45 protein-coding genes and 1 pseudogene (1 of these 46 running past the window's edge) are annotated in these 57,671 nt (G+C 55.3%); 10 read left to right on the forward strand and 36 right to left on the reverse strand.

Features of this window, described 5'->3' with window-relative positions; all coding sequences use genetic code 11:
• Positions 1–139: 139 nt before the first annotated feature.
• Complete coding sequence (gene rcsC / locus N5923_RS05950) at positions 140–2,989, reverse strand: two-component system sensor histidine kinase RcsC (protein ID WP_267140815.1); 2,850 nt, start codon at positions 2,987–2,989, stop codon at positions 140–142.
• A 187-nt stretch (positions 2,990–3,176) separates the two neighbouring features.
• Here rcsC and N5923_RS05955 point away from each other — a divergent pair, with 187 nt between their 5' ends.
• The 3 genes from N5923_RS05955 to N5923_RS05965 all read left to right on the forward strand — a co-directional run bounded on the left by N5923_RS05955 (position 3,177) and on the right by N5923_RS05965 (position 4,253).
• Positions 3,177–3,416 carry a hypothetical protein gene (locus N5923_RS05955; protein WP_267140814.1) on the forward strand — a complete coding sequence of 80 codons (240 nt, stop codon included), beginning with the start codon at positions 3,177–3,179 and terminating at the stop codon, positions 3,414–3,416.
• 118 nt (positions 3,417–3,534) lie between these two features.
• Positions 3,535–3,798, forward strand: coding sequence for a type II toxin-antitoxin system RelE family toxin (locus N5923_RS05960; RefSeq protein WP_267140813.1), 264 nt, complete (start codon positions 3,535–3,537; stop codon positions 3,796–3,798).
• An 83-nt stretch (positions 3,799–3,881) separates the two neighbouring features.
• Positions 3,882–4,253, forward strand: a complete 372-nt coding sequence (locus N5923_RS05965) for a helix-turn-helix domain-containing protein (RefSeq protein WP_267140812.1) — start codon at positions 3,882–3,884, stop codon at positions 4,251–4,253.
• Positions 4,254–4,313: 60 nt separating this feature from the next.
• Here the strand turns inward: N5923_RS05965 and gyrA are convergent, their stop codons facing one another.
• Complete coding sequence (gene gyrA / locus N5923_RS05970) at positions 4,314–6,950, reverse strand: DNA topoisomerase (ATP-hydrolyzing) subunit A (protein WP_267140811.1); 2,637 nt, start codon at positions 6,948–6,950, stop codon at positions 4,314–4,316.
• Between the two features lie 210 nt (positions 6,951–7,160).
• Here gyrA and ubiG point away from each other — a divergent pair, with 210 nt between their 5' ends.
• The 4 genes from ubiG to yfaE all read left to right on the forward strand — a co-directional run bounded on the left by ubiG (position 7,161) and on the right by yfaE (position 12,238).
• Positions 7,161–7,892, forward strand: coding sequence for a bifunctional 2-polyprenyl-6-hydroxyphenol methylase/3-demethylubiquinol 3-O-methyltransferase UbiG (ubiG, locus tag N5923_RS05975; RefSeq protein ID WP_267140810.1), 732 nt, complete (start codon positions 7,161–7,163; stop codon positions 7,890–7,892).
• Between the two features lie 586 nt (positions 7,893–8,478).
• Positions 8,479–10,764, forward strand: a complete 2,286-nt coding sequence (nrdA, locus tag N5923_RS05980) for a class 1a ribonucleoside-diphosphate reductase subunit alpha (protein ID WP_267140809.1) — start codon at positions 8,479–8,481, stop codon at positions 10,762–10,764.
• A 79-nt stretch (positions 10,765–10,843) separates the two neighbouring features.
• On the forward strand, positions 10,844–11,974 hold the full coding sequence (gene nrdB / locus N5923_RS05985) for a class Ia ribonucleoside-diphosphate reductase subunit beta (protein WP_267140808.1): 1,131 nt from the start codon (positions 10,844–10,846) through the stop codon (positions 11,972–11,974).
• A 3-nt stretch (positions 11,975–11,977) separates the two neighbouring features.
• A complete protein-coding gene (gene yfaE / locus N5923_RS05990) occupies positions 11,978–12,238 on the forward strand; it encodes a class I ribonucleotide reductase maintenance protein YfaE (protein WP_267140807.1) in 261 nt (86 codons plus the stop codon).
• A 137-nt stretch (positions 12,239–12,375) separates the two neighbouring features.
• Here yfaE and N5923_RS05995 read toward each other — a convergent pair whose 3' ends face one another.
• The 8 genes from N5923_RS05995 to N5923_RS06030 all read right to left on the reverse strand — a co-directional run bounded on the left by N5923_RS05995 (position 12,376) and on the right by N5923_RS06030 (position 21,216).
• Positions 12,376–13,572: a nicotinamide mononucleotide deamidase-related protein YfaY gene (locus tag N5923_RS05995; RefSeq protein ID WP_267140806.1), complete on the reverse strand. Its 1,197-nt coding sequence runs from the start codon at positions 13,570–13,572 to the stop codon at positions 12,376–12,378.
• A 115-nt stretch (positions 13,573–13,687) separates the two neighbouring features.
• Entirely contained in the window at positions 13,688–15,172 is a 1,485-nt protein-coding gene (locus N5923_RS06000) for an FGGY family carbohydrate kinase (RefSeq protein ID WP_267140805.1), read from the reverse strand.
• A 2-nt stretch (positions 15,173–15,174) separates the two neighbouring features.
• Entirely contained in the window at positions 15,175–16,119 is a 945-nt protein-coding gene (locus tag N5923_RS06005) for a transketolase family protein (protein WP_267140804.1), read from the reverse strand.
• The gene (locus N5923_RS06010; protein ID WP_267140803.1) at positions 16,112–16,942 is read right to left on the reverse strand and encodes a transketolase; all 831 of its coding nucleotides are present in this window, start codon (positions 16,940–16,942) and stop codon (positions 16,112–16,114) included. The genes N5923_RS06005 and N5923_RS06010 overlap by 8 nt, the downstream gene beginning before the upstream one ends.
• A 75-nt stretch (positions 16,943–17,017) precedes the next feature.
• Positions 17,018–18,124, reverse strand: coding sequence for an ABC transporter permease (locus tag N5923_RS06015; protein WP_267140802.1), 1,107 nt, complete (start codon positions 18,122–18,124; stop codon positions 17,018–17,020).
• 2 nt (positions 18,125–18,126) lie between these two features.
• Entirely contained in the window at positions 18,127–19,650 is a 1,524-nt protein-coding gene (locus N5923_RS06020) for a sugar ABC transporter ATP-binding protein (RefSeq protein ID WP_267140801.1), read from the reverse strand.
• Positions 19,647–20,258, reverse strand: a complete 612-nt coding sequence (locus tag N5923_RS06025; protein ID WP_267140800.1) for a DUF2291 family protein — start codon at positions 20,256–20,258, stop codon at positions 19,647–19,649. The genes N5923_RS06020 and N5923_RS06025 overlap by 4 nt, the downstream gene beginning before the upstream one ends.
• A gap of 16 nt (positions 20,259–20,274) precedes the next feature.
• Positions 20,275–21,216: a D-ribose ABC transporter substrate-binding protein gene (locus N5923_RS06030; RefSeq protein ID WP_267140799.1), complete on the reverse strand. Its 942-nt coding sequence runs from the start codon at positions 21,214–21,216 to the stop codon at positions 20,275–20,277.
• A 261-nt stretch (positions 21,217–21,477) separates the two neighbouring features.
• Here N5923_RS06030 and N5923_RS06035 point away from each other — a divergent pair, with 261 nt between their 5' ends.
• Positions 21,478–22,422, forward strand: a complete 945-nt coding sequence (locus tag N5923_RS06035; protein WP_267140798.1) for a sugar-binding transcriptional regulator — start codon at positions 21,478–21,480, stop codon at positions 22,420–22,422.
• Here N5923_RS06035 and N5923_RS06040 read toward each other — a convergent pair.
• From N5923_RS06040 to elaB, 9 genes are all read right to left on the reverse strand, one after another.
• On the reverse strand, positions 22,419–27,014 hold the full coding sequence (locus N5923_RS06040; protein ID WP_267140797.1) for an SET domain-containing protein: 4,596 nt from the start codon (positions 27,012–27,014) through the stop codon (positions 22,419–22,421). The genes N5923_RS06035 and N5923_RS06040 overlap by 4 nt on opposite strands.
• 15 nt (positions 27,015–27,029) lie before the next feature.
• A complete protein-coding gene (locus tag N5923_RS06045) occupies positions 27,030–27,194 on the reverse strand; it encodes a hypothetical protein (RefSeq protein ID WP_267140796.1) in 165 nt (54 codons plus the stop codon).
• Between the two features lie 5 nt (positions 27,195–27,199).
• Positions 27,200–28,579 (reverse strand): o-succinylbenzoate--CoA ligase, encoded by a 1,380-nt coding sequence (menE, locus tag N5923_RS06050; RefSeq protein ID WP_267140795.1) that lies wholly within the window; start codon positions 28,577–28,579, stop codon positions 27,200–27,202.
• Entirely contained in the window at positions 28,567–29,535 is a 969-nt protein-coding gene (gene menC / locus N5923_RS06055) for an o-succinylbenzoate synthase (protein ID WP_267140794.1), read from the reverse strand. The genes menE and menC overlap by 13 nt, the downstream gene beginning before the upstream one ends.
• The gene (gene menB, locus N5923_RS06060) at positions 29,535–30,392 is read right to left on the reverse strand and encodes a 1,4-dihydroxy-2-naphthoyl-CoA synthase (RefSeq protein WP_267140793.1); all 858 of its coding nucleotides are present in this window, start codon (positions 30,390–30,392) and stop codon (positions 29,535–29,537) included. Before menB ends, menC begins: the two co-directional genes overlap by 1 nt.
• Entirely contained in the window at positions 30,379–31,155 is a 777-nt protein-coding gene (gene menH, locus N5923_RS06065; RefSeq protein WP_267140817.1) for a 2-succinyl-6-hydroxy-2,4-cyclohexadiene-1-carboxylate synthase, read from the reverse strand. Before menH ends, menB begins: the two co-directional genes overlap by 14 nt.
• Positions 31,155–32,822 carry a 2-succinyl-5-enolpyruvyl-6-hydroxy-3-cyclohexene-1-carboxylic-acid synthase gene (gene menD, locus N5923_RS06070; protein ID WP_267140792.1) on the reverse strand — a complete coding sequence of 556 codons (1,668 nt, stop codon included), beginning with the start codon at positions 32,820–32,822 and terminating at the stop codon, positions 31,155–31,157. The genes menH and menD overlap by 1 nt, the downstream gene beginning before the upstream one ends.
• Positions 32,823–32,896: 74 nt before the next feature.
• Complete coding sequence (menF, locus tag N5923_RS06075) at positions 32,897–34,186, reverse strand: isochorismate synthase MenF (protein ID WP_267140791.1); 1,290 nt, start codon at positions 34,184–34,186, stop codon at positions 32,897–32,899.
• Between the two features lie 146 nt (positions 34,187–34,332).
• On the reverse strand, positions 34,333–34,644 hold the full coding sequence (gene elaB / locus N5923_RS06080; protein ID WP_407704396.1) for a stress response protein ElaB: 312 nt from the start codon (positions 34,642–34,644) through the stop codon (positions 34,333–34,335).
• Between the two features lie 107 nt (positions 34,645–34,751).
• Here elaB and N5923_RS06085 point away from each other — a divergent pair, with 107 nt between their 5' ends.
• Complete coding sequence (locus N5923_RS06085) at positions 34,752–35,162, forward strand: helix-turn-helix domain-containing protein (RefSeq protein WP_267140790.1); 411 nt, start codon at positions 34,752–34,754, stop codon at positions 35,160–35,162.
• Positions 35,163–35,464: 302 nt separating this feature from the next.
• A complete protein-coding gene (locus N5923_RS06090) occupies positions 35,465–37,123 on the forward strand; it encodes a glucan biosynthesis protein D (protein WP_267140789.1) in 1,659 nt (552 codons plus the stop codon).
• A gap of 130 nt (positions 37,124–37,253) precedes the next feature.
• Here the strand turns inward: N5923_RS06090 and N5923_RS06095 are convergent, their stop codons facing one another.
• From N5923_RS06095 to N5923_RS06175, 17 genes and pseudogenes are all read right to left on the reverse strand, one after another.
• A complete protein-coding gene (locus N5923_RS06095; protein WP_267142138.1) occupies positions 37,254–39,206 on the reverse strand; it encodes a methyl-accepting chemotaxis protein in 1,953 nt (650 codons plus the stop codon).
• A 174-nt stretch (positions 39,207–39,380) separates the two neighbouring features.
• Positions 39,381–39,830, reverse strand: a complete 450-nt coding sequence (locus N5923_RS06100) for a GNAT family N-acetyltransferase (protein WP_267142139.1) — start codon at positions 39,828–39,830, stop codon at positions 39,381–39,383.
• A gap of 40 nt (positions 39,831–39,870) precedes the next feature.
• A complete protein-coding gene (locus tag N5923_RS06105) occupies positions 39,871–40,995 on the reverse strand; it encodes an MFS transporter (RefSeq protein WP_267142140.1) in 1,125 nt (374 codons plus the stop codon).
• Positions 40,985–42,355 carry an HdeD family acid-resistance protein gene (locus N5923_RS06110; RefSeq protein ID WP_267142141.1) on the reverse strand — a complete coding sequence of 457 codons (1,371 nt, stop codon included), beginning with the start codon at positions 42,353–42,355 and terminating at the stop codon, positions 40,985–40,987. Before N5923_RS06110 ends, N5923_RS06105 begins: the two co-directional genes overlap by 11 nt.
• A 201-nt stretch (positions 42,356–42,556) precedes the next feature.
• A complete protein-coding gene (nuoN, locus tag N5923_RS06115) occupies positions 42,557–44,014 on the reverse strand; it encodes an NADH-quinone oxidoreductase subunit NuoN (RefSeq protein WP_267142142.1) in 1,458 nt (485 codons plus the stop codon).
• A 6-nt stretch (positions 44,015–44,020) separates the two neighbouring features.
• Positions 44,021–45,541, reverse strand: a complete 1,521-nt coding sequence (gene nuoM / locus N5923_RS06120) for an NADH-quinone oxidoreductase subunit M (RefSeq protein ID WP_267142143.1) — start codon at positions 45,539–45,541, stop codon at positions 44,021–44,023.
• A 218-nt stretch (positions 45,542–45,759) separates the two neighbouring features.
• The gene (gene nuoL, locus N5923_RS06125; RefSeq protein WP_267142144.1) at positions 45,760–47,598 is read right to left on the reverse strand and encodes an NADH-quinone oxidoreductase subunit L; all 1,839 of its coding nucleotides are present in this window, start codon (positions 47,596–47,598) and stop codon (positions 45,760–45,762) included.
• Positions 47,595–47,897 carry an NADH-quinone oxidoreductase subunit NuoK gene (gene nuoK, locus N5923_RS06130; protein ID WP_017803434.1) on the reverse strand — a complete coding sequence of 101 codons (303 nt, stop codon included), beginning with the start codon at positions 47,895–47,897 and terminating at the stop codon, positions 47,595–47,597. Before nuoK ends, nuoL begins: the two co-directional genes overlap by 4 nt.
• The gene (nuoJ, locus tag N5923_RS06135) at positions 47,894–48,448 is read right to left on the reverse strand and encodes an NADH-quinone oxidoreductase subunit J (RefSeq protein WP_267142145.1); all 555 of its coding nucleotides are present in this window, start codon (positions 48,446–48,448) and stop codon (positions 47,894–47,896) included. Before nuoJ ends, nuoK begins: the two co-directional genes overlap by 4 nt.
• Before the next feature lie 10 nt (positions 48,449–48,458).
• Complete coding sequence (nuoI, locus tag N5923_RS06140) at positions 48,459–49,001, reverse strand: NADH-quinone oxidoreductase subunit NuoI (protein WP_017803432.1); 543 nt, start codon at positions 48,999–49,001, stop codon at positions 48,459–48,461.
• Between the two features lie 14 nt (positions 49,002–49,015).
• The gene (gene nuoH, locus N5923_RS06145; protein ID WP_267142146.1) at positions 49,016–49,993 is read right to left on the reverse strand and encodes an NADH-quinone oxidoreductase subunit NuoH; all 978 of its coding nucleotides are present in this window, start codon (positions 49,991–49,993) and stop codon (positions 49,016–49,018) included.
• Positions 49,990–52,716 (reverse strand): NADH-quinone oxidoreductase subunit NuoG, encoded by a 2,727-nt coding sequence (gene nuoG / locus N5923_RS06150; protein ID WP_267142147.1) that lies wholly within the window; start codon positions 52,714–52,716, stop codon positions 49,990–49,992. The genes nuoH and nuoG overlap by 4 nt, the downstream gene beginning before the upstream one ends.
• Positions 52,717–52,816: 100 nt before the next feature.
• On the reverse strand, positions 52,817–54,157 hold the full coding sequence (gene nuoF, locus N5923_RS06155) for an NADH-quinone oxidoreductase subunit NuoF (protein WP_267142148.1): 1,341 nt from the start codon (positions 54,155–54,157) through the stop codon (positions 52,817–52,819).
• Positions 54,154–54,669, reverse strand: a complete 516-nt coding sequence (nuoE, locus tag N5923_RS06160) for an NADH-quinone oxidoreductase subunit NuoE (protein ID WP_267142149.1) — start codon at positions 54,667–54,669, stop codon at positions 54,154–54,156. The genes nuoF and nuoE overlap by 4 nt, the downstream gene beginning before the upstream one ends.
• A 2-nt stretch (positions 54,670–54,671) precedes the next feature.
• Positions 54,672–56,485, reverse strand: a pseudogene (nuoC, locus tag N5923_RS06165) (NADH-quinone oxidoreductase subunit C/D).
• Positions 56,486–56,589: 104 nt separating this feature from the next.
• Positions 56,590–57,264, reverse strand: a complete 675-nt coding sequence (locus tag N5923_RS06170; protein WP_017803426.1) for a NuoB/complex I 20 kDa subunit family protein — start codon at positions 57,262–57,264, stop codon at positions 56,590–56,592.
• 15 nt (positions 57,265–57,279) lie between these two features.
• On the reverse strand, positions 57,280–57,671 hold the 3' portion of the coding sequence (locus N5923_RS06175; RefSeq protein ID WP_267142151.1) for an NADH-quinone oxidoreductase subunit A. 52 nt of this gene lie beyond the right edge of the window; only the last 392 of its 444 coding nucleotides appear in the window; its start codon lies off the right edge, out of view — the gene reads right to left on this strand; its stop codon occupies positions 57,280–57,282.

Here is a 57,671-nt window from a genome sequence, read left to right on the forward strand (position 1 = left end):
CCCCTACATACAGCGTTCCGTAGGGGCGGCGTTCTCGCCGCCCGTGTTATGAATTTGCACCAGCCGTAATGACGGCGTTCTCGCCGCCCGTGTTACGAATTTGCACCAGCCGTAATAACGGCGTTCTTGCCGCCCTGATTTACCCTTCCCTGCCTTTTCTTACCCGCTCTGCATAAAACGACAAGGTCTTCTGTAGCGTATCCAGCGTCACTGGCTTCGACAGACAGTTATCCATCCCTGCTTCCATACACCGCTGCTTCTCTTCCGCCAGCGCATTTGCCGTCACGCCAATAACCGGGAAAGTGTGTCCCAACTGGCGTAAACGCTGCGTCAGGCGATAACCATCCATATTCGGCATATTGACATCGCTGAGGACAATATCGATTTCACTGCGGCTAATCACATTCAGCGCATCGACACCGTCCTGCGCGGTTTTCACCCGGAAGCCCAGCGATCCTAATTGATCGGACAGCAGCATACGGTTAATCGGATGATCGTCAACCACCAGGATCAGAATATCCTCGTTATTCACACTCTCTTCCGCTACCGGCGCCAGCGCCAGACCTTCCGGCACATCAAGCGGTACGCGATAGATGCGCCCCAGCAGCGCCGGTAACTCGTGTGGCGTGGCGGTACTGTAGACCCAGCGCCCGCTGCTCACTTCCTGCGGCATATCAATATGCAGGCCATCGAACTCAATCACCGCGCGTACCTGACGCTGCGCGATAAAATCATAGTCGGTAATTATCACATCATCGCTGCCGTAACGACTTTCGTCATAGCGATAAACCTGAATACCGTGTTCATGCAGCAGGCTTTCAAGGAAGCTGGCGAGATACTCATTGCGCAGTTCCAGCCATACCTGCTTATCCTGCAAACCTTCATGCAGCGGTGGCGCAACCACCTGACTGTTATACAACGGTATACGGATAATAAACTGGCTGCCCATCCCTGGCTCGGAATCCACCTCGATATCGCCATCCATCATATTGATCAGCTTTTCACAGATCGCCAGCCCTAAGCCGGTGCCCTGGAAGTTGCGCTGCACGCCAGTCCCGACCTGGAAGAAAGGATCAAACAGACGGGTAATCTCTTTCGCCGGAATGCCGACGCCGGTATCGCGCACACGAAACGCCAGATAACCCTCTTTCACATAGGCATGGAGAATAATGCAGCCGGTATGGGTAAATTTAATCGCGTTATTCAGCAGATTAGAGATCACCTGCTGTAAGCGCAGCGGATCGCCGTCCAGTGAAATCGGCACTTTGCTGTCGATAAAACAGTAAAGGGTCAGGCGCTTTTTCACCACCAGCGACAGATAGTTGGAGGCGATATGGGTAATGATCTCACGCGGCGAAAACTCACGCGGCTCAATACGCAACTGTTCCGATTCGATTTTCGAGAAGTCGAGAATATCGCTGATAATTTTCAGCAACAGGCTGGAGGAGTTGGTCATCGCGGTAACCAGCGACTCAACCCCTTTGGGCAGCGCTTTGGTCTGTAACAGATCGAGGTTGCCGATAATGCCATACAGCGGGGTACGCAGTTCATGGCTGACGGTGGCAAGGAACATTGATTTCGACTGGCTGGCCTGCTCTGCCGCCTGCGCCATCTCCTGCAATGACTCTTCCATTTTCACGCGCGCGCTGACATCTACCAGCACGCAAATCGCGACATTTTCATTGCGATAGCGGGAGTGCACAAAACTGATTTGCAGATTGGTATTGCTGCCGGTCAGCACATCGACAAAGTTAACCTGCTGACCACAGATAATCTCCGTCAGGCGCTGACGATCTTCCTGGGTCAGCAAACTGAGATAATTATGCGCCAGCTCATTACTGAGAATATTGGTGCCGTCACTGGTGCGCAGAATACAGATCCCTACCGGCGCCGAGGCGACAATCTTACGGTTAAACTGCTCATGCTCTTCCAGCCGGTGGGCGTTATCTTCCGCCGGCAGGAACATGCGGCGCTCAAACAGCCACGCCAGTGAAAACAGTACAATGCCGCTTAAAAAATTCAGCAATAGCGCATTGATCATCAGCATCTTCAGCTGGCTGACCAGCACGTCGGTGGAGATGGAATAGACCACACTCAGCGATGAAGGCTGCAGGGTTTTCTTCAGCACCAGCTGCTTATAGCCATCGAGGTAGCCAAACCAGGCTTTATCATCCGGCATACTATCGGTGGGTAAGCTGACGCCATTGCGCGCCGAAGAGAGAATCGGCTGATTATTCTGGTCAATAATGGTGGCGACCACCGGCAGGTTGCCCGGCGCAATAAAATCATCCAGCCGGATATTCTGTTCAATCCCCAGCAGCGCCTCCAGTTTATTGGCGACATACACCGGGGTGATCATATAGAAGTAACCCACGCCCGGTTGGGTGGTGGAGGCAATCCAGTAAAGGCTGTTTTTACGCTCAACGGTATTGCTGTTACGGTAACGCAAGATACGCTCATTCAGCGACTTCAGCGCCCGTTCGCGATCGACCGACGCACTGCCGATACCGAAATCCGCCAGGCACAGACTTTCACCGCCAATAAAGAACACGCGGTTCAGTTCATAGGCGGAAGAGAAGTTGGCTTTCCAGTAATTAAGGAAATAACTGAGGGATTCCAGCGAGCTGCGCCAGGTGCTGCTCATCGATGAACAATCAGAATCCGCATACAGCGGGTAAAACTGCGGCAAGGTGGCTTTGCCAGGGAAGACGCCATTCAGCATATCCATGCCGTTAGCGGAAGAGTTAAGGCGGTTTTCCGCAATATATTTCAGTTCGCGCGTAACGTCGGTAGAGTGATGGATATACCACTGCGCCTGATCATAGTTGGCGCTGAACTCCTGGCGCACCTGCGACTCTTTCTCGTGTAACACGTTAATGATAAAAAAGGCGGTCAGCAGCGCACCCAGCGTCCATAGCATTAATGCCAGCGCCCGGAACAGGTAGCGGGAGATCCTTAACGTGGTGCGAAACGAGACAAGATATTTCAAGAGGAACCTATGGCGGCAAAGTGTCGGCGCGGTTTTTGCGATCCCGATACAGTAGCTGTACTGGTAATAAAAAGCCAGAACTGGCGCTGCGGTTAGCAACGGAACTGCCCTTCATTACAAAATATGTCCTGCTTAAAGAAAATTAGTCGTGGCCAGCAACGGCGGACTCACCGAACAAGGATCTGTTATGGAAAGTAATATGGTTAAATGCAAACTGATACTCTCAACGCTGCTCGGCGCGGCTTGCGGAGCCGCACTAATGTATTACGTGCTGCTCGCTGTCATCATTAATATCTTCGTTGGCCCAATCTATGGCGAAGATCAAATGAGTCAGAATTTTATGATTTTCCTTGTTGGAATGCCCTTGCTGACTATAGCAGGAGCCGTAACCGGCTGGCTGATAGCGCGAAAACTGCTTGCCAACTAAAGACATAAAAACAGGGTTTACAGTCAATTTAAAGGGATTTAATATAGATATATAGCCCTATACAGGAAGTACAGGATGTGGCGCAGATAGTCTGGTGCAGAAATTACAAGGAAATGTAATGACCCAGTTAAGCTGGACGGGTAAAGCCGCGAAAGATTTGCGGAAGATACCGTCAAAAGATCAGCAGGCCGTTCGCGAGAAAATCAATACGCTGCTTTACTATCCGAATATTGGCAATCTTGATTTCAGAAAACTGACTGACAGAGACAACCAGTATCGCCTGAGAGTTGGCAGCTACCGCGTTCTTATCGAGGTACAGAATGGGGAGCCCGTGGTCATGGAAATCCAGCGAATTTTACGCAGGAGCAGTACAACGTATTAACGTCGGTTACGGTCTGCGTCCGATATGTTGGTCAGACGAACAGGCGTTCGGCTACAGCAAAAAATCATTATCAGGAATTATCTATGGCTATCCAATATATTACTAACGCCAAAGGTGAGCGAATTTCCGTGGTTATTCCCGTCGCATTTTTCGAAATGCTGATTGCAGAGCGGGAACGGGACGAACGCTATGAATCCATCCAGGATGAAGCTGGCGCAAGCGATAATGTTAAATATCCCAATGAGGTGATTAACATTTTCTCCGCTAAAAATTGCACTATGCAGGCCGCCTGGCGCCTCTACCGCGGCATGACGCAAAAACAGGTTGCGGAGAAACTCGGTATCACCCAGGCATCAGTATCCGAGTTTGAGAAATCGGAGAAACCACGTAAAGAAAATCTTGAGCGCCTTGCCGCCCTGTATCAATGCACGCCTGAACAGCTGACACTTGAATAACTCAGCCGCATAAAAAAAGGCCAGCAATCAATGCTGGCCTTTTTATCTCACGCTTAACGATTACTCGTCGTCGCCTTCCGGGATATCGTCATCGCTTTCCACTTCTGGCGCGATCTCGTCATCACCTTCCGCCACGCTGCCGTCGATAGCATCAAGTTCTTCTTCTGCTACCGGCTCTGCCACACGTTGCAGGCCAACCACGTTTTCATCTTCTGCGGTACGAATCAGGATCACACCCTGGGTGTTACGACCCACGACGCTGACCTCAGACACGCGGGTACGCACCAGCGTACCGGCATCGGTGATCATCATAATCTGATCGCCATCGACCACCTGCACCGCACCGATAACCGGTCCGTTACGTTCGGTGACTTTGATCGAGATAACACCCTGCGTTGCACGCGACTTGGTCGGGTATTCGCTGTTACCGGTACGTTTACCGTAACCGTTCTGCGTCACCGTCATGATCGCGCCCTCTTCACGAGGAATGATCAGCGAAACAACGCGGTCGCCTTCTGCCAGCTTGATACCACGCACACCGGAAGCGGTACGGCCCATGGCGCGTACTGCCTGCTCGGCGAAGCGCACCACTTTACCGGCAGCGGAGAACAGCATCGCTTCGTCGTTGCCATCGGTCAGCGCCACGCCAATCAGTTCGTCGTCATCACGCAGATTGACGGCAATAATACCGGCGCTGCGTGGACGGCTGAACTCGGTCAGCGCCGTTTTCTTCACGGTACCGCTGGCGGTAGCCATAAAGATATTCAGACCTTCCGCATATTCACGCACCGGCAGAATCGCCGTGATACGCTCATTCTGCTCCAGCGGCAGCAGGTTGACGATTGGACGTCCACGCGCACCACGGCTGGCTTCCGGCAGCTGATAGACCTTCATCCAGTAGAGACGGCCACGGCTGGAGAAGCAGAGGATAGTGTCATGGGTGTTAGCCACCAGCAGACGGTCAATAAAGTCTTCTTCTTTAATACGCGCGGCCGATTTACCTTTACCACCACGACGCTGCGCTTCGTAATCAGTCAGCGGCTGATACTTAACGTAGCCCTGGTGCGACAGGGTAACCACAACATCTTCCTGGTTGATCAGGTCTTCGATATTGATATCGGCGCTGTTAGCAGTGATTTCGGTGCGACGCGCATCGCCAAACTGATCGCGGATCAGTTCCAGCTCTTCACGAATCACTTCCATCAGGCGCTCAGCGCTTTCCAGAATATGCAGCAACTCTGCAATCTGCTCCAGCAGCGCTTTGTACTCGTCCAGCAGTTTTTCGTGCTCAAGGCCAGTCAGCTTCTGCAGACGCAGATCCAGAATCGCCTGAGCCTGCTGCTCGGTCAGATAGTATTGACCATCACGAATACCAAACTCATCTTCCAGCCACTCCGGACGCGCGGCGTTGTCACCGGCACGTTCCAGCATCGCTGAGACGTTGCCCAGATCCCATGGACGGGCAATCAGGCCAGCTTTAGCTTCGGCAGGCGTTGATGCACTGCGGATCAGTTCGATAATCGGATCGATATTCGCCAGTGCAATTGCCAGCGCCTCAAGGATATGGGCGCGATCGCGCGCTTTGCGCAGTTCGAAAATGGTACGACGGGTCACCACTTCACGACGATGGCGCACAAAGGCGACGATAATATCCTTCAGCGGCATAATCTTCGGCTGGCCCTGGTCCAGCGCCACCATATTGATACCGAAGGAGGTCTGCAGCTGAGTCAGCGAGTAGAGGTTATTCAGCACCACTTCGCCAACCGCATCGCGTTTAATCTCAATCACGATGCGCATGCCGTCTTTGTCGGACTCATCACGCAGCGCGCTGATGCCTTCCAGACGCTTCTCTTTCACCAGCTCGGCGATCTTCTCGATCAGGCGCGCTTTGTTCACCTGATACGGAATTTCGTTGATGATGATGGTTTCACGACCGGTTTTAGCGTCAGCTTCCACCTGGCCACGGGCGCGGATATAGATTTTGCCGCGACCAGTGCGATAGGCTTCTTCGATACCACGACGACCATTAATAAAGGCCGCCGTCGGGAAGTCTGGTCCGGTGATATGTTCCATCAGCCCTTCAACGCTGATGTTTTCATCCTCGATGTAGGCCAGACAGCCATTAACCACTTCGGTCAGGTTATGTGGAGGAATATTGGTCGCCATACCGACGGCAATACCGGACGAGCCGTTAATCAGCAGGTTCGGTACTTTCGTTGGCATCACTTCCGGGATCTGCTCAGTGCCGTCATAGTTAGGCACATAATCGACAGTCTCTTTTTCCAGATCCGCCAGCAGTTCGTGGGCGATTTTCGACATGCGAACTTCGGTATAACGCATCGCAGCCGCGGAATCGCCGTCAACGGAACCGAAGTTACCCTGACCATCGACCAGCATATAGCGCAATGAGAATGGCTGCGCCATACGCACAATAGTGTCGTACACCGCGGTATCACCGTGTGGGTGATATTTACCGATGACGTCGCCGACCACACGGGCAGACTTTTTATAAGCTTTATTCCAGTCGTTACCGAGAACGTGCATGGCGAAAAGCACACGACGGTGGACAGGTTTCAGTCCATCCCGAACATCTGGTAATGCGCGGCCAACGATGACCGACATGGCGTAATCAAGGTAAGAGTTCTTTAACTCTTCCTCAATATTGACCGGTGTAATTTCTCTGGCAAGGTCGCTCATAGAGCCGCTATCCCTCTACATTAGTCCCGGATTCAAAGGTGCGAAAGTATATCACATTGCGCCGAAACGGTGAATGGAAAGCGTCGTAATGCCGTGCTTTATTATACTGCGCGGCGGTGTTTCAGATCTCCCCACCCAGGGCCGGCGTTCTCGCCGCGCGTGAGAAAGTATATACTCTGGGCAAATCTTTATTGCCGGAGTCCAGATTCAATGAATGTAAACCCAAAACCTGCCGCATCGAATGTTGATCACGCTGAAATAGCTAAGTTTGAAGCGGTCGCCTCGCGCTGGTGGGATATGGAAGGTGAATTCAAGCCACTGCACCGCATTAACCCGCTGCGTCTCGGCTATATTGCGCAGCACGCCGATGGCCTGTTTGGCAAAAAGGTGCTGGATGTCGGCTGCGGCGGCGGGATTCTGGCGGAGAGCATGGCGCGTGAAGGCGCAGTGGTGACCGGTCTGGATATGGGCGCCGAACCGCTGGAAGTGGCGCGCCTGCATGCGCTGGAGAGTGGCGTTAACATTGATTACGTGCAGCAAACCGTTGAAGAGCACGCGGAGCAGTTCGCCGGCCAGTACGATGTGGTGACCTGCATGGAGATGCTGGAGCATGTGCCGGATCCACGTTCCGTGGTGCATGCCTGCGCCCGTCTGGTGAAACCGGGCGGCGAAGTGTTTTTCTCCACCCTGAACCGCAACAGCAAAGCCTGGCTGATGGCGATTCTCGGCGCTGAATATATCCTGCGCATGGTGCCGCGCGGCACCCACGACATTAAGAAGTTTATCCGCCCGGCCGAGCTGCTGAACTGGGTTGATGAAACCCCGCTGCGCGAACGCCATATTATTGGCCTGCATTACAATCCACTGACCAATAAATTCCGTTTAGGGCGCGGTGTGGATGTCAATTATATGGTGCATACCCATAGCGTAATTGAATCCTGACCGCTGAAGGCGGTGAGAACGCCGTCATTGCGGCCGGTGCAAATTATCAACACGGGCGGCGAGAACGCCGCCCCTGCAGGGGATATCTGAACCGCCCGCCATCAACCCGACATCCCACTGTCATACTTTTTTCTTAGTGTATCCCCCGCCAGCCAGATCTTTTTCCTTCTGTACGCATACCAACCTAAATTATAGGGTATTTACGACTGGCGATAAAATCGTCGGGCTTATGTCAGCGGAGCGATAAAATCGCCCTGCTTAGACCACTTTTGCGACAAAGAAAAGTGGCTGGAATAAGCAATGGATATAAAATCAGCGGTCGATCAAATAATTCATTTTTTTATCATAAGGATTGACAGGCCGACGAGCCTTGAGAAACGTGGACTTAGGAAAAAAGCCAGCCCCCGAACCGCAAAATCATGAAGAAATCAACTCTTGTTATACGCGTACAAGTTACTAGAATACTCACCATCTAGTTACACATTCATCCCCTACCCCCTATATGTAGTGTTTATCCACAGAGTTACTCACAATGAGATTTCTGTGTATAAACCGGGGATAATTTCACGGACAGGTAAAACGCGACATGAATCAGAGTCTGCTCGTCACTAAACGCGATGGCCGCACAGAACGTATCAATCTTGATAAAATCCACCGGGTTCTCGACTGGGCGGCAGAAGGCCTGCAGAACGTCTCTGTTTCTCAGGTTGAGCTGCGTTCGCATATCCAGTTCTACGACGGCATCAGAACGTCCGATATCCACGAAACGGTGATCAAGGCGGCTGCCGACCTGATCTCTCGCGATGCGCCTGACTACCAATATATGGCTGCGCGCCTGGCGATTTTCCATCTGCGTAAAAAAGCCTACGGCCAGTTTGAACCGCCAAAACTGCTCGCTCAGGTCACGCGTATGATCGAGATGGGTAAATACGACAAACATCTGCTGGAAGACTACACGGAAGAAGAGTTCGAGCAGATGGACGGTTTTATCGACCACTGGCGTGATATGAACTTCTCCTATGCCGCCGTTAAGCAGCTGGAAGGCAAATATCTGGTACAGAACCGCGTCAGCGGTGAAATCTACGAGAGTGCGCAGTTCCTCTATATTCTGGTTGCCGCCTGCCTGTTCTCCGGCTATCCGCGTGAAACCCGTCTGGATTACGTTAAGCGTTTCTACGATGCGATCTCCACCTTTAAAATCTCGCTGCCAACGCCAATTATGTCCGGCGTACGTACTCCGACCCGTCAGTTCAGCTCCTGCGTACTGATTGAGTGTGGCGACAGCCTTGATTCGATCAACGCCACCTCCAGCGCGATTGTGAAATACGTTTCGCAGCGCGCCGGTATCGGTATCAACGCTGGCCGCATTCGTGCGCTGGGTAGCCCGATCCGTGGCGGTGAAGCTTTCCACACCGGTTGTATCCCGTTCTACAAACACTTCCAGACTGCGGTGAAATCCTGTTCGCAGGGTGGCGTACGCGGTGGCGCCGCGACGCTGTTCTACCCGATGTGGCATCTGGAAGTGGAAAGCCTGCTGGTGTTGAAAAACAACCGTGGCGTTGAAGGCAACCGCGTCCGTCATATGGACTATGGCGTGCAGATTAACAAACTGATGTACACCCGCCTGCTGAAAGGTGGCGATATCACCCTGTTCAGTCCGTCAGACTGCCCGGGCCTGTACGATGCTTTCTTCGCCGATCAGGATGAGTTTGAGCGTCTGTACACCAAATATGAGAACGACGACAGCATCCGCAAACAGCGTGTAAAAGCGGTCGATCTGTTCTCACTGATGATGCAGGAACGCGCATCGACTGGCCGTATCTATATTCAGAACGTCGATCACTGCAACACCCACAGCCCGTTCGATCCGGCTATCGCGCCAGTGCGCCAGTCCAACCTGTGCCTGGAAATTGCGCTGCCGACCAAACCGCTGCTGGATGTGAATGACGAAAACGGTGAGATTGCACTTTGTACGCTGTCCGCATTTAACCTCGGCGCGATCAACAGCCTCGACGATCTGGATGAGCTGGCAACCCTTGCGGTGCGTGCGCTTGACGCCCTGCTGGATTATCAGGACTACCCAATTCCGGCGGCACAGCGCGGGGCGATGGGTCGTCGTACACTGGGTATCGGCGTAATCAACTATGCCTACTACCTGGCGAAACATGGCGTACGTTACTCCGATGGCAGCGCCAACAACCTGACGCACAAAACATTCGAAGCGATTCAGTTCTATCTGCTGAAAGCGTCGAACGATCTGGCGAAAGAGCAAGGCGCCTGCCCGTGGTTTAACGAAACCACCTATGCGCAGGGCATCCTGCCAATCGATACTTACAAGAAAGATCTGGATGTGATCAGCAACGAGCCGTTGCATCTGGACTGGGAAGCGCTGCGTGAGGAGATTAAAACTCACGGCCTGCGTAACTCGACGCTCTCTGCGCTGATGCCGTCTGAGACCTCTTCACAGATCTCGAACGCCACCAACGGCATTGAGCCGCCACGCGGCCATATCAGTATTAAGGCGTCGAAAGACGGTATCCTGCGTCAGGTGGTGCCTGAGTATGAGCGTCTGAAAGATAACTATGAGCTGCTGTGGGATATGCCAAATAACGACGGCTATCTGCAACTGGTGGGTCTGATGCAGAAGTTTATCGACCAGGCGATTTCATCCAACACCAACTACGACCCAACGCGCTTCGCCAACGGTCGCGTACCGATGAAACAGCTGCTGAAAGATCTGCTGACCGCCTATAAATTTGGCGTGAAAACGCTCTACTATCAGAACACCCGTGATGGCGCAGAAGATGCGCAGGACGATCTGGCACCGTCGATTCAGGATGATGGCTGCGAAAGTGGCGCCTGTAAGATTTAATTCGCGACGGCTTGCTGTTCCGTAATCCCTGATGGCCGGGCACTCCCCGGCCATCACATTAGCTAACTGGATTTACACCATGGCTTACACCACTTTTTCGCAGAATAAAAACAACCAGCTGAAAGAACCGATGTTCTTTGGTCAGCCGGTTAACGTAGCGCGTTTTGACCAGCAGAAATATGACATCTTTGAAAAGCTGATTGAAAAACAGCTCTCCTTCTTCTGGCGTCCGGAAGAAGTTGACGTCTCACGCGACCGTATCGACTATCAGGCGCTGCCGGATCATGAGAAGCATATCTTTATCAGTAACCTGAAGTATCAGACGCTGCTCGACTCCATTCAGGGTCGCAGCCCTAACGTCGCGCTGCTGCCGCTGATCTCGATCCCGGAGCTGGAAACCTGGGTCGAAACCTGGGCGTTCTCCGAGACCATTCACTCGCGCTCTTACACCCATATTATCCGCAATATCGTCAACGATCCGGCACTGGTCTTTGATGATATCGTGACTAATGAACAGATTCTGTCGCGCGCCAAAGATATCTCGGGTTACTACGACGATCTGATTGAGATGACCAGCTACTGGCATCTGCTGGGTGAAGGCACGCATCAGGTTAACGGCAAAACCGTTGAAGTCAGCCTGCGCGCCCTGAAAAAACAGCTGTATATCTGCCTGATGAGCGTCAATGCGCTGGAAGCGATCCGCTTCTATGTCAGCTTCGCCTGTTCATTTGCCTTTGCCGAGCGCGAACTGATGGAAGGCAACGCCAAAATCATCAAACTGATCGCCCGTGACGAAGCGCTGCATCTGACCGGCACCCAGCATATGCTGAACCTGCTGCGCAGCGGTGAAGACGACCCGGAAATGGCTGAGATTGCCCGTGAATGCCGTCAGGAGTGTTACGACCTGTTTGTGCTGGCAGCCCAGCAGGAGAAAGAGTGGGCGGAATACCTGTTCCGTGACGGCTCAATGATCGGTCTGAACAAAGATATTCTGTGGCAGTACATTGAGTACATCACCAATATCCGTATGAATGCGGTCGGTCTCGACCTGCCCTTCCAGACGCGATCCAACCCGATTCCGTGGATCAACTCCTGGCTGGTGTCCGATAACGTGCAGGTGGCACCGCAGGAAGTGGAAGTCAGCTCCTACCTCGTCGGCCAGATTGACTCCGAAGTCAACGGCGACGATTTCAGCGATTTCCAGCTGTAAGCCATGACCGCTTCAACCATTACCCTGCGCACTTCTGGTGCGCAGCTGCAATGCGATGATGACTATCCGTCACTGCTTGCCGCGCTGGAAGCCAATAAAACTTACATTGAATATCAGTGTCGGGAAGGTTTTTGCGGTTCCTGCCGGGTACGTCTGCTGAAAGGCGAAGTCTGCTATGCCGCGAAGCCAATTGCTTTTGTGCAGGAGGGCGAGATCCTGCCCTGCTGCTGCAAGGCGAAAGGTGATATTGAGATCGAGATTTAACAGTGGTGCGGCGGGCGGCGAGAACGCCGTCATTGCGGCCTGTGCAAATCATCTACACGGGCGGCGAGAACGCCGCCCCTACAGGATTGGATGGTTTTTTGTAAGGGCGGCGTTCTCGCCGCCCGTCAAAGATAACCCTAAAGCTTAATCGTCTCCACCACATCAATCCAGCCATGACCGCTAGTCACCGCCTCAGCTTTCAGCCAGCGGCGCAGCATATTCATCGCCATCATCGCCACCACTTCCTGGCGGGTTTTCAGCCCGTGACGGCTGACGTTAAACTTCACCAGCTGCGCAAAAGTACCGTCCGGCGTATGCAGGGCAAAACCCAGCAGATCGTCATGATAGCCACCCACCACCAACGCCAGCGATGAGCCATTGGTCTGCGCCAGTGCCTTACTGCGTGCGGCGATAGCCTGTAACGACTCCGGTTGCGATGGCAGAACATTGCCAGCCGCTAAAGCCACCTGTGCGGACGCCAGCTGCCACTGCAGCAAACCGGCGGTAAACTGCTCACTGACGCTTAACGTCAGCTGTTTCTCCTCCAGGGTTCGCGCCAGCAGCGCCGGTAAACCTTCGGTGCCTTCAAAAATGGTGCAGTCCGCCACCATAGTACGCACCTGCTGCCACGCCTGTTCCATCGCCGCACGCTGCGCCGCCGGGCCGGTCAGTTTCAGTTCGATAATCGGCATCGAAGAGCGATAACCCAGCACCGAACCTTCCGGCATGGTTAACACATCCAGCTCTGCCGCCAGATCGCTTTCACCACGGCCAAAAGTGGTAAGACGCAAACAGAGAGGGGGTTCAGGTAAGGTATAGCGCTGCTTCAGACGCGGCAGAATCTGCTGTTCAACCATCACTTTAAATTCTGACGGCACGCCAGGAGTAAAGAAGATCCAGCAGCGGTTAAGCTGAATGGCAAAACCACAGGCAGTTCCCACCGGGTTATCGATCAGCTCAGCGCCCGCCGGAATTTCCGCCTGCTTGCGGTTGCTCGGCGCCATCGGCTTACCGCGCCCGGCAAAGAAAGCTTCCATCTTCTCCAGCCACGCCTGATGAATCTCCAGTTCGACGCCCTGCGCGGTAGCCGCAGCCAGCGCGCTCAAATCGTCGCTGGTTGGCCCGAGTCCACCATTAACAATCAGCACGTCGGCAATCTGGCTGCGCTCTTGCAGGGCGCTTACCAGCGCCTGCAGGCTGTCGCCGACCGTCGAGCGTCCGGTCATCGGCAAACTATGCTGGAACAGCATATCCGCCAGCCAGGCGGCGTTAGTATCAACAATCTGTCCGTGTAGTACTTCATCGCCAGTTGAGAGCATTTCCACTCTTATCACTGTATTCTCCAGTCAGGTTCGCAAGCGGTAATTCAGACTGGCCGGAACTGGCAATGGCGTCAACCATTTCATTTCCCTCCCCCACCGATGGGGAGGGAGAGCAATCGACGGTGATCTAAACCTGATAACGACAACGCGCTACCGCCGCCAGCCAGCCCTGATAGTTTTGCCGGATTGATTGCGCCTGTGATTCGCGCGGGTATATCGTGCTGCCACCGCGTAGCGCACTTAGTTCACTGCTTTCGCGCCACCAGCCCAGCTCCCGTCCGGCTAATACCGCGGCACCCAGCGCCGAAACTTCCGCCGTTGGCGCTTTAATTAACGGACGTTGCAACAAGTCGGCCTGAAACTGCATCAGCCAGCTATTCTCCGTCGCGCTGCCGTCGACACACAGCTGCGCCAGCGGCTGGCCTCCGGCCTGCTCCATAGCGAAAAACACATCGGCAATCTGAAACGCCACCGACTCCAGCGCTACCCGCGCCAGCACCTCCGGCGTGGCGGCGTCAGTCAGACCACAAATCAGCCCGCGCGCCTGCAGATCCCACCAGGGCGCCCCCAGTCCTGACAGCGCCGGAACAAAGTAAATACCCTGATTGCTGTCGCTGCGCTGCGCCATTTCCGTCAGCCGTTGTGGATCGTCCACCCCCAGCATCCGTGACAGCCAGGCGGCGCCGGAGCCGGTATGAGTAATATTACCTTCAAAAGCGTAGCGCAGCTGACCATCATGCCAGGCCAGTGTGGTACTTAAACCGCCATCGCTGATTACCGCTGCCGGCATCGACATCATCAGTGAAGAACCGGTGCCGTAGGTGGCTTTAATCACTTCACCGCGCGTGGCGCACTGCGCATAGAGCGCGGCATGGGAATCGCCAATCAGCGCCAGAACCGGCGTGCCGACGGCCAGCCCGGCGATATCCTGAAGCTGCACCGTGCCATGATCTGCCGCCGAAGGCTGCACCTCCGGCAACGCCTCACGCGGCACCTTAAACAGCCCGAGTAAACGATCATCCCACTGCGCCTGATGGATATTAAACAACTGGGTACGCGACGCATTGGCGTAATCGGTGACAAACTGCTGCCCGGCGGTCAGCTGCCAGCACAACCAGCTATCAACCGTGCCGATACAGAGTTCACCTGCCGCCGCACGCTGATAACCGTCGGCGATCGCCGCCAGCATGCCGGTCACTTTAGCGGCGGGAAACATCGGATCCACCGCCAGCCCGGTCAGCGAGGAGATCAGCGGCTGCTGCCCGCTCTGCTGTAATTCACGGCACAGTGCTTCCGAACGGCGATCCTGCCAGCTGACCAGCGGCGTCAGCGGCTGGCCATCACTGCGCTGCCAGATCATAATCGACTCACGCTGATTGCTGATCGCCACTGCCGCCACCGTCGCGCCGCCACACTGCGCCAGACAGTCGCCGATCGCCTGACGCACCGCCTGCCAGATCACCAGCGGATCCTGCTCCGCCAGCCCCGGCTGCGGATGGAAAATCTGCAGCGGCTGACTGGCGCGCGCCACTACCCGGCCATCACCATCGACGGCAATAGCTTTGGCATTAGTGGTGCCTTCATCGATAGCCAAAATTAGCGGGCCTGACATGGTTATTCTCCCTGGCACATCTGCACGGCGCTGTTAACCACGCCGGCAGCATCAATACCGTGACGCGCGCGGGTTGAAGCGCGATCGCCGGCAATCGCATATTCACCGTCGGCAATCCCCAGTCGTTTCAGCCTGACGCCGCCGCCACCTTCCGCCAGCACTTCCGCCACCAGGCTGCCGACGCCGCCATTGATGTTGTGCTCTTCTACGGTAATCACTCTGGCATACTGATTTAGCAGGTTGTGCAGCGCCTGGGTATCACAAGGTCTGATCGATGCGATGCTGATCACAGCTGCCGAAATACCCTGCTGTTCCAGCGCTGCGGCGGCGTCGACAATCTCATGCACCGTCGAGCCCATCGCCACCAGCGCAATATCTTTGCCACTGCGTAACTGGTCAATATGGCCGGGGACAAACCGGTAACTGTCATCGTGCAGTTCCGGCAACGCCTTACCGTCGAGACGGATATACACCGGACCAACATGTTCCAGCGCATAGTCAATAATCTGGCGGCACTCAATCGGGCAGGAAGGGGCGTAGATTTCGATATTGCCGAAGCCACGCATCACCGCAATATCGTCGATACTGTGATGGGTGCTGGCCAGCGGGCCATAGCTGGCGCCAGCATTCAGCCCGAACAACTTAACGTTGGTGTTGTTGTAGCAGATATCGACTTTTACCTGCTCGTTAGCGCGTGAGATAAGAAACGGCGCGGCATTACAGGTTACCGCCACTTTGCCGCCAATCGCCAGACCGGCGGCGGCACCCACCAGCGTCTGTTCGGCGATGCCGACGTTTACCAGCCGGCCGGGAAACTGTTTAATAAACGGCGAGATTTTGGCGGTGGAGGTCGAATCGGCCACTACCGGCACCAGATCGACACCGCGTTCTACCGCATCGATAAAGGCCTGTACCATCACGTCGGCCAAATGTGCTGAATTACTCATCTTTCAACTCCTCCATCGCCAGCTCAATCTCATCGCCTTTTGGCACCCGGTGATGCCACTCGGGCTTGCTCTGAATAAAGGAGATGCCAAAGCCTTTTTCGGTATGGGCAATCACCACATTCGGCTTGCCGTTGGCGGGCAGATTTTCCAGCGTCTCCACCACCGCACGCATATCATTACCGGCGCATTCAGTGACGTTCATACCGAATGCCCGCCATTTCTCATCCAGCGGATCGGTATTAAGAATGTCGCTGGTGGCGCCCGCCAGTTGCAGTTTGTTTTTGTCAGTAATAATGGTCAGATTATCGAGACCGTAATGGGCCGCCACTAACGCCGCTTCCCAGTTGCTGCCCTCCGCCAGTTCACCATCACCGGTCACCGCAAACACCCGCCGCTTGCTGTTATCTTTCTTCGCCGCCAGCGCGATACCGACCGCCACCGGCAGGCCATGCCCGAGTGCGCCGGTATTCAGTTCGATGCCCGGGGTTTTGTGTTTCACCGGATGGCCCGGCAAATGTGAGTCGGCATGCTGATAGGTCGGCAGCCAGCTTTCCGGGAAATAACCCGCTTCTGCCAGCACGCAGTAGTAGCCACCAACCGCATGCCCTTTTGACTGGATGTAAATATCGCGCGTCGCATCCTCTGTACGATCCGGTGCGCAATCCAGCAAACGAAAATAGAGCGCGGTGAGAATTTCCACCTGTGACAAATCGGCGCCGGTATGCCCGCCTGCCGGGCTGTTGGCATTCAGCATGATGATGCGACGGCGAATAGCCCGCGCTTTCTTTTCCAGCTGTTCCACAGAGAGTTTGAACGGATTCATAGCAACCTCTTTGAATTTAAAATCAATTACGAATAATTATTCGCAACCGGTAAAAAAAATGACATCAGCGGCCGCCTACTGGCGGCTGGCTTCGCCCTGCTGTATCACCGCTTTCTGCGCCACCACTGCGGCTTTCTGCTGCATACGGTTTTGCATCTGGTCAATAATCACCGCCACAATAATCACGATGCCCTTAATCACCATCTGCCAGAATTCGCTGACGCCCATCATAATCAGACCATCGGCAAGAAAGCCGATAACAAAAGCCCCAATCAGCGTGCCAATAATGGTGCCGCGCCCACCGGCCAGTGAGGTGCCACCCAGTACCACCGCCGCAATCGCATTCATCTCAAAGGCAGTACCGTTCGCCGGATGGCTGGCCACCAGCTGTGATGACACCACAATGCCGGCAATCGCCGCGCAGAAACCCGACAGCATATACACCAGAATCTTGACCTGCTTAACCCGCACGCCGGACAGCTCCGCCGCCTTTTCGTTATCACCAATCGCATACACCTGACGACCAAACGGCAGCCGTCTGGCGACATAACCAATCAGCAGCGCCAGCACAATCATCATCCAGATGGCGTACGGCAAACCAAACAGCGTGCCGGAACCGATCAGCTCGAAACCGGTATTACCCAGCTGCGGATTGCCCCCCAGCGCCGGGAAGGTTTCCCCCCCTGAGGTCAGCATCGCCGCCCCGCGCAGGATATACATGGTGCCGAGCGTGCAGATAAACGGCGCGACGTTATAGCGGGTAATAATCCAGCCATTTCCGGCGCCAATCAGTGCGCCAATCAGCAACACCACCGGCACAATCACCCAGACGCTGGGGAAAATCGCGATGCCAAACATCGGCAGTACAATGCCTTTGGTGATCAGCCAGCCGGCCACCATGCCGCACAGGCCCAGCGTGGCGCCGATCGACAGATCGATACCGGCGGTGATAATCACAAAGGTGATCCCCAGCGCCAGGAAGGCGTTAATGGCAATATGCTTAATCATGATCACCATGCTGCCCAGCGCGAGAAAGTCCGGTACGGTAAAGGCAAAGAAACCGACAATCAGAAACAGTGCGATAAAGGTCCGCATCTTTAACAACAGTAAAATCAGGCTCTCGCGCGAATTAAACGCCCGGACCGGATGCGCTGCCACCGCAACGTTATGGCTATTTTTCATTATCAAAACCCCTGGGCGCTTGCTTTAACCAGTGCCGACTCTTCTGCGCGGTCACGCGGAATATCAGCGGTAAGCTTCCCACCCGACATCACCAGGATACGGTCGGAAACTGCCATAATCTCTTTCAGGTCTGAGGTGGAAAAAATCACTGCAATCCCCTGCTCTGACAGCTCAACCATCATGCGAAATACATCAGCCTTGGCGCCAACATCAATGCCGCGACTCGGCTCATCCAGCAGCAGCAGTTTTGGATTGGTCAGCAGTGAGCGGCCAATCACCACTTTCTGCTGGTTGCCGCCGCTGAGCGCCTGAATCGACACTTCCGGCGACGACACCTTGATCGACAGATTGCCGACGGTGCTGGCTACCACCGCATGCTCTTCGCGCTGCGCAATGGCAAAACGCCAGGAAAGACGACGCCACAGGCTGGCGATGGTGAGATTACTGGCTACCGATGACACCGGAAAAATCCCGGTGCGTTTGCGGTCTTCCGGTACCAGACTCATCCCCATACGAATCCGGTCGGCGGTCGACAGCCGGTTCGCCAGCGGTTTACTGTCGAGCCACAGTTTGCCGAGATAGTTGCGCTGAGTGCCGAGCAGGCACTCAAACAGTTCGGTACGGCCGGCGCCCATCAGCCCATAAATGCCGACAATCTCCCCGGCGCGCACGTTAAACGACATATCATCCACCAGCGTATTACCGGCGCTGTTAACACAGGTGATATGCTCCGCTTCCAGTACCGGCGCGCCAAACTGACGGCCCGGCTTCAGGAAGTTGCTGACCGGCTCACTGCCGAGCATTTCACGTACAATCCACGGCACATCGATATCACCGACCTGCGCTTCGGCCTGAAACTTACCGTCACGCAGAATGGTGATCACATCGCCAATCGCCATCAGCTCTTCCAGCCGGTGCGAGATATAGATAATCGTCACCCCCTGACGCGTCAGCTCACGGATCACGCGGAACAGAATCGCCACTTCGGTTTTACTGAGTGCGGAAGTCGGCTCGTCGAGAATTAAAATATCGGCGTCTTCCGCCAGCGCTTTGGCAATTTCCACCAGCTGCTGCTGACCCACTTTCAGATTGGCCACCTGCTCACGCGGTGAAATCGGCTGATCCAGCCGCTGTAACAGTTCAGCGGTGCGTTGATCCTGCGCCGCCTCATCGATCGGCATCAGCCCGCGCTGGATCTCGCGTCCGAGGAAAATATTCTCGGCAACGCTCAGGTTCTCAAACAGGTTCAGCTCCTGATGCACCATACCAATCCCCAGTCGCGCCGCTTCACGGGTATTCGCCAGATGCACCTGCTGACCATTCAGCCAGATTTCGCCGCTGCTCGGCTGTTGTACCCCGGCGAGAATCTTCATCAGCGTCGATTTTCCGGCGCCGTTTTCACCAATAATCACGTTAACTTTGCCGCGCCAGACGTGATAATTGATGTTATCCAGCGCCAGGGTGCCAGGAAACAGCATCGATACTGCACGCGTTTCCAGAATCAGATTGCTGTTGTCAGCTGTCATGGCGCCTCCGGGGTTAACGTCAGCGCCACCGCATCCTGCACCCCCTGCGCGGTCAGGGTCACGGCCAGCAGCGCATCGACGGTTTTACCCTGCCAGCTGGCATCGACCGGCGGTAACTGTTTTACCGTCTGGCGATTAAGCGCTTTAGTCAGCTGGGCAAACTGCACCTGGTTAGTGAAATCCTCAAAATTAAAGCCTGCGGCGTCGCGAATTGCGTTACTGCGAATCACCGGTCCCAGCTGTACCTCGACCGGCGTGCCGTTAAAGGTGATCGCCAGATTGCGCTCGCGCTCGCTGACAGGGTTAAACGCCGTCACCTGCCCACTGGCTTTGACAAACACACTCTCACTGCTGCCCGCTTTCAGCGTGCGGCTCTTTTCCTGCATCGCGGCCCAGTCGAGGCCGTGCTGTTTCGCTGCCGACATCACTTTGCTGTCCCAGTTTTCCTGCACTACCTGCTGCGGAGTTTGATTGCTGTAGCTGGCTTTAGCGTTGGGATCGGGCGGGATAATCGGCTTACCGTCCGCATCCAGATCCACTACTGTGCAAGCTGTCAGCAACAAAGAGGCACAAAACAGCACGCTTGTGCCCCATTGTTTTTTCAACATAATCAGCCCCTCAGCGCTATTTCGACAGGTTGAACACTTTCAGCTGGCGCGCGTTGCTGTCGTCGATCAGCACGCAGTCCATCAGTTGCTTCTCTTCTTTCTGCGCTTTACCGTTTTTCAGGTAGTAATCGGCCTGCACAATCGCCATCTGCGCCTGGTCCCAGCCGGGTTGCAGCACCGTAGCTTTGATATTGCCTTTGTTAATAATCGAATCGCGTACATAGTCGCTGCCGTCAAAACCGACGACGATAACATTGGTTTTACCGGCGGATTTCAGCGCGGCTTCGGCGCCCAGCGCCATGGTGTCATTACCGGAAATCACCCCGACGATATTGGGATTTTTTTGCAGAATGGTTTCCATGCGGCTGAAGGCTTCGGTCTGGCTCCAGTTGGCGCTTTGCTGCGCCACCATTTTCAAATCCGGATAGTCGTCGAGCACGTCGTGATAACCCTGGGATCGCACGCCCGCATTGGTATCCGACTCTTTGCCCAGCAGCTCGACATACTCACCTTTGCCATTCAGCAATTTGGCAAACTTCTCTGCGCCGAGCTGCGCACCCTGGTAGTTATTGGAAACAATCTGCGCCACTGCAATACCGGTTTTATTGATTTCACGGTCAATCAGAAAGGTCGGGATACCGGCGTCTTTGGCCTTCTGCACCGGACCGACGGTGGCATCCGCACCGGCGTTATCCAGCACAATCGCTTTGGCTTTACGCGCGATGGCGGTTTCGATTAGCTGGTTCTGTTTACTGACATCATCATCATGCGATGCCACCAGCGTGGTGTAACCCAGCTCCGTCGCTTTCGCTTTGGCGCCCTCCGCTTCAGCTTTAAAAAACGGGTTGTCGTGAGACGGGGTAATAATCGCAATCATTCCTTTATCCGCAGCCAGCAGAGAAGAGGAAACAACCATTGCCGAGGCAATCAGGGACATTTTCAGTAGGGTACTTTTCATTATTATCTCCACGTTGAATATATATTCACTCATGACTTATTATTCATATTACTATGACCCTGCCCTGTCGCTTTGTCGAATGACAAAACCAGGAAAAGCGAAAAGGATCACAGTTTGATGTTTTATTGCACTAACCGGGCGGCGAAACGCTGCCCCTGCATCAATAAACCGTAGGGGCGGCGCTCTCGCCGCCCGTGTCACATTGCTATACAGCAGCCATTATTTGCATGACAATGCTGAGGTCGTCTGAAAGGAGGTACTATGTCAAAGCAGGATGAGCAGCGGCTGATGGTGAAAATCGCCACGCTCTATTACATGGAAAATCACAAGCAGTCTGATATCGCCCGTTCACTCAATTTGTCGCAGTCTTTTGTGTCGCGAATTTTAAATCGCAGCCTGAAAGAGGGACTGGTCAAAATCAGCGTGGTGCAACCGACCAATATCTTCCCGGCGCTGGAAAAATCCATCGAAGAGAAATATGGCATTCAGCAGGCGATTGTGGTCGACGTGGCGGAGGATGCCACGCCCCATCAGGTGAAACAGGTAATTGGCTCGGCGGCAGCGCACTATATGGAGACGCGGGTGCGGGCGGAAGAGCTGGTTGGCCTCTCTTCCTGGAGCAGCACCATTCGCGCCATGGTCGATGAACTGCATCCCAACAGCGTCAAGGCGCGCGGCGTGATTCAGCTGCTTGGCGGTGTTGGCGCTAACGGCAATGTGCAGGCGACGATTCTGACCCAAACCCTTGCGGCGCATCTCAGCTGTCCGGCATGGCTGTTACCGGCGCAAAGCATTGAACGCGCAGTCGATGAACGCGCGCGGATGGTATCCAACGCTGATGTGGCGGAAGTCGTTGGCAAATTCTCGGAAGTTGATGTGGCGGTCGTCGGCGTTGGCGATCTGGAACCTTCCCAGCTGCTGCGCAACTCCGGCAACTACTACGACGAAGCGATGCTGAAAACCCTCGCTGAACGCGGCGCGGTGGGCGATCTCTGTCTGCACTACTATGACGCCGACGGGCATGCGGTACTGAGCAAAGAGGAAGATCCGGTTATCGGCATGGAGCTGGAACAACTGCGCCACTGTCCGCAGGTGGTGGCGCTGGCTGGCGGCAAAGAGAAAGCCAACGCCATTCGCGGCGCGCTAAAGGGCGGCTATATCAATGTGATTGTGGTGGATTACCCGACGGCGCGGCTGCTGGTTTAGCCATCGTCTTCCCCCGGCCCGACGCCCATTTTTTTCCGGGGAGGGGGAAGATCAGCAGGTTCAGGTTTAATCATCACATCCTCAGGATGTGCAGCGCTAACGGCTGCTTTCAGTTCAGAGATCTTCTCTTCGATCATGTCCGTCCCGCCCTCCTCATTTAGCGCTTTCGCCAGCGCATAATAGAGATGGTCATCATCTTCGCGCCGGTTATCGATTTTTTTATACCCTTTTTTACTGATAATGTCGTAGCGAATAATATATCTTTCCGCCAGACGCTCTTGCAGGATGCAGGTAACTGCGCCTTTAGGAATATTTTTCTGGCTGTCCAGCTCGCCATTCGGACCGAATATCTTGATGGGTTTTTTCGCTGCATTGCGGATAACAAAATATCTGTTTTCATGCCTGGCGATAATAGCTATCTTGTCATAATTCAATGCTGTCTGAATATTGTATTTAGGATTGTAGTTATCTCCATATGAAATTAAAAGCTCCTCACCCACTTCAACATCCTTGATGGTGTAGTAGAAAGGTAATTTTCCAATATAACCCACTGCCAGATTATTTTCCCCCAATTCAGGGAACCCTTCAATTCTGCCGGTATTCATTAAAGACAAAATATTGGGGTTTTGATAGCCACTAACCGACCCTTCATCCTGGTATGTCCCCCAAAGTTTAGTCAGCACCTTCTCAGACCCTACCTTTCTTAATTCCACACTAAGCGATTGTTCCGTGGGATGCCAGACGCCACTGTAACCCCCAATAAAGGTCCCGGCGGGGGTGAATTTCTTCGCCACGACGCCCAACCCCACCCTTCCATTGACAACCCTCAGATGCTCTTGCGAAAACGTCCGCATGCTTTCCCCGTCACTTTTAATCATTTCTTCTGCCTGTGCGGAAAATCCTTTTTTTACTTCTTTCCATCTTGCTGCTGACATTCCTTGCGGTATCTCCGCCATCCCGCTAAGCCTGAACGGCTGCTTAATCACTTCTGCCGTCACACTACGTTGCAGATCACTGGCATCAACCAGCAGCGGGCGAACGTATTGCCATTGCGTATTTATTAGCTCTCTACCCGGATCGGGCTTCAGTTTTAACGGTAACACCGCGCCAAAATCACTCTCCCGCGCCTGTCTGAAAGCATGCAGAGTGACTTTGGCATAAGCGGCAATCTCTTTGTCTGTCACCAGCCATCCCATCTGTTGCTGGTCACGCTTTTCCGCCACTCTTCGGGCATACAACTGATTGCGTAACTTAATGATATCGTCATCAAGCTCGCTATCCGTCTGTTCATCTGTTTGCCGTGGGATATCGTCGAGCCAGCGAACCCGTTCATTTTCAACCGTATCGCGCAATGTCTGGGGATGCAGAACACTTTGCCTGGCGATAGCATCCATGCTGACGAAGACCGTTTTCGGTGGTTCAAAACGTTTCCTGAGCAGGCGTAATGCATAGGTTTTTCTTTTATTAAGGCTGACCTCCGCGCTGTCGTCTGTTCTGGGCAATTCGTCTAATTCACGCCTGTTGTGCAAAAACCATCCATCTTCCCGTTTTTTTATTTCCGACACCAGCGACGCCAGTGATTCCTGGCTGTAACCGGCGATATGCGCTTTAGTAATTTTTGCGCCGTTAAGCGCGCCTGTCGCCGTCTGCTCCTGAAACGCGTTCAGCAGACGTACGGCATAGTTAAGCCTTTTTTCGCCCGGCTGACGCGGCCGATCCCTTAGCCACTGCTTTTCCGCCTCGGTTAACCACTGCTGCTGCGCCAGCCAAAATTCGCTGAGTTTGTTTGCCAGCGTAAACTCATCTACCCCGGCCTTCAGGGCGATATCCTCCAGTTTCTCACTCGGTAACCGCATGCCGTACCGGCGTATGGCATAAGCATACGGATCTTCACCTTCATAACGTGCATTAAGTCGCTGCTGCTCGAAGGCTCGTATTTCGCTTTTTTTTAATTTTTTCCGTTTAAACTTACCGACAGGTTGTTCAGCTTCGATGGTGACTGGCGGTTGCGGCGGTTGTGGTTTATTGATTAACAAAAGATTTTTAAGCGTCAGATAGGGTTCTAAATTACCGCGAATCAGACTTTCTGAGGTCCCGGTATAACGCGCGATATCAGCGGTCGTCACCTGTTGTGGTAAATTCTTACGGCGCAATTTTTCCAGATGTAAGGCATAGCCAAGTCGGCCATCGCCGGGAGTCAGTGGATGCTGCCGCAACCACTGCCATACCTCAGATGCGAACTCGCTGCTTCGCTGTTCGTCGGGCAATTGAAAGCCGCCATCAGAATCAGCGCTGCTACCCGCGACAGCACAAGGCAGATCGTCAGCGCGTTTCACCCGCAGACAACCCTGTTTGTCCGCCAGTTCAAATTCCTCGTTGTCACGGTTATAACGAAACTGCCACTGGCTTTGCGATTCGTCATCCTCAGCTAATCGCAGACTGAACAGATCAGGGTCTGCCTGATCCTGTTCTACGCGGATATACTCCGGTTCACCCAATTTGTTGGTGCCAGTGTGGATATAAAGCGCCTCCCCACTGCGATAAAGATGCTGATAGCCGCTGGCGGTATAATCAACGGAAAACGGATTGGTCAGATGCACCTTCACCGCCTCCGGCAGCCCCGCAAATGCCTGCTGGGTTAACGGCACAAACTGCCACTCTTTGAGCTGCTCGTCGTAGCGAAAACGTAAATCATCCGCACCAGGCTCCTCAGGAAAATAGTCACCGGGATGGTCGCCAGGCAGTAACGGCAGATAATGCATATCGCCCTGCGCGGTATTACGCCAGCGCAGATAATAGTGATGATCAACATGATACAGACCAGGACGCTTTGCTACCGGCGTCAGCGCTTCAGGTCCCGGTGCTGACCGCAGCCATGCGGCATCAATTTGCCCTTCTGCCGTTTTTAATAAGCTAAACGGCGACATCGCCTTATGCCATTTTTGCGTGGCTGCCTGCCATTGCAATACCGACTGCGGCTGCGACAATCTGTTCTCCGCCGCTTTAATGGTGAAAAAGTCCCCCTCCGGCCAGCCCTCGATATAGCCGATATGCTCATTGTTCGGGTTGTCGGCCTGCGAACGCACTTCCAGATAATATTTACCCTGCTCGGTTTTCCAGACCCGGCGCTCAGCGCCAAATTGAGTGCGCAGAACCCCCTGTCGACCCGGTTCGGCAGTGACTGACGCCTTCGGCAACAATGGCATACAGCCAGCGTGCAGATGTGTGTTGGCGGCAAAAAACGGCGTCAATCGCTGCGTTTGCGGATCAAAATAAATTTTCTGGCCATCCGCCAGTTGCAGCGTGCCATCATCGGCAGAGACGGTCACTGGCAGGTACTCGTCGCCATTTTTGACAAAAAAATCCGGCGTGGTGTGATGGGTAAAGCGGTGTTCACCGGGCTGGCCCTCAATGCGCCACTTATTATTGTGCGGATTAAATGTCGCCGGACGCGTTATCGCCTCTGACGATCCCAGCTTCACCGCCGTGGCGTGCAGCCTTCCCTGCGGAAACAGATGCCAGCTGACTCCGGCAATCTCAGTTTGCAGCACCGACTGCATAGCTATTCCGCTGGGCGGACAGGTGATAATGGTACCCGGCAGCTGACTAACCGGCCTGATGGCTGGCGTACGCTTAAAGGCGAAGGCCTTACTCGCCGCCTGCTCCGGGAGGGTCACCATATTGAACCCCAGTCGCAGCAACCATTCCGCTCTGGATTCGCCGGGTTGACGATCAAGAATTTCACCGGTAAAGATTTCGCCAAGGGTGCGGGCGAAAAACCCCAGCAACGCTTCGCCCCCTCCAGCCATAAAATGGTGCAGACTGACCTTCTCTGTGCCCTGCTGAAACAGTATATAACTGTTGGCGGTCTGCTGGTCTCCCCAGGCGATCATGCGTGCGCCGATACTGTCAGACGTCGCCTGGTTATCCCTGATCGATATCTCATACAGGCGCAGGCGATTTTTCATCTCGTCTTCATGTGCCCGCTCTTCGCGCGTCCCGCCAGCGGCGGGAGGAGGGATAACCACAATCTCTGTGTCTGTCAGATTAGCGATCAATTGCTGCCGTAATGCCTCGTCCTGTGATAGCCCCAGATACCACAACAACTCATCCACCAGCTGCCATCGGAGCTGTTCACTCTCCGCAGGTTCAACCGACCAGAAAGTGGTGTTTGGCTCCGGCAACACCGTGAGAGGTGAACTCTCTTGCGCCTGTACCGCCTGCCACGGCAACAGGCAATTCACAAGGCCGTCTGCCGCCTGGTCGATCTTCGTCAGCACCGGCGTAGCGGGTGCAATATAACGGGCATAAACCTGCCCCACCGGCTGCGTCAACAGTAGCGCCGCCGCTTCTATTATCCTGGCAAGCGGCTTAGTGGCTGGCGGAGAGATATGCGCGTCAGGCGGCAAAATCCCCTGCCCGGGCGGCACCGGCCTTATCTCCTCCTTGCTGTGCCAGAAGAAAGGTTTTTGTAATGGTGAATTGGAAATATTGTTAATTGTTTTAAAGGGAGAAGAAGATAACGGGTCAAACTCATTACCGACCCCGAAGTTATTTAAACGATGAAAGAAATTGGCTATTCCAGCGAGCATATAAACATTCCATTGTTAGTTTGCAGTTTGGATATCAGCAACAGCTAAAATTAAAATAAAACTGACAATCAATAACCCGCCAACACCCTGTTTAAGACAACAGTAATTAAATCCGCCGCCTTGCTCTTCAATAAAAAGCCTGGCGCAACAAGAATTAATCACTGTTAATGACTTAATCATAATAATTAATCATTATTTACAGGCTGGTTATTTACCCAATTAATCAATTCATTACGTGGCAGTTTAATTCCGCCGCTGCTGAGATCGGGCGGCAAATCATACCATGCCACCGGCAGCTGAAATGTGGCCAGTTTATCCGTTGCCCACTGAGCAATCGCCTGCAGAGAAACCTGCCGATCCCATTCCAGCAGCGCCACCGGACGCTGACCATACTCCTTATCTGCCCGTGGAATAATAAACGCCATGGAAATCGCCGGATGACTGAGCAATAAGCGTTCTATCTGTTCGGGCTGGATCCCTTCGCCACCGCTGAAAAACTGATTATCCAGCCGCCCGCACAGCTGTAATTCACCGTCGCGCCAGATGCCGGCGTCACGGGTATGCAACCAGCCAGCGCTGTCCGTCAGCGGTAACAGCTCGCCATCCTGCCAGTAACCACAGGCCAGTGCTGCTGAGCGTAACCATACTTCGCCATCCACCAGCTTAATTTGCGCATTGCCCAGCACTTGCCCAACCCCGTCACGTCCATTGGCGCGCTTCGCCGCAATGGTTGATGCAGCTTCCGTCATGCCGTAACCGCACCAGCAGCGAATACCCGCAGCTTCCGCCCGCTCCAGCAGTTCACGCGGTATGGTGGCGCCACCCAGCAGTACATTCTGCACACCAGCGGGTAACGTATCCTGCTGTAACAACCGCCATAACTGCGTCGGCACCAGCGAAGCGAAGCTGCAATCCGCCAGCGCCTGCGCCAGCGGGAGTTGTGGCGCAACCTTTAACCTTGCACCGGTCAGCAGCCAGCGCCAGATAATCCCCTGACCGGAAACATGATACAGCGGCAGCGACAGCAGCCAGCTGTCATCCGCGCGAAAGGAGAGCAGATCCACCACGCCCCGGGCGCAGGCCAGGTGTGCATTAAAGCTGTGCGCCGCCGCTTTTGGCACGCCGGAAGAACCCGAGGTCAGCGTCAGTGTCGCCAGACTTTCGCCATCCCAGTGATGTGATGAACAGCCGCTGGCGCTGCGCAGTTGCAAGGGGATTAAAGGATAATCCGCCGCCGGTGTCGCCAGGCTGAGGCTAAATTCAAGATTAAGATGCGGCAGCAGCTTATGTAACTGGCTATCCGGCAACTGCGGATTAAGCGGCAGCAGACGCGCGCCGCACTGCAACAGCGCCAGATACGCCAGCAGAGCGTCCTCACTGTTTTTGCTCTTTAACAGCACGCCGCTGCCGGGCTGTACCCCCTGCTGACGAAATCCGACCGCCAGCGCATTAATCCGCAACGCCAGCTGCTGCCAGTTCAGCGCGCCGCTGGCGCAGATTATTGCGCTTTCCGCACCACGCAAACGCGCCCAGTGCTGCCACGGCCACTGGGTTAACCGCGCCATATCGCCTCCCGATCCGCCAGCGCCTGTAGCGCTAACGAACTATCCGGCCAGCGGCGATGCAGCTGATGTTGCATCAAGTCCAGCGTATCCAGCCCGGGCAACACCTGCGGCGTCAGCCAGTTTGCCAGCCGCGCCAGTTGCGTCAGACCAAGGCTCGATTCAATCGCCGAACTGATCACCACCGTCAGTCCCTGCTGCTGTGCCGCGGTGATTAACTGTTGCAGGTGCCGGATACTGCCGGTCAGGGTTGGTTTCACCACCAGCGCAGTGACACCCGGTTGTGCCGCCACCACAAAACCCGCTTCACGCACGCTCTCATCCCAGGCAATGGCAATCGCCGTTTCGGCGCTAAAACTGCAGGATTCAGCAGGGGTACGGCAAGGCTCCTCGAGAAACGCGATGCGCTGGCGCAGCTCAGGCCCGACCGCGCGGGCAAACTGCCGCGCTTTTTCCGGCGACCAGCTGCGATTGGCATCCAGCCGCAGTTGTAAATCCGGCAGCGCCTCAAGCAGCAGGCTGACCAGCATGCCATCGCGTATCGGTTCATACAGACCGACTTTCATTTTGGCCACCGGGTACGGCAACGCCTGTAAACGCGCAAACAGCTGGTCGGGATCGCCCACACAGAGCGCCGCCGAGTGATAATTCCCCGCGGCGGGTAGTGTGCCGTCCAGCTCCGCCAGCGCACAACTTAAGCCGAAGGCGACTGACGGCAGCCTGCTTTCCGCCGCGGAATCACCGGCGCACCAGCTTGTCAGCCAGGCTTCGGCGGCGTCCTGCGCCTGTGGCAGATCCTCATGGCTAAAACCTGGCAAAGGCGCGATTTCGCCCCAGCCTTCCGCCGATCCGTCACGCAGCCTGACCACCAGCCCGCTGCGCTGCTTAATACGCTGGTCACGAAGCACCACGCCCGCGTCCAGCGGGATGGCATAGCGCCAGAGGCTTGCGGTGCGCATTATGGGTTACGCCGGAACTTGCTGAAATCGGGCTGGCGTTTCTGATTGAAGGCGTTGCGCCCCTCCTGCCCCTCTTCGGTCATATAGAACAGCATGGTGGCGTTGCCCGCCAGCTCCTGCAAACCGGCCTGGCCATCGCAGTCGGCATTGAGCGCCGCCTTCAGGCAGCGCAGCGCCATCGGGCTGTTCTCCAGCATCTCCCGGCACCAGCGCACCGTCTCTTTTTCCAGCTGTGCCAGCGGCACGACGCTATTCACCAGCCCCATATCCAGCGCCTGCTGCGCGTTATACATCCGGCACAGGAACCAGATTTCACGCGCTTTTTTCTGGCCGACAATCCGCGCCATATAGGAAGCGCCCCAGCCACCGTCAAAGGAGCCGACTTTCGGACCGGTCTGACCAAACCGGGCATTGTCGGCGGCAATCGTCAGGTCGCAGATCATATGCAATACATGGCCGCCGCCCACCGCATAGCCCGCCACCATCGCCACCACCGGCTTCGGACAGGTGCGGATCTGGCGCTGGAAATCGAGCACATTAAGGTGATGCACGCCGCTGTCATCCTGATAACCGCCGTAGTCGCCACGCACTTTCTGGTCGCCACCGGCGCAGAACGCCAGTTCACCGGCGCCCGTCAGGATAATCACGCCGATGCCGTCATCATGGCGCGCATCATCCAGCGCCAGCATCATCTCTTTTACCGTCAGCGGACGAAAAGCGTTACGTACTTCGGGTCGGTTAATGGTGATTTTGGCAATGCCATCCAGCGACTTATGGTAGTGAATATCGCTAAAGTCGCCGCTGCAATCGCGCCACTCGACCGGGGCATAAAGTTGCTGTTCGTCAGGATAGATCATGCTTGTTCCTCAAAATACGCGCAATTTGCCAGCTAAAAGCGGCAGGATTAGCGCGATGGCTGTTGTGACCGGCGGCGGCGATAGTGCTGAGCGGCAGCGCTTTATGCTGCGCCAGCAGCTGGAATTTATGGTCCCACTCACCGCACAGATAATGAAAAGGCAGCGTCAGTTGCCGCAGCTGCGGCAATAAATCCGGTTGCTGACTGAGGGAGGTGGCTTCCAGCATCGCCGCCAGCGCCGGGGCATAGCTGTCAGCGCGCGCGTTGATCAGTTGCTGGCGCTGTAAGGCGCTGAGTTCGGCAAACAGCGGCTGGGCATACCACTGCGCCAGCGTCTGACGCAGTGGCTGAGCAGCAAAACGGGCGGCCCAGCAGCGATCGCTCTGCTGACGCACCGCCCGTTCTTCCGCCTGGGTTATGCCGGGGTGCGCCGCCTCAATGATTAACCCCATCAGCCCCGGCAGTGCCGCCTGACAGGCGTAGTACATCGCCGTTCGGCCGCCCAGTGAGTAACCAATCAGCCAGTAGCGCTCCACCTGATGGGCCAGCAACGTGGCGCTTAGCCGCTGACAGAGATCGTCGAAGCCGCTGACGCTCTGCGCGCCGGAGCCGCCATGGCCGGGCAGATCGATGCTCAGCAACGGCCAGTCGCTGAAAGCATGCTGAATCTCCTGCCAGTCTGCGGCGCTGCCGAGAAAGCCATGCAGCCAGACCAGCACCGGCTTACTGCTGCGGTGATGGCCCTGCCAGCGCGCATGCAGCATCACAATGCCGCCACCTGGTTAACCAGCTGTTTCAGCGTATCGGCGCCAGCTTGTGGCTCGACCACCAGTTCTATCAGCGTCACCCCTTCACGCTGCCAGCCACTGGCCACACTCTGCTGTAACGCCTGCCACTCCTGCGGACGCGCGTAGTGCAGGCCAAACATCGCGGCGGCATGTTCAAAATGGAGATGCTGTGGCATACAGAAGAAGCGTTCACGCTGAGCGGCGGGCGTCGGCAGTAATGAGAAGATCTGGCCGCCATTATTGTTAACCACCATCAGCACCAGCGGTGCCGGGGCATTGCGCAGTAACGCCAGCGCATTCAGATCGTAAAGTGCAGAAATATCGCCAAGGATCACCAGTGTTGGCACGCAATGACCACGCTGCACGCCAGCGGCAGTTGAGAGTAAACCGTCGATACCGCTGGCGCCGCGGTTGGCATACACCGGGTAACCTGCCGGTAGCTGCGCCAGCGCATCCACCAGACGCACCATCAGGCTGTTGCCGATAAACAGCTGTCCGCCCTTTGGCAGCAACTGCGGCAGGCGGTGCGCCAGTTGCGCCTCGCCAAAGGCTTCACAGGCGGCAGCAATCTCGCGTTGCGTACGGGTGACCAGCGGCTCCAGCGCTCTGGCCCAGCGGGTATGGCATTGTGGCGGGTGTTGATCGAGCCAGCAGTCAATATCCGCCACAATACGATTGCCGCGCAAATTTGCGGCCTCGCGCCGTCCCGGCAACGGATCAATCAGCCAGAAGGCCGCAACCTGCTGGCTGGCCTGCCATTGCAACAGGCGCTTGCTGGTCAGCTTGCTGCCAAACTGGACGATGATCTCCGCCTGTGCCAGCGTATGCTGCGCCTGGGGATGCCCCAGCCAGAGGTCGGCAGCAGGCAGCGGTGAACCGGTTTGCGACTGCACATCCGCCAGCAACGGCCAGCCAAGTTGTTGCGCCCAGTTGGCGACGCGCTGTCCTTGCGCGGCAGTTAGCCCGCCCGCTATCACCACTCCGCGCCGTTGTTGCCAGTAGCGCCATTTCTCCTGGCTTTCTACAGTTTCCCACTGACGGTGTGTGACCCACGGACGCGATCCCTGCCACCAGTCAGCCAGATTATCTCGCCAGTTCATATGCTCCCCGTTATCCTCGCCATACAGCGGTTCCGCCAGCGGCACGTTAATCTGTACCGCGCCATTGCGTTGACGGCTTAACAACTCGTCGAGCGCCGCCACCAGCCAGCATGCGGAGATTTCTGGCGTCGGACGCGGCAAATTCAGGGCTTCAGCATAACCGGCAAAAATGCCAGACTGATCAATGGCCTGATTAGCGCCACAGCCAATCAACTCCGGTGGCCGGTCAGCGCTGATCGCCACCAGCCGTTCACCGGTTAAGCGCGCTTCAATCACCGCCGGATAGAGATTAGCCAGCGCGGTGCCGGAAGTGACAATCATCGCCACTGCCTGACCGCTCGATTTCGCCAGCCCGAGCGCCAGATGACCCAGCCCGCGTTCATCAAAATGGGTATGACACACCAGCTTGTGGTTTGCGGCGGCGGCCAGCGTCAGCGGTGCGGAACGTGAGCCAGGCGCAATGCAGATATGGTGAACACCATGCCGCGTTAAGGTTTCAATGATCACTTCAGCCCAGCGATGATTAAAGGTACTTATCGACATAACCCCGTCCCGATCAACAACACGAAACTTATTATAAGAAGGCAGAATTCCCAGGATGTTGATTTGGGCCAGGTTTAACGCGAGTCTTCACTGAGTAATGTCGCCAGCGCCGCCGCTTTATTGTCGATCTCCTGCCACTCCTGCTGTGCATCGGACCCCGCCACAATGCCCGCGCCGGCATACAGCCGCACACGCCGATCGTCGATCAGCGCACAACGCAGCGACACGCAAAACTCACTCTTCTGGCGCGACAGATACCCCAGCGAACCGGCATACCACTGGCGGGTAAAAGGTTCATAACGGGCAATAAATTCTCGTGCCGGCTGGCGCGGAAAACCGGCCACCGCCGCGGTGGGTTGCAGGTGACTCAGGCAGAGTTCATCACTACGCTGGCGCAGCTCGCCATGAATGCGGCGGCGCAGATGCTGCACGTTACGTAAGCGAACCACCTCGGCCGGCATCACTTCCAGCCCGGCGACCATCCCCTGCAATCGCTGACAGATATCATCGACCACCAGCAGATTTTCCCGTTGATTCTTATCATCCTGACGCAGCCAGTCGGCATGGCGTGCGGCTTCGCTATCATCAGCATCACTGGCGACGGTGCCTGCCAGCGCTTCGGTCAGCAGTTCGCTCTGCTGGCGCAGATAGAGCCGCTCCGGCGAGGAGCCGATAAAGGCGTGATGGCCGTCAAAAGCCAGCATATAGTGGTAGCAGCAATGATTTACCCGACGGCTGGCAGCCAGCAGCGCCGCCGCGCTGATCTCACGGCTGAAACAGAGATCGGTGACACGGGCCAGTACCACTTTATCCATCTCTCCGGCGGCAATCGCTGTCAGCGCCTGGTCGATCAGCCGCGACCAGCCCGCACGATCCGGCGTATGCTGGCTGACCAGCAGTGAAGCGTCGGGCGGCGCCAGCGGGCGTGATGGCTGAAGATCGGCGAGAAACTGCAATGCATGCTGTGCATCCTCATACAGCGAACTGTCACTGCAAAGATGCAGCTGTAGCTGGCAACCGGTTTCGCTGCGCCGCCATACAATTCGCGGCAGAAACAGATAGCTCTGCCCGGCCGAAAAATCATTGGCACCCCAGATGCGCCAGTCCGCTGGCAGCCGGTTGACCGCCCGCTGCGCCTGCTGAATATCGCTGAAATGCTGCACTTCGCCGCAGGCCGCCACACTCTCTTTGCCATTACGGTGTTGCCACCATAGTTGCGGCCAGCATTGCTGGGCGTTTAACCAGCATAAGGCGTCACCGCTATCGGCGATTCTGACACTCAGTCGCCGGTAACCTGGCTGGCGGCTGGCGATCTGTTGCAGTTCGTTGCGTAACTGATTAAGCGCTGCGCTGAATGCCACCATGCTGACCTCGAAATTGAGCTGGAGACAATTATGTTAAGCGCGGTGACATCAGGAGTTTTTGATTTGAGGCAGTAAAGCGGGGATTGTTAACAAAAAGGGAGGGCCGGTAATAAATACCGGCCCCCGGGCAATACTAACGGTGGTGATTAACGGCGTGACAATAGCAGACCGATAACCAGTCCGGCCGTGGCGCCAACGCCAATCCCATGCCAGGGTTTTTCATGCACATAATCGTCGGCACGGTAGACCGCTTGCTTAGCGCGGTAGTAGTAAGTGTCTGACGCCTGGCTGACGCGCGATTTGACATCATGCAGTGCCTGCTCAGCTTTGGCTTTAAGCTCAATGTATTTCTGATCGGCAGGATCGCCCGAAGACTTCAGCACCTGTTCCAGGGTCTCGGTCAGCAGTGTCAGATCGTCATCCAGTCGGGTTTCATGCAGTTCATCAGGTATAGCCATTTTCTTCCTCCGTGGGCGAAAACACATGTATGTCTATTAACTATAGACAGTTTTCACGGCACTGTGCGGAATGGCGACCAGGAATAGACTGAGAATGGTGGCAAGCGGTGGCAGGCTGGAATATCAGCCATCATGTCGGCACAATAGAACATGCAGGTACGATAAAATCCGGGGAGAAAAATATGGAAGAGCTAAACCATCTTATAGACCTTCAGGAAATGGCTCATGATTTTAACCGGATTGGCGCCATTTCTGATGAAACCGTTAACTACATCGACACGCGGGTAAAGCTACGTGAGCTTCGCGAGAAAATGCTGAGCGTTCATGAAATGAATGGGGAAGAGATTCGCGGTATGCGTGACCGTCTGGGCATCACTCAGTCTATGCTGGCTGTGATTATGAATATGTCGGTTGTCAGCATCTCTAAATGGGAGCGTGGAGAAAAGAAACCCAATGGCGCTGCATTGCGGATGCTTAACACCATCGAATATAAAGGTTTTGATATCTTTGCGAAGTGATCTCCTTGTACGGGCCTGTCATGAAATTTTTATTTGTTTTACGTCATTACATGGCAACCGTCTCGCCTGCACCGAACAACGCTTAAAAATCAGACAAACGTAAAACCGCTTAAATCTCGCCTCGCTGCAGCGGAAAACCATACGTTTATTTGATTAATCTGATAAATTTCCTGAGATTTGAATTTTTGTATCTGCAAGCTGTCGTACCTCCCTGTAACCCTGGCAGCGCCAGGAGATGTAAATGGGTGATCAGGCACGACAGTCACTACAAACTCCGTTCAGCAAAGGAAATGACCTCTGGCATGAATCGAAGAATGTTTATGAAAGCGTCAATGGCATTCGCTACCGTAAGCGGGATGTCTGGCTTATCCACGCTATTTGCACAGTCAGCCTGGGCAGATACCGATATCGCCGACGGCACCGCGATGCGATTTGATTTTGACGTTCTGAAAAAAATGGCCGCCAGTATGGCGAAGCAACCCTGGGGCGGCGCACCAGGCGCCCTGCCGCAGACGCTGGCGACCCTCACTCCGCAGGCGTATAACGAGATTCAGTACGACGCCAATCACTCCTTATGGAACGGCACTGCCGACCGCGAACTGGACGTGCAGTTCTTCCACGTCGGTATGGGCTTTAAACGCCGTATCCGCATGTTCTCGGTTGATGAAACCAGCCGTGAAGCGCGTGAGATTCATTTCCGCCCTGAGCTGTTTAACTACAACAATGCCAAAGTCGATACTAAGCAGCTGGATGGCAAAACCGATCTGGGCTTTGCCGGTTTCCGCGCATTTAAAAAACCGGAACTGACCAGCCGCGATGTCGTCTCGTTCCTTGGCGCCAGCTATTTCCGCGCAGTGGATGACACTTATCAGTACGGTTTGTCGGCTCGTGGTATTGCGGTTAACACCTTTAGCAACGGTCAGGAAGAGTTCCCGGACTTCACCGCTTTCTGGTTTGAAACGCCAAAAGCGGAAGACACCCGTTTTACGGTGTATGCCCTGCTGGATGGTCCAAGCGCGACCGGTGCCTATAAGTTTATTATCGACTGTGAAGCCAAACGTGTGGTGATGGAGATTGAAAACCATATCTTCGCACGTAAGGATATTAAGCAGCTCGGTATCGCACCGATGACCAGTATGTTTAGCTGTGGCACCAATGAGCGCCGCATGTGTGACACCATTCACCCGCAAATCCATGACTCCGATCGCCTGGCGATGTGGACCGGCAGCGGTGAATGGATCTGCCGTCCGCTGAATAATCCACAAAAGCTGCAGTACAACGCCTATGAAGACACCAACCCGCGCGGCTTTGGCCTGTTGCAGCTGAATCATGACTTCAAGGATTATCAGGATGTGATTGGCTGGTATAACAAACGCCCAAGCCTGTGGGTGGAGCCAATCGGTAAATGGGGTAAAGGCGCCATCAATCTGATGGAGATCCCAACCACCGGTGAGACACTGGATAATGTGGTCTGCTTCTGGCAGCCGGAAGAGCCGATCAAAGCGGGCAGCGAATACAGCTTCCACTACAAGCTTTACTGGAGCGGTTTGCCGCCAGTGCGCAGTGGTTTAGCGCGTGTCGACGCTACCCGCACTGGTATGGGCGGTTTCCCGGAAGGCTGGGCGCCGGGCGAACAATACCCGGAAGTCTGGGCGCGCCGTATTGCGGTTGATTTTGTCGGTGGCGATCTGCAGGCTGCAGCACCGAAAGGCATTGAGCCGGTGATTAATGTGTCGTCTGGCACCATTAAGCAGGTTGAGATTCTGTTTGTTGAGCCGATGAACGGTTACCGCATTCTGTTTGACTGGTATCCGAACAGTAATGACACCAAACCGGTGGAGATGCGTATGTTCCTGCGCAGTAAAGAGGAGACGCTGAGCGAAACCTGGCTGTATCAGTATTTCCCGCCACCGCCAGATCAGCGCAAGTATGTGGATGATCGTCAGATGCATCCCGATTAAGTGGTGATATTGGCTTTTTTGCGGGCGGCGAGAACGCCGCCCCTACAAAAATTCACAGGTTTATGTAGGGGCGGCGTTCTCGCCGCCCGTACTGATGCCGTGCACCTGAGCCAACCCTGGCTTATTTTGCTTATGCGCGTTGCTCTTCCAGACGGAAATGCTCCACCGTCTGCGCCAGCTGTTCAGCCTGATCTTCCAGCGAACTGGCCGCCGCTGACATCTGTTGCACCAGCGCCGAGTTCTGCTGGGTGACGCCATCCATCTCATTGACGGCGATAGTGACCTGACTGATGCCTTTTGCCTGCTCATCCGAGGCGGCAACAATCTCACCGATAATACTCTGCACGGAACTGACCGCCTGCGTCATATCCTGCATGGTTTTCCCCGCGTCACGCACCAGCTGCACGCCACTCTCAACCCGGTGAGTTGATTCCTCAATCAGCGCGGCGATATCTTTTACCGCACTGGCGCTGCGCTGTGCCAGATTACGCACTTCAGAGGCCACTACGGCAAAACCACGCCCCTGCTCACCGGCACGCGCCGCTTCGACCGCCGCATTTAGCGCCAGAATATTGGTCTGGAAAGCGATGCTGTTAATAATGGCGGTGATATCGCCAATTTTCTTCGCACTGTCGTCAATCTGCGCCATGGTTTGCACCACCTGACCGACCAGCGTCTCACCGCGGCTGGCAATCTTTGTGGCATTTTCCGTCAGCGTTGTCGCCTGATGCGCATTGTCAGCATTATGTTTTACCGTCGCGGTAATCTGCTCCATGCTGGCGGCGGTCTGCTCCAGCGCGGCGGCTTGCTGTTCGGTACGCGAGGCGAGGTTAAGGTTGCCACTGGCAATCTCACCGGCGCCCTGACGGACCGAGTCGCTGGCTTCTTTGATCTGTCCGACGATATCGCGCAAACGCTCCTGCATGGTGTGCAGGGCAAAGAACAGGCTGCTGCGATCCTGCGGCTTCACCTTGATGGTATTGCCCAGCTGCCCATCAGCGACCGCCAGCGCAATAGTGGCGGCATGCAGTGGTTCCCCGCCAATTGGCTTCAGTACTTTGCGGCTAAATACGATACCCAGCAGCGCACTGACCAGCAAAATGCTCAGCACCATCAGCATCAGCGCATTAATTAACTGGCGATTGGCAGCGGCCATCACCTGGCTGACCGGCGCCGCCACGCCGAGATACCATTTCTCGCTGCTGTTGCCGATAGTTATCGGCTGCCAGGTGACTAATGCATCTTCACCAAGAATCGGATCGGCTTGCTCAGTGACAGCATCAGTAAAGTTGCCGTTCTGCGCAGGCAACGCTTTGCCGGTCAGACTTTTATCAGGATATGAGATGACCTTGCCTGCGCTCGACAGCAACATAGCGTAGCCCACACCTTCCCACGGCTTAATCTGGTTTACTTTCTGCTGCAACGAGGCAAGGGAGATATCTGAGGTCACTACGCCCCACAGTTTACCGCCATCGACGATTGGCGCCGCCACCGAAGTCAGCAGCGTCGGCACGCCGTTATAGGCGTAACTGTAAGGTTCGATTAAGGTATCTTTCTGCGTCTTTTGCGGTATCAGGTAGTAGTCGCCCTGACCTGGGGTGAGAATGGAAAGCAGCGGATGCATTTTAAAATTGCCCGCCTGGTCACGATCGACAAAAAAGGCATAACGGCCATTTGGCGCCTGGTCAGGCTTACCGGCAAATTCCGCATCACGGCCGTCAAAGGCGTTCTCTTCGAAAATCACCGACACCGACAGATAATCGGGGTTATCACGCAATGCATATTCGGTCAGCTTATCCACCACTGCGCGATCTTTTATGCCCGCCGCTGGCAGCGCTATCAGGCTCTGGCCGAGGTTGCGCGCCACATCGCGGGCGTAGTTAAGTTGATGCTGGATTTGCAGCGCCTGGGTTTGGGCAATTTGTTGCAGATAGTTTTCCGCCAGCGACTTTTGTTCACGGCTGGATTGCCAGCTGAGTACCCCAATAGTCACCACAAATCCGAAAGTAATCGTGAGAGCGCCAGTCAGTAACATCTGTGCGCGGGTGCTCATGCTCTTTTTCTTGATTAATTGCCTGGCCATTATGGCGCTCCTGGAGTGTCCTGATCATAGAATCAACAAATCCATTACAAAAAAATCCCTGCCATTCACCTATCGGCGCTTTTTTTTTGAACTTTAATGGTTAAGGATTATGCAACTTTGTCAGATTCAACGATCGGCACCCGCACCATGCGGCTAAGCCATTAATAGCAGGCCTTAATTCTGCATACCGATATGCGGAATATCATCTTCGAGATAAATTTCGCCCACCGGTTTAAAACCTAAACGAGCATAGAAACCCTGCAAATGGGCCTGCGCGGAAAGATAGATCGATTTCCCCGGCCAGTGTTGTTCACAACTGGCAATTGCCTGTTCCATTAAGCGATAACCAAGGTTCAGGCCTCGCGCTTCCGGCGAGATAATCACCCGGCCAATGCGCACCGCTGGCTGCGTGGCTTCCGGCGTCAGGATTCGGGCGTAAGCCAGCACTTTATCGTCCAGCATGCCAAGTATATGGCGGTTATCAAGCCGAAGATCGGCGCCATCAATATCCTGATAAACACATTGCTGCTCAACGACAAACACCCTGCTACGCAGCGCCAGAATGTCATACAGCTGTGTCACACTCAGATCGGCGTGGTGTAAATCTTGCCATAACAGATCCATCGCCTGTTTCCCCCCTGGTTAATCGATTTATTACTATACCCTAAATTGTTCGCGTTGCCCGCAGAGCAAAAAGCGTAAACAGTGCACAGAATAACGCCGCCATCAGCGGTAAACCGTGCAACGTCAGCGACATCGCGATACCGCCCAGGGTTGGTCCCAGCAAAGCCCCGATGCCCCAGCCCACCGAAAGAATGGCATAGGCTCCGGCCAGTTCGGCGCCACGAAAACGCTGACCAGTCAGGGTGATGATCACCGTGTAAATGCCGACAAATACCCCGCCCCACAGAAACAGCAGCGTACGCGCCAGCCACAGTTCGCGCAGCGCCAGCGGCCAGATCAGCGCCCCCAAAGTGGAGAGCGCCGCCAGAATCACAATCAGCCGCCGCCGATCGACCCGATCCGCCAGCCAGCCAATCGGCAGCTGCAATACAATCGCCCCGAGCAGCAGAATGGCAATCAGTGAGGTGGCATCGGCTTCACGCCAGCCAAGATTGATCGCATACAGCGGCAGCAAATTCATCCCCGCGCACTCCAGCGCGGCATTCAGCACCGTGGCACTGAGCGCCAGCGGCAGCATCTGCAACCAGCTCCGCAGCGAGCGCTTTATTTCCTGCTCAGCGGCGATCGCGCCGGTCTGCGCCAGCAGCATGGCACCCGCCGCCGCCAGCGCAATAACACCGCCGAGCATAAAGGCGGTGCTGCCGCTGCCATGCAGGCTGAGGAGCAGCGGCCCGGCGGCGAAACCCAGCGACAGCATGGCGGTATACAGCGCCAGATTTTTTGCCCGATGCTGTTCCAGCGTCACCTGATTGAGCCAGGTTTCGGTGACCACCAGGATCACTTCCGTCGCCACGCCCAGCAGCAGGCGTAGCAGAAACCAGCTGGCAACCGGCAGTCCGGGAAACAGCATCAGCAGCACGCCGGCGGCCAGTAAGGCAGAAAACATCAGTTGTCGCGTGGAAAAGGTGCGGCATAGCCACGGCAGCGCCGGAGCAATCAGCAACACACCCAGCGCATGCATCGCCGCGTTAATACCAATAAAGTTCTCGCTGTAGCCACGGCTGTCCAGCGTTAGCGCAATCAGCGGTGCGCTCAGACCATAGGTCAGACCAAAAATAGTGACCGCTATGATCACCGCAGCCTTCGCGCGCCATTCAGCTCTCATGGCGGCCGCCACTGGCCTTTTTCTGCGCTTTTCGCTGTCGGGCCTCTTGCTTGATCACCGTGCGCCGGATGGCGAAGGCTTCACGCACCCGTTTATGCCAGGCGCGGCTATGTACTGGCGTAATCACGGCCTTCAGCAGACGGACATAATCCAGCACCAGGCCAGGCGTCCAGGTCATCTCTTCCGCGCGGCCGCGCACCAGTCCCAGCAGCCAGAAATTGGGATCAAAAAACAACCGTACGCCAGGAAACGTATAGTGGCCCATCGCGCCCTCTACGGCCACATCCAGCGCCTGCACCACCGTCGAAGAGCAGTTGCGTGAGGTAAGGTTGTAAGTGCTATCCACCGAGAACACCTGCCAGTAATTACGCAGCGCCGCGGCATTATAGTGCGTAAACAGTACCTGCTGATCCGGCTCGCACCAGTCGGCAATTTCCTCTTCCAGTGAGGTCAGAAACCGTCCGGCGACATCATTCTCCTCCCCCGCGCGCAGCATGGCGCGGAAATTACCACTGTCGCGGTCGATATCCTCAAACGGATAATGGCTGATATAGAGGTCGGGCAGCATTTGCAGCGCGGCATGGCCGGTGGAGATCACGCCATTTTGATCAATGGCGGCAATATAGCGATCGATCACCCGCCGACGATCGGTCACCACCGCCGTGCCCACTGGCGTCCATACCAGCACCGTTAGCGGTTGCGGTGGGGGCTTCTGAGGGAATGGCGGATGCTGACAGGTCACTTCACGCCAGTGGCGCAGACCACGCGAGGTAAACAGCGGTAGCGACATTACCGAAGCGTTTTCCGGCAACAGCAATACCTGGCGCGCCATCAGGATTAATGACAGACCGGACGTCATCAGCAGCAGAGCAAAACAGAGCGGTACGGTGACATGGTGATGAAATGGCCAGTTACTGAAAATCAGCATACTGAGTCCGATCTCGATCACGCCAGCGATAATTTGCCGCCGCCATTTCGGCGAACGCAGCACCAGCGAAGAGCTGATACGAAACACGCCATCACCGAGAAACGCTGAGCCAAACAGCAGCGAAGCAAGGATATTGTTGTCCCAGGGAAGATCGAACACCAGAAACGCAATAAACAGGAAACCCACCCCTTTCCAGATCCCAGGCCAGTGAATTCGGATACCAATAATCATCGCTGCGGCAATTTCCACCAGCCCTTCCACCACCAGCAGAACAGCCAGCATATCCAGCGGCACCGACAACCGGCCATCGCTGGCAATATCGATAAATATCGCAATCCCCAGTCCAATCCAGCACAGGCCGAAAAAAGCCATCAGCAACCAGCGCGACTTCAGCACATGCGCGCCCACCAATAAGAAAATTAATCTTATCAAGAGACATCTCCGCCGCAATTGAGATGTTTTAACGTTAGCAATTAGGCAGAAAGCGCACAAAGCAAACGATTAAATATTGTGCAGTGGTGAGAAGTTTAGTAAAAAAAAACAGACCCGATGGGGTCTGCTTATTATTGTGCAATCTGTCAGCATGGGCGGCGAGAGCGCCGCCCCTACAGACGTTTCGCCGTTCCCGGATAATTACATCAGCGGCTGCGCCAGTTGTACCAGATGGATCAGCGGCTGCGGATAGATACCTAACAGCAGCACCAGAATCGCCGAGATCAATACCACTACGCCACCGGCAGTAAATGCCCAGTTGGCTGGCGTATCGCGCTGCAGCAGTTCTGGCGGGCTAAGATAGAGACTGACTGTCACACGCAGATAGTAGTAAAGACCAATCGCACTGCCCAGCACCACTGCACCGGTCAGCCACCATAAATGAGCACCGACACCGACCGCAATAATGTAGAACTTACCGATAAAGCCCAGCGTCATCGGGATACCCGCCAGCGACAGCATCATCACCGTCATCACTGCCGAGAGAATCGGACGATGCCAGAACAGGCCACGGTAGGAGTAGAGGGAGTCCGCATCCGGGCCACGGTACGGGCTGGACATCAGACTCACCACACCAAAGGCGCCAAGGCTGCTGAACAGGTAACCGGCCAGATAGACGCCGACAGACTCCAGCGACAGCTGATGCGTCTGAATGGCAATCAGCGCCACCAGCAGATAGCCAAGGTGAGCGATTGACGAGTAACCCAGCAGGCGCTTGATATTGCTCTGCGAGATCGCCATCAGGTTACCGAACAGAATCGACGCAAAGGCGATAATGCCCAGCACCGTACGCACCGCTTCGCTATCGGTCACCGGCGCATACATAAACAGACGCATCACCACACCAAAAATAGCGATCTTGCTGGCGGTAGCAAGGAAGGTGGAAACCGGTGCCGGCGCGCCCTGATAGACGTCCGGCGTCCAGAGATGGAACGGCACCAGCGACAGTTTAAAGCCGAGGCCGACAATCATCAGGCCGAGACCCACCAGCAGCAGCGGTTGCGTCAGCATGCTGTCACTCAGACTCTTGCCGAGCGCCACAAAGCTCAGGTTACCGGAATCGGCATACACCAGCGCCATACCAAACAGCAGGAATGACGACGCTGCGGCAGAGAGAATGGTGTATTTGATTGCCGCTTCCAGCGAGCGTTTCTGGCGGAAAGCATAGCCAATCAGGCCAAACAGTGGCAGCGAGATCAGCTCAATACCGATAAACAGCGCAGCCAGATGGTTGGCGCTGGCCAGCACAATGCCACCAAGCGCCGCAATCAGCACCAGCAGGTAGAACTCTTCGCGGTTGTCGGGGTAACCCTCCAGCCATGGATAGGCAAAGGTACAGGTCGCGAGACTGGCAAGGATCACCAGCCCGGTATACAGCATTGAGTAGCCATCAACGCGCAGCAGTGGCGTGACATCCATCGGGCCAGCCTGGCCGACAAAGAACAGTGACAGCAGCGCCACGTTCAGACCGATCACCGTCAGCGTAGCGTTGACGAAGTGGTTGCGTCGCCACGCAATGGACAGCATCACAACCACCACCGTCAATCCGACGATCAACAGCGGTAGCAGCGCGATCAAATGTTGAGGAGTTATTGTCATGGCGAATTACGGCCTTGTAGTTGAAATTGAAGCGGTAAACCACTGCTGAATATTGCTCATCGCAGCATGTGAGGTGTCCAGAATCGGCTGTGGATAAACGCCCAGCAACACCAGCAGGACCACCAGCACCATAATCATCAGGAATTCGCGCGGTGACATGCCTGGCAGCGGCGTGTCCGATTTAGCCGGGCCGTAGTAAGCACGTTGCATCATAATTAACGAGTAAACCGACGCAAAAACCAGCCCGAAAGTGGCGATAATAATCACCACCGGCGCGACCTTAAAGCTGCCGGTCAGAATCATAAATTCACCGACAAAGTTACCGGTCCCCGGCATGCCGAGATTGGCCACCGCAAAGAACAGCGACAGACCTGGCAACCATTTGATGCGTGACCACAAGCCGCCCATCTGACGCATATCACGGGTATGCAGACGTTCGTACAGCTGACCGCAGAGGATAAACAGCGCCGCCGCCGACAGGCCGTGCGCGATCATCTGAATCACCGCGCCCTGGAACGCCAGCTGGCTGCCGGTATAAATGGCAATCAACACAAAGCCCATATGGGAAATCGAGGTGTAAGCAATCAGACGTTTGATATCGTACTGCGTAAAGGCCATCCACGCGCCGTAGAAGATACCGATAATCCCCAGTCCCATCGCAATCGGCGCGAACTCGGCAGACGCATTCGGGAACAGCGGCAGGCTAAAGCGTAATAAGCCGTAAGCCGCGGTTTTTAACAGGATCCCGGCGAGGTCGACCGAACCGGCGGTTGGCGCCTGGCTGTGGGCATCAGGTAACCAGCCATGCAGCGGCACAACCGGCATTTTCACCGCAAAGGCGATAAAGAAGCCCAGCATCAGCAGATATTCAACGCCATGCGACATCGGCGTTTTCAGCAGTTCGGTATAGTTGAAGGTCCAGACGCCGGTGGCGTTGTAGTGCACAAATACCAGACCCAGAATGGCGATCAGCATCACCAGACCGCTGGCCTGGGTATAGATAAAGAACTTGGTGGCGGCGGTAATACGGGTTTTACCGTCGGATGCCTTATGACCCCAGAGCGCGATCAGGAAGTACATCGGCACCAGCATCATTTCCCAGAAGAAGAAGAACAGGAACATGTCGATGGCAAGGAACACGCCGATAACGCCACCGAGGATCCACATCAGGTTGAGATAGAAGAAGCCCTGATTGTTCTCAATTTCTTTCCACGAACAGAGTACTGCCATCAGACCAAGCAGGCCGGTCAGCACCACCATCAGCAATGACAGACCGTCAATCGCCAGATGGAAGTTGATGCCGAAACGGGGGATCCACGCGGCGGAGAATTCAGATTGCCACTGCGGCAAGCCTTTAACCTGCGTCAGCATGAAGTCGCCCTGCGTCCAGAGTTGCAGTGACAGCACCAGCGTCAGACCCATGGTGATCAGCGCAATCCAGCGCGGCACTTTCGTACCAAAGCGCTCAAACTGCCAACACAGCAAGCCACCGACAAAGGGTAATAATATAAGCCAAGGCAATAACATGGCGAGTCTTTCCCTTACTTGGGCCCCTCATGGGCTATCTCACTCACGATTTTGCTTCCCGGCAGTGCTCGCAATCCTCACATACTGAAGTATGCTGCGGTTGCTGTGCGCTGGCGGTAAGCAAACTCGTTTCGCCGATAACGCCCATCTCTATAGGGGTATATTTTCGAATTTCTTATTCTGGGATGGCTCTTTAAGCGCCACCCCGCTCACTAACCTTAAATCACCAGCAGCAGAGCCAGCACCACCACGGCGCCGACACTCATTGAGGCGATGTACCAGCGCAGATAGCCGTTTTCACTGACCACCAGCCCCTTGTTCGCGAAACGCGACAGGATTGCCGGGGTGTTCATCAGACCGTTCAGCGGATCGCGTTGCAGCAGCCAGGCGACAGCAAGATAAGGTTTAACGAACACTTTGTCGTACAGCCAGTCGAAGCCCCATGCGACAAACCACCAGCTGCTGAAGAAGCGGCCAACCGGGCTGTTGGCGACCGCGATCACCAGTTTACGTTTGCCCAGCCACAGTGCGGCAGCCAGCAGAATACCGGTAATAGCCACCACACCGGAGGTGATTTCCAGCGTCAGTACGCTACCGTGCGTCAGCTCCGTGGTATCAGGCAGCACGCCCTGCAATGGCGGAACAATCATCGCACCAATAAAGGTTGAGAGAATCAGTAATACAATCAGTGGCAGATGATGGGTAATACCTTTACCTGCATGCGCATGGATCTGCTCTTTACCGTGGAAGGTAATAAAGATCATACGGAAGGTATACAGCGAGGTCATAAAGGCCCCCACCAGCCCGGCAACCATCAGATTCAGATGACCGTTGGCCAGCGCACCCGCCAGGATCTCATCCTTACTGAAGAAGCCCGCGGTAATCAGCGGCAGTGCTGACAGCGCCGCGCCACCCACCAGGAAGCAGACATAAACTAACGGGATGCTTTTACGCAGGCCGCCCATTTTGAAAATATTCTGCTCGTGATGACAGGCCAGAATCACTGAACCGGAAGAGAGGAACAGCAAGGCTTTAAAGAAGGCGTGAGTCATCAGGTGGAAAATGGCCGCGTCCCACGCCTGCACACCAAGCGCAAGGAACATATAGCCAATCTGACTCATGGTCGAGTAAGCCAGTACGCGTTTAATATCGGTCTGCACCAGCGCGGCGAAACCTGCCAGCACCAGCGTAATCGCGCCGATAATCCCCACCAGATGCAGCACTTCCGGCGTCAGCAGGAACAGGCCATGCGAACGGGCAATCAGATAAACCCCCGCCGTCACCATGGTTGCCGCGTGGATCAGTGCAGAAACTGGCGTCGGGCCGGCCATTGCATCGGCCAGCCAGGTCTGCAACGGCAGCTGCGCGGATTTACCCACGGCGCCACCCAGCAGCATCAGCGTTGCCCACTGCAACATATGATTGTCAGCAGCAAAGTGCGCCGGCGCCAGTTCTACCATTTCGCGGAAGTTCAGCGTTCCCAGCTCGTTCCACAGAATAAACAGGGCAAACGCGAGGAACACGTCACCAACACGGGTGATGATAAATGCCTTCATCGCCGCCGCGCCGTTATTCGGGTTGGTGTAATAGAAACCGATCAGCAGGTAAGAGCAAAGCCCCACCCCTTCCCAGCCGAGATACATCAGCATCAGGTTATCGGCCAGCACCAGAATCACCATGCTGGCGATAAACAGGTTGGTATAAGCAAAGAAGCGCGAATAGCCCTCTTCACCACGCATATACCAGGAGGCAAACATATGAATAAAGAAGCCAACGCCGGTAACCACCGACAGCATGGTCAGCGACAGGCCGTCCAGCGTCAGATTGACATCGATTTTAAAATTGCCGACCTGCATCCAGGTCCAGAGCGCCTGGTTAAACACCTGCTGACCGTGATTAAAGAAATCCACTCCGGCGAACAGCGTAACCAGCGCGGCCAGACCGACCGAACCGATACCAACGGTAGCGGAGAGATTTTCCGACCAGCGACCACGAGAAAATGCCAGCAGCAAAAAGCCAATCAGCGGGAACAGAATAGTTAAGTAAAGAAGATTCATCCGCGCATCTCGCTTACTGTGTCAATGTTCAGAGTCTGACGACGGCGATGCAGCTGCAGTAACAGCGCGAGGCCAATACTGGCTTCCGCCGCCGCGAGGCTGATTGCCAGGATATACATCACCTGACCATCAGCTTGTCCCCAATAGCTTCCCGCCACCACAAACGCCAGTGCCGCAGCGTTAATCATGATTTCGAGGCTAATTAACATAAACAACAGGTTGCGACGAAGCACCAGTCCGGTCAGTCCGAGAACGAACAGAATAGCCGCCAGGATCAGTCCATGTTGCAGAGGGATCATGCTTGTTCCTCCTTGTTACTTTTTGCCGCATCCGCCGGACGGTTGCTTAACAGCTCGCCCTGACGATCTTCACGTCCGACGTGGAATGCCACCACCAGGCCCGCCAGCAGCAGCATCGACGCCAGCTCAACCGCCAGCACGTAAGGGCCAAACAGACTGATACCGACTGCTTTCGCATCAATAATGGTGCCTTCGATACCCTGATCGTTAACGGTGCTTATCGCATACATCAGTACCGCCAGCAGCAGCAATGCCACCAGACCGGGTCCGATCCACAATGTCGGCTTCAGCCACTTACGCTCCTGCTCCTGCACCGCTTTACCGAGATTGAGCATCATCACCACGAAGACGAACAGCACCATAATGGCGCCAGCGTAGACGATGATCTCCAGTGCACCGGCAAAATAAGCGCCCAGTGAGAAGAACACCCCGGCAATCGCTAACAGTGAGATGATCAGGTACAGCAACGCATGTACCGGATTAGTGTGGGTAATGACGCGTAATGTCGTCAGTACCGCCACCAGTCCGCAAATATAAAACGCAAATTCCATGCCTGGCTCCTTAAGGTAACAAGCCTTTGACGTCGATGGGTTTGGCTTCGTTTTCGGCGTCGCCCTTGTCTTTACCCTCGATCGCCATACCCGCCATACGATAGAAGTTATATTCCGGATATTTACCCGGGCCTGAAATCAACAGGTCTTCTTTCTCGTACACCAGATCCTGACGCTTAAACTCACCCAGTTCGAAATCCGGGGTAAGCTGGATTGCGGTGGTCGGGCAGGCTTCTTCACACAGACCACAGAAAATGCAGCGCGAGAAGTTGATGCGGAAGAACTCCGGATACCAGCGGCCATCCTGCTGTTCCGCTTTTTGCAGCGAAATACAGCCAACCGGACAGGCGACAGCACACAGGTTGCAGGCCACACAGCGCTCTTCGCCGTCCGGATCGCGCGTCAGCACGATACGGCCACGATAGCGCGGCGGCAGGTAAACCGGCTCTTCCGGATACATCAGCGTTTCGCGTTTGGCGAATGCATGCATCCCGATCATCCAGATGCTGCGTACCTGGGTCGCGAAACCAACCACTATCTCTTTCAATGTCATGGTTATTTAACCCCTTACTGCGCGGTGTACAGAATCACTGCGGCAGTCGCCAGCAGGTTCAGCAGCGTCAACGGCAGACAAACTTTCCAGCCAAAAGACATCATCTGGTCATAGCGCGGACGTGGCAACGCTGCACGAATCAGAATAAACATCATCATAAAGAATGCGGTTTTCAGCGCAAACCAGATAAACGGAGGCAACCAGGGACCGTGCCAGCCGCCAAAGAACAGCGTCACTATCAGCGCGGAGACGGTGACGATGGCAATATATTCACCGACAAAGAACAGACCGAACTTCATACCGGAGTATTCAATGTGATAACCATCGGCCAGTTCCTGCTCGGCTTCCGGCTGGTCAAACGGATGACGGTGACAGACTGCGACGCCAGCGATGGCGAAGGTCAGGAAGCCGAAGAACTGCGGGATAATATTCCACACATGTGCCTGGCTGTTGACGATATCGGTCATATTAAATGAGCCTGCCTGCGCCACCACGCCCATCAGCGACAGGCCGAGGAACACTTCGTAGCTCAGGGTCTGCGCCGAAGCACGCATCGCACCCAACAGGGAATATTTGTTATTACTCGCCCAACCGGCAAACAGCACCGCATAAACCGCCAGACCGGCCATCATCAGGAAGAACAACAGACCGATATTCAGGTCAGTCACTACCCAGGTCGGGCTGACCGGCACAATCGCAAATGCCAGCAGCAGCGAGGTAAAGGCAATCATTGGCGCCAGCGTAAAGATCACCCGGTCAGTAAATGGCGGGATCCAGTCCTCTTTAAAGAACATCTTCAGCATGTCAGCCACCAGCTGCAGCGAGCCGCCCCAGCCGACACGGTTTGGCCCGTAGCGGTTCTGGAACAGACCGAGCAGACGGCGCTCACCAAAGCTCATAAAGGCGCCGCAGATTACCACCACCAGCAGGATCACTACCGCTTTAAGGATACTCAGCAGAATGTCGATAACGTCCGGAGTTAGCCAGCTCATTGCGCCGCCTCCCGCAGATTGTCAATATTCGCACCCGACAGGTATGGCGGGATGCCCGGCATGCCGATCGGTAAACCGACCTGCCCTGCCTGCAACGCAGCAGAGAAACGCACCGGCAGTCGCAGATTGTGACCGGCACAGCTGAACTCCACCGCACTACCGGCGTTAACGCCCAGTTTCGCGGCATCAGCCGGATTGACCATCACATACGGCTGCGGCATACGCGTCTGAATCACCGGCGCACGCTGGGTCATCTCTTCACTGCCGAACAGGTGATAGTAAGGCGCAACACGCCACTGGTTGTCACTGCCGCTAAAGGCAGCCGGCACCTGCTCAAACCATGCCAGCTGACCTTCGCTGGCTTCAAACAAACGCACACCCGGATCGCCATGGCGCAGTTTACCGCCCACTTCTGCCTGGAACTTGTTCCACGCCTGCGGGGAGTTCCAGCCTGGCGCCCAGGCAAACGGAATCTGCTGACGATCGGCCAGTGGGTTGTTGTTCCCTTCCATTGAGAAGGAGAACATGGTGTCTTTATCCTGCGGCTGGCGCGGTTCATGTACGCTGATATTGGCGCGCATTGCGGTTCGGCCACTGGAGCGATGTGGAGAACGCGCCAGTTTCTGACCACGAATGCGGAAGCTGGCATCCGGCGCCGCTTGTTTGATCGCCGCCAGCTGTGGCAGCGCCACGACTGCAGCGTCAATCACATGGTCCAGCTGCGTCCAGTCAACACTGCGGCTCTCAACGGTGCTCTGCAATGAATGCAGCCAGCGCCAGCTCTCCAGCATTTCCACTGTATTGTCGTAATAAGCCGGGTCGTAAACCTGGAAGAAGCGCTGCGCGCGACCTTCCTGATTGACCACGGTGCCATCGCTTTCGGCAAAGCTGGCGGTGGAGAGAATCAGACCGGCTTTTTCCATGGTGGCGGTGCGCTGGTGATCGATCACAATCACGTTCTGTGTATTGTTCAGCGCCGCGTCGACCTGCGCCGCAGGCGCCTGGCGATAGAGATCGTTTTCCATAATCACTACTGCATCCGCGCTGCCGCTGGCCAGCTCCTCCAGCGCTGCATCCAGCGATTTACCGCCGATCATACTGAGTCCGACGCTATTCGCTGCCGAGGCCAGCAACGTGATGCCCACATCGGCACCGCGCCCTTTCAACGCTTTCGCCACGTTTGCGGCGGCTTCAATCATTGCCGGGCTACCGGAATGGGTGCCGGAAATAATCAGTGGCTTACGCGCACCGGCTAACGCCTGCACGATGACATCAATTTTGCCTGCCAGACTGCGTTCAATACCGTCAACCACTGGCGCGCTGTTATCCAGCGCATGAGCCACAGCGAAACCAAGGCGCGCCTGATCTTCCACCGGCGCGCGATAGCTCCATGCGGCGATATCATCGAGACGGGTTTCATCGACGTTAGTGACAAACAGCGGGTGTTTGGCGTTCTGACCGATATTAAGGATTGCCGCGATCTGCCAGTCTGCGACTTTCTGCGCGGCAGCCATTTCACGTGATTTGCCTTTTACCGCCTGACGCACCGACAGCGCCACACGGGCGCCGGTCTGGGTTAAGTCTTCACCTAATACCAGCACCGCATCATAGCTTTCAATTTCACGCAGGGCTGGCGTGTGGATACCGCCTTCACGCAGCACTTTCAGCATCAGCTCCAGACGCGATTGCTCCGCTGCCGGAATACCGGTCGAGAAGTTTTCCGCGCCGACCAGCTCACGCAAGGCAAAGTTGCTCTCAATGCTGGCGCGTGGCGAACCAATACCAATCACTTTTTTCGCCTGACGCAGGACGTCCGCCGCGCCCTGCATCGCCTGGTCGGCATTCAGCGCAATCCAGTCGTCGCCGCGGCGCTGCATTGGCTGGCGTGGACGATCTTTCAGGTTGACGTAGCCATAACCGAAACGACCACGGTCACAAAGGAAGTAGTGGTTTACGGTGCCGTTATAGCGGTTTTCGATACGACGCAGTTCGCCATAGCGCTCGCCCGGGCTGGTGTTACAGCCGATGCTGCACTGCTGGCAGATGCTTGGTGCAAACTGCATATCCCACTTACGGTTGTAGCGTTCGGAATGGGTTTTATCGGTAAACACGCCGGTCGGACAGATCTCCACCAGGTTACCAGAGAACTCGCTTTCCAGCGTGCCATCTTCCGGGCGACCAAAGTAGACGTTGTCATGCGCGCCATACACTCCCAGATCGGTGCCATCGGCATAATCTTTGTAGTAACGCACACAGCGGTAACAGGCGATACAGCGGTTCATTTCATGGGAAATAAACGGTCCGAGATCCTGATTGCGGTGGGTACGTTTGGTAAAGCGGTAGCGACGGAAGCTGTGGCCGGTCATCACAGTCATATCCTGAAGATGGCAGTTACCGCCCTCTTCACAGACCGGACAGTCGTGCGGGTGGTTGGTCATCAGCCACTCCACCACGCTCTCGCGGAACTCTTTCGCTTCACCGTCATCAATTGAGATAAAAGTGCCGTCGGAGGCTGGCGTCATACAGGACATGACCAGGCGACCACGGGTATCCTCGGCATTTTGATATTGCTTCACCGCACACTGGCGGCAAGCACCTACGCTGCCCAGCGCCGGGTGCCAGCAAAAATAAGGAATATCGAGACCAAGGGACAGACATGCCTGCAGCAAGTTGTCTGCGCCATCGACCTCATATTCTTTACCGTCTACATGAATTGTAGCCATAGTGAACATGCTTCCGTAAGGCCTGAGTTATCAGGCGTTAAACATAAATCTTTGCGCGGCGGGCGGCGAAAACGCCGCCCCTACAAGCGCCCGCAGGTTTTTACCAGCGTGCTTTTAACAGGTTTGGCTGAATACCGCCGATAGCGCGGGCGTTGCCAAACACCTGTGGCGCGATGCCAGCTTCAAATTCTTCGCGGAAATATTTAATCGCGCTTTGCAGTGGCTCTACTGCACCTGGCGCATGGGCACAAAATGTTTTGCCCGGGCCGAGCTGACGGCAAAGCTGCTCAAGGGTTTCAATATCCCCGGGCTGACCTTTGCCCTGCTCCAGCGCACGCAGGATTTTCACGCTCCACGGCAGCCCGTCACGACATGGCGTACACCAGCCGCAGGATTCACGGGAGAAGAACTCTTCCAGGTTGCGCACCAGCGACACCATATTGATCTCGTGATCCACTGCCATCGCCAGCGCTGTGCCTAAACGGCTGCCGGCTTTACCGATGCTGGCAAACTCCATTGGCAGATCGAGATGGCTCTCAGTCAGGAAGTCGGTTCCTGCGCCGCCCGGCTGCCAGGCTTTAAACTTCAGGCCATCGCGCATGCCACCGGCATAATCTTCAAGGATTTCACGGGCGGTGGTGCCAAACGGCAGCTCCCAGACGCCAGGGTTTTTCACCCGTCCGGAGAAGCCCATCATTTTGGTGCCAGCGTCATCGCTGTTTGAAATGCCCTTGTACCACTCCACGCCGTTGGCGAGGATGGCGGGCACATTCGACAGGGTTTCGACGTTATTGACACAGGTCGGTTTGCCCCAGGCGCCAGCGGATGCCGGGAACGGCGGTTTAGAACGCGGGTTGGCGCGACGGCCTTCCAGCGAGTTAATCAGCGCCGTCTCTTCACCGCAGATATAGCGACCCGCGCCGGTATGCACGATCAGCTCAAAATCAAAGCCCGTGCCAAGAATATTTTTACCCAGCAAACCCGCTTCGGTGGCTTCGGCAATTGCGCGACGCAGATTCACCGCCGCTTCGATATATTCACCGCGCAGGAAGATGTAGCCCCGGTAAGATTTCAGCGCAAAGGCGCTGATTAACATCCCTTCCACCAGCTGATGTGGCATCTGCTCCATCAGCAGGCGGTCTTTATAGGTGCCCGGCTCCATCTCATCGGCGTTACACAGCAGGTAACGGATGTTCATGCTTTCGTCTTTCGGCATCAGGCTCCACTTCAGACCGGTGGAGAAGCCCGCGCCGCCGCGCCCTTTCAGGCCGGAATCTTTCACCAGCGCCACAATTTCATCTGGCGCCATGCCTTTCAGCGCTTTTTCCGCGCCGGCATAACCATTTTTGCTGCGATACTCATCCAGCCACACCGGCTGTTGGTCATCGCGCATCCGCCAGGTCAGCGGGTGCATTTCGGCAGTACGAATGATCTGTTTCATTGATACTGCTCCAGTAACGTAGCGATGGTTTCCGGCGTCAGATGCACATGGGTATCTTCGTCGACCATCATGGTTGGGCCTTTATCGCAGTTACCCAGGCAGCAGGTTGGCAGCAGGGTAAAACGGCCATCGGTGGTGGTCTGCCCTGGCTTGATATGCAGATTCTGCTCCAGCGCCGCCTGAATGCCCTGATAACCGGTGATATGGCACACCACGCTGTCGCAGTAGCGAATCACATGGCGGCCGACCGGCTGACGGAAAATCTGGCTGTAGAACGTCGCCACGCCTTCAACATCACTGGCCGGAATCGCCAGTACCTCGGCAATCGCATGGATCGCGCCGTCCGGCACCCAGCCACGCTGTTTCTGCACGATCTTCAGCGCTTCAATCGAGGCTGCGCGTGCATCTTCGTAATGATGTTTTTCATGCTCAATAGCGTCACGTTCTGCAGCGCTCAGCACAAAGACCTCATTCTCATCGATCGTTTCGATCGCAATTTTTTGATCGTGCATAATTAGCGGTCCACGTCTGACATAACAAAATCGATACTACCGAGGTATACGATCAGGTCGGATACCAGGCTGCCCCGGATTACGGAAGGAATCTGTTGCAGGTGCGGGAAGCTCGGCGTACGCACGCGGGTGCGGTAGCTCATCGTGCTGCCATCACTGGTCAGGTAGTAACTGTTGATCCCTTTGGTCGCCTCGATCATCTGGAAGGATTCGTTGGCCGGCATTACCGGCCCCCAGGAAACCTGCAGGAAGTGAGTGATCAGGGTTTCAATGTGCTGCAGGGTGCGCTCTTTCGGAGGCGGCGTCGTCAGCGGATGGTCAGCCTTAAACGGCCCCTCCGGCATATTCTTGTAACACTGCTCAAGAATGCGCAGGCTCTGACGCAGCTCTTCCACTTTCAGCATCACGCGGCTATAGCAATCGCTCACGCCATCGCCGATCGGCACTTCGAAATCAAACTGCTCGTAACCCGAGTACGGACGCCATTTACGCACATCAAAGTCGACGCCGGTGGCGCGCAGGCCAGCACCGGTGGTGCCCCATGCCAGCGCTTCATCGCGGCCATAAGCCGCCACACCTTTTGAACGACCGATCAGGATGCTGTTTTTCAGCGCCGCTTTCACATAGGAATCAAGACGTTTTGGCATCCAGTCGAGGAATTCGCGCAGCAGACGCTCCCAGCCTTTCGGCAGGTCGTGCGCCACACCACCAATACGGAACCACGCCGGGTGCATACGGAAACCGGTAATCGCTTCCACCAGATCGTAAATTTTCTGACGATCGGTAAAGGCGAAGAACACCGGCGTCATCGCGCCGACGTCCTGGATAAAGGTGGAGATATACAGCAGGTGGCTGTTGATACGGAACAGCTCGGAGAGCATTACGCGGATCATATCCACGCGTTCCGGCACCTTGATGCCCGCCAGTTTTTCAACTGCCAGCACATACGGCATTTCGTTTACGCAGCCGCCAAGGTATTCAATACGGTCGGTATACGGAATGTAGCTGTGCCAGGACTGACGCTCACCCATTTTTTCCGCGCCGCGATGGTGGTAACCGATATCCGGTACGCAGTCGACAATCTCTTCGCCGTCCAGCTGCAGAATAATACGGAACGCACCGTGCGCCGAAGGGTGGTTCGGGCCGAGGTTGAGGAACATAAAGTCCTCATTGGTGGTGCCGCGCTTCATGCCCCAGTCTTCCGGCTTAAAAGTCAGCGCTTCCATCTCCAGATCCTCTTTCTGCTTTGTCAGCTCAAAAGGATCGAATTCAGTGGCGCGCGCCGGATAGTCTTTACGCAGCGGATGCCCTTCCCAGGTCGGTGGCATCATAATGCGCGTCAGATGCGGGTGACCATCAAAGGTAATGCCGAACATTTCCCAGGTTTCACGCTCATACCAGTTGGCGTTGGGGAAAAGTTTGGTGAAGGTCGCCACATGCAGATCGTTTTCGGACAATGCCACCTTGAGCATAATGTCACGATTACGTTCAATGGAGATCAGATGGTAGAAAACGGAAAAATCCGCAGCCGGTAAACCGTCGCGGTTGGTACGCAGGCGCTCATCCATACCGTGAAGGTCGAACAGCATCACATAAGGTTTCGGCAGTTTGCGCAGAAACTCGCCGATTTCCAGTAGTTGTTCACGCTTTACCCACACTACCGGTACGCCGGTGCGGGTTGGCTGAACAGTAAAAGCATCTGGCCCAAAACGATTACGCAGCTCGCCGATCACCGGGTCATCCTGGTGATCTCGGGTTTGCCATGCTGGCTGAGCGAGATCTTGCGTGGTCAAATCTGTCATAAATTGTTCACCATTCTGGCCTGTTGCCAGGCGCACAGTGTTGGCGTCAGGTTGCGGTTCGCGTGATAAATTGTGTTTGTTTTACGCGAGCATCAGGCCGCAGCCATAAACTAAAAACTTAAATTTCGTCAGGCGAGCGCAGGTTAGTCACTGCGATACGCTCTTCGCGTTTTCTCTCACGCTCTGACTGCATATTGGCGCGATAGACGCCCTGATCGCCCACCACCCACGAGAGAGGGCGGCGCTCTTTACCGATCGACTCCTGCAGCAGTAACAGTGCCTGCATATAGGCTTCAGGACGCGGCGGACAGCCCGGGATATAGACGTCTACTGGCAGGAATTTATCCACGCCCTGCACCACTGAGTAGATGTCATACATGCCGCCAGAGTTGGCGCAGGCGCCCATCGAAATCACCCATTTCGGCTCCAGCATCTGATCGTACAGACGCTGAATAACCGGGGCCATTTTGGTAAACGGCGTACCGGCAACCACCATAAAATCGGCCTGGCGTGGAGAAGCACGAAGTACTTCTGCACCGAAACGCGCCACGTCGTGGACGGCAGTGAATGAGGTCACCATTTCCACGTAACAACACGAAAGACCGAAGTTATACGGCCAAAGAGAGTTTTTGCGACCCCAGTTCACCATGTCATGCAGGGCATTTTCGAGTTTGCCCATATAGACACTGCGGTGAACATGCTGCTCAAGAGGATCGGTAACAATCTCCTGTTTTTGCAGGGGATAACGGTCGTTCTCACCGTTCGGGTCTATGCGGGTGAGCGTATAGTCCATCTTAATGCCTCGCTGTTACTGCGTATGACGGTTGGTGTTGTTGTGGCTGATAACCTCGGTTTTCACTACTACACGACGACGTGCAGGAGCCCAATCCAGCGCACCAATGCGCACCAGATAAACCAGTCCAGCCAGCAGCACCAAAATGAAAATGGCGGCTTCGACAAAGCCGACCCAGCCGCTTTCGCGGATTGAGGTCGACCATGCGTATAAATAGAGGGCTTCGACGTCGAAGATAACGAAGAACATCGCTACCAGGTAGAATTTGGCAGAAAGACGCATTTGCGTGCTGCCAACGGGGTCGATACCAGATTCAAAAGGTGTGTTTTTGTGCCTTCCGTGGGCTCTTCCGCCCAAAAACCATGCGCCAGCCAACATCAGGCAACACAGTCCCATGGCGACGATCA

It is taken from the genome of Winslowiella arboricola, from assembly GCF_025527015.1.
Taxonomy (GTDB): domain Bacteria; phylum Pseudomonadota; class Gammaproteobacteria; order Enterobacterales; family Enterobacteriaceae; genus Erwinia; species Erwinia arboricola.

Bases quoted from the DNA above. Each gene is read 5' to 3' on its own strand.
- N5923_RS06040 (WP_267140797.1), bottom strand. From the start codon at position 27,014: ATGCTCGCTGGAATAGCCAATTTCTTTCATCGTTTAAATAACTTCGGG.
- N5923_RS05955 (WP_267140814.1), top strand. From the start codon at position 3,177: ATGGAAAGTAATATGGTTAAATGCAAACTGATACTCTCAACGCTGCTC.
- nrdB (WP_267140808.1), top strand. From the start codon at position 10,844: ATGGCTTACACCACTTTTTCGCAGAATAAAAACAACCAGCTGAAAGAA.
- N5923_RS05965 (WP_267140812.1), top strand. From the start codon at position 3,882: ATGGCTATCCAATATATTACTAACGCCAAAGGTGAGCGAATTTCCGTG.
- nuoH (WP_267142146.1), bottom strand. From the start codon at position 49,993: ATGAGCTGGCTAACTCCGGACGTTATCGACATTCTGCTGAGTATCCTT.
- N5923_RS06020 (WP_267140801.1), bottom strand. From the start codon at position 19,650: ATGACAGCTGACAACAGCAATCTGATTCTGGAAACGCGTGCAGTATCG.
- nuoK (WP_017803434.1), bottom strand. From the start codon at position 47,897: ATGATCCCTCTGCAACATGGACTGATCCTGGCGGCTATTCTGTTCGTT.
- nuoL (WP_267142144.1), bottom strand. From the start codon at position 47,598: ATGAATCTTCTTTACTTAACTATTCTGTTCCCGCTGATTGGCTTTTTG.
- N5923_RS06015 (WP_267140802.1), bottom strand. From the start codon at position 18,124: ATGAAAAATAGCCATAACGTTGCGGTGGCAGCGCATCCGGTCCGGGCG.
- nuoM (WP_267142143.1), bottom strand. From the start codon at position 45,541: ATGTTATTGCCTTGGCTTATATTATTACCCTTTGTCGGTGGCTTGCTG.
- menB (WP_267140793.1), bottom strand. From the start codon at position 30,392: ATGATCTATCCTGACGAACAGCAACTTTATGCCCCGGTCGAGTGGCGC.
- menF (WP_267140791.1), bottom strand. From the start codon at position 34,186: ATGGTGGCATTCAGCGCAGCGCTTAATCAGTTACGCAACGAACTGCAA.
- N5923_RS06105 (WP_267142140.1), bottom strand. From the start codon at position 40,995: ATGAGAGCTGAATGGCGCGCGAAGGCTGCGGTGATCATAGCGGTCACT.
- N5923_RS06090 (WP_267140789.1), top strand. From the start codon at position 35,465: ATGAATCGAAGAATGTTTATGAAAGCGTCAATGGCATTCGCTACCGTA.
- N5923_RS05960 (WP_267140813.1), top strand. From the start codon at position 3,535: ATGACCCAGTTAAGCTGGACGGGTAAAGCCGCGAAAGATTTGCGGAAG.
- yfaE (WP_267140807.1), top strand. From the start codon at position 11,978: ATGACCGCTTCAACCATTACCCTGCGCACTTCTGGTGCGCAGCTGCAA.
- N5923_RS06170 (WP_017803426.1), bottom strand. From the start codon at position 57,264: ATGGACTATACGCTCACCCGCATAGACCCGAACGGTGAGAACGACCGT.
- ubiG (WP_267140810.1), top strand. From the start codon at position 7,161: ATGAATGTAAACCCAAAACCTGCCGCATCGAATGTTGATCACGCTGAA.
- nuoG (WP_267142147.1), bottom strand. From the start codon at position 52,716: ATGGCTACAATTCATGTAGACGGTAAAGAATATGAGGTCGATGGCGCA.
- menD (WP_267140792.1), bottom strand. From the start codon at position 32,822: ATGTCGATAAGTACCTTTAATCATCGCTGGGCTGAAGTGATCATTGAA.
- N5923_RS06035 (WP_267140798.1), top strand. From the start codon at position 21,478: ATGTCAAAGCAGGATGAGCAGCGGCTGATGGTGAAAATCGCCACGCTC.
- N5923_RS06005 (WP_267140804.1), bottom strand. From the start codon at position 16,119: ATGAGTAATTCAGCACATTTGGCCGACGTGATGGTACAGGCCTTTATC.
- N5923_RS06030 (WP_267140799.1), bottom strand. From the start codon at position 21,216: ATGAAAAGTACCCTACTGAAAATGTCCCTGATTGCCTCGGCAATGGTT.
- nuoI (WP_017803432.1), bottom strand. From the start codon at position 49,001: ATGACATTGAAAGAGATAGTGGTTGGTTTCGCGACCCAGGTACGCAGC.
- elaB (WP_407704396.1), bottom strand. From the start codon at position 34,644: ATGGCTATACCTGATGAACTGCATGAAACCCGACTGGATGACGATCTG.
- menH (WP_267140817.1), bottom strand. From the start codon at position 31,155: ATGCTGCATGCGCGCTGGCAGGGCCATCACCGCAGCAGTAAGCCGGTG.
- N5923_RS06000 (WP_267140805.1), bottom strand. From the start codon at position 15,172: ATGTCAGGCCCGCTAATTTTGGCTATCGATGAAGGCACCACTAATGCC.
- menC (WP_267140794.1), bottom strand. From the start codon at position 29,535: ATGCGCACCGCAAGCCTCTGGCGCTATGCCATCCCGCTGGACGCGGGC.
- N5923_RS06010 (WP_267140803.1), bottom strand. From the start codon at position 16,942: ATGAATCCGTTCAAACTCTCTGTGGAACAGCTGGAAAAGAAAGCGCGG.
- nuoE (WP_267142149.1), bottom strand. From the start codon at position 54,669: ATGCACGATCAAAAAATTGCGATCGAAACGATCGATGAGAATGAGGTC.
- nuoJ (WP_267142145.1), bottom strand. From the start codon at position 48,448: ATGGAATTTGCGTTTTATATTTGCGGACTGGTGGCGGTACTGACGACA.
- menE (WP_267140795.1), bottom strand. From the start codon at position 28,579: ATGGCGCGGTTAACCCAGTGGCCGTGGCAGCACTGGGCGCGTTTGCGT.
- nrdA (WP_267140809.1), top strand. From the start codon at position 8,479: ATGAATCAGAGTCTGCTCGTCACTAAACGCGATGGCCGCACAGAACGT.
- gyrA (WP_267140811.1), bottom strand. From the start codon at position 6,950: ATGAGCGACCTTGCCAGAGAAATTACACCGGTCAATATTGAGGAAGAG.
- N5923_RS06045 (WP_267140796.1), bottom strand. From the start codon at position 27,194: ATGATTAAGTCATTAACAGTGATTAATTCTTGTTGCGCCAGGCTTTTT.
- nuoN (WP_267142142.1), bottom strand. From the start codon at position 44,014: ATGACAATAACTCCTCAACATTTGATCGCGCTGCTACCGCTGTTGATC.
- N5923_RS06100 (WP_267142139.1), bottom strand. From the start codon at position 39,830: ATGGATCTGTTATGGCAAGATTTACACCACGCCGATCTGAGTGTGACA.
- nuoF (WP_267142148.1), bottom strand. From the start codon at position 54,157: ATGAAACAGATCATTCGTACTGCCGAAATGCACCCGCTGACCTGGCGG.
- N5923_RS06095 (WP_267142138.1), bottom strand. From the start codon at position 39,206: ATGGCCAGGCAATTAATCAAGAAAAAGAGCATGAGCACCCGCGCACAG.
- N5923_RS06025 (WP_267140800.1), bottom strand. From the start codon at position 20,258: ATGTTGAAAAAACAATGGGGCACAAGCGTGCTGTTTTGTGCCTCTTTG.